General features: G+C 69.6%; 56 protein-coding genes, 1 tRNA gene and 1 pseudogene (2 of these 58 cut by a window edge). 34 read left to right on the top strand and 24 right to left on the bottom strand.

The features are described from left to right. Together SGCZBJ_RS22755 and SGCZBJ_RS22750 are read left to right on the top strand one after the other, a co-directional pair. Window positions 1–52, top strand: the 3' end of a protein-coding gene (locus SGCZBJ_RS22755) for an NAD(P)/FAD-dependent oxidoreductase (RefSeq protein ID WP_240621611.1). It extends 1,286 nt beyond the left edge of the window; 52 of the gene's 1,338 nt are visible here — the last part of the coding sequence; the start codon falls outside the window, past its left edge; it ends in the stop codon at window positions 50–52. After that, window positions 49–861, top strand: coding sequence for a DUF1365 domain-containing protein (locus SGCZBJ_RS22750; RefSeq protein ID WP_101720192.1), 813 nt, complete (start codon window positions 49–51; stop codon window positions 859–861). The genes SGCZBJ_RS22755 and SGCZBJ_RS22750 overlap by 4 nt, the downstream gene beginning before the upstream one ends. Window positions 862–904: 43 nt before the next feature. Here the strand turns inward: SGCZBJ_RS22750 and SGCZBJ_RS22745 are convergent, their stop codons facing one another. Continuing rightward, a complete protein-coding gene (locus SGCZBJ_RS22745; RefSeq protein WP_101720191.1) occupies window positions 905–4,315 on the bottom strand; it encodes a TonB-dependent receptor in 3,411 nt (1,136 codons plus the stop codon). Window positions 4,316–4,577: 262 nt separating this feature from the next. Then, a complete protein-coding gene (locus SGCZBJ_RS22740) occupies window positions 4,578–7,541 on the bottom strand; it encodes a TonB-dependent receptor (protein WP_101720190.1) in 2,964 nt (987 codons plus the stop codon). A 211-nt stretch (window positions 7,542–7,752) separates the two neighbouring features. Between SGCZBJ_RS22740 and SGCZBJ_RS22735 the strand changes: the two genes are divergently transcribed. The 4 genes from SGCZBJ_RS22735 to SGCZBJ_RS22720 all read left to right on the top strand — a co-directional run bounded on the left by SGCZBJ_RS22735 (window position 7,753) and on the right by SGCZBJ_RS22720 (window position 10,860). Continuing rightward, window positions 7,753–8,292 carry an RNA polymerase sigma factor gene (locus SGCZBJ_RS22735; protein ID WP_165799414.1) on the top strand — a complete coding sequence of 180 codons (540 nt, stop codon included), beginning with the start codon at window positions 7,753–7,755 and terminating at the stop codon, window positions 8,290–8,292. Continuing rightward, window positions 8,289–9,308, top strand: a complete 1,020-nt coding sequence (locus SGCZBJ_RS22730; protein WP_101720188.1) for a FecR family protein — start codon at window positions 8,289–8,291, stop codon at window positions 9,306–9,308. The genes SGCZBJ_RS22735 and SGCZBJ_RS22730 overlap by 4 nt, the downstream gene beginning before the upstream one ends. Window positions 9,309–9,399: 91 nt before the next feature. After that, window positions 9,400–9,960 (top strand): helix-turn-helix transcriptional regulator, encoded by a 561-nt coding sequence (locus tag SGCZBJ_RS22725; protein WP_101720187.1) that lies wholly within the window; start codon window positions 9,400–9,402, stop codon window positions 9,958–9,960. A gap of 36 nt (window positions 9,961–9,996) precedes the next feature. After that, on the top strand, window positions 9,997–10,860 hold the full coding sequence (locus SGCZBJ_RS22720) for an alpha/beta fold hydrolase (RefSeq protein WP_101720186.1): 864 nt from the start codon (window positions 9,997–9,999) through the stop codon (window positions 10,858–10,860). A 4-nt stretch (window positions 10,861–10,864) separates the two neighbouring features. Here the strand turns inward: SGCZBJ_RS22720 and SGCZBJ_RS22715 are convergent, their stop codons facing one another. The 3 genes from SGCZBJ_RS22715 to trmFO form a co-directional block, all read right to left on the bottom strand. Further along, window positions 10,865–11,272 carry a helix-turn-helix domain-containing protein gene (locus SGCZBJ_RS22715; protein WP_101720185.1) on the bottom strand — a complete coding sequence of 136 codons (408 nt, stop codon included), beginning with the start codon at window positions 11,270–11,272 and terminating at the stop codon, window positions 10,865–10,867. Window positions 11,273–11,279: 7 nt separating this feature from the next. Then, window positions 11,280–11,984 carry a hypothetical protein gene (locus SGCZBJ_RS22710; protein WP_205685459.1) on the bottom strand — a complete coding sequence of 235 codons (705 nt, stop codon included), beginning with the start codon at window positions 11,982–11,984 and terminating at the stop codon, window positions 11,280–11,282. A 113-nt stretch (window positions 11,985–12,097) separates the two neighbouring features. Continuing rightward, entirely contained in the window at window positions 12,098–13,507 is a 1,410-nt protein-coding gene (gene trmFO / locus SGCZBJ_RS22705; RefSeq protein WP_101720184.1) for a methylenetetrahydrofolate--tRNA-(uracil(54)-C(5))-methyltransferase (FADH(2)-oxidizing) TrmFO, read from the bottom strand. Window positions 13,508–13,594: 87 nt separating this feature from the next. On the opposite strand from trmFO, the gene SGCZBJ_RS22700 reads away from it, so the two are divergent. The 4 genes from SGCZBJ_RS22700 to SGCZBJ_RS22685 all read left to right on the top strand — a co-directional run bounded on the left by SGCZBJ_RS22700 (window position 13,595) and on the right by SGCZBJ_RS22685 (window position 17,290). Continuing rightward, on the top strand, window positions 13,595–14,545 hold the full coding sequence (locus SGCZBJ_RS22700; protein WP_101720183.1) for a hypothetical protein: 951 nt from the start codon (window positions 13,595–13,597) through the stop codon (window positions 14,543–14,545). 116 nt (window positions 14,546–14,661) lie between these two features. After that, window positions 14,662–15,441: a hypothetical protein gene (locus SGCZBJ_RS22695; RefSeq protein ID WP_101720182.1), complete on the top strand. Its 780-nt coding sequence runs from the start codon at window positions 14,662–14,664 to the stop codon at window positions 15,439–15,441. A gap of 2 nt (window positions 15,442–15,443) precedes the next feature. Beyond that, window positions 15,444–16,301, top strand: coding sequence for a hypothetical protein (locus SGCZBJ_RS22690; RefSeq protein WP_240621610.1), 858 nt, complete (start codon window positions 15,444–15,446; stop codon window positions 16,299–16,301). A gap of 68 nt (window positions 16,302–16,369) precedes the next feature. Continuing rightward, entirely contained in the window at window positions 16,370–17,290 is a 921-nt protein-coding gene (locus SGCZBJ_RS22685; RefSeq protein WP_133149313.1) for a hypothetical protein, read from the top strand. Between the two features lie 73 nt (window positions 17,291–17,363). Here SGCZBJ_RS22685 and uvrA read toward each other — a convergent pair whose 3' ends face one another. Beyond that, entirely contained in the window at window positions 17,364–20,273 is a 2,910-nt protein-coding gene (uvrA, locus tag SGCZBJ_RS22680) for an excinuclease ABC subunit UvrA (protein WP_101720180.1), read from the bottom strand. A gap of 309 nt (window positions 20,274–20,582) precedes the next feature. On the opposite strand from uvrA, the gene SGCZBJ_RS22675 reads away from it, so the two are divergent. The 3 genes from SGCZBJ_RS22675 to SGCZBJ_RS22665 are packed head-to-tail and all read left to right on the top strand — an operon-like array spanning window position 20,583 to window position 22,878. Continuing rightward, a complete protein-coding gene (locus SGCZBJ_RS22675; protein ID WP_101720179.1) occupies window positions 20,583–21,179 on the top strand; it encodes a hypothetical protein in 597 nt (198 codons plus the stop codon). A 48-nt stretch (window positions 21,180–21,227) separates the two neighbouring features. After that, window positions 21,228–21,344, top strand: coding sequence for a hypothetical protein (locus tag SGCZBJ_RS22670; protein ID WP_101720233.1), 117 nt, complete (start codon window positions 21,228–21,230; stop codon window positions 21,342–21,344). Further along, window positions 21,298–22,878: an ABC-F family ATP-binding cassette domain-containing protein gene (locus tag SGCZBJ_RS22665; RefSeq protein WP_101720178.1), complete on the top strand. Its 1,581-nt coding sequence runs from the start codon at window positions 21,298–21,300 to the stop codon at window positions 22,876–22,878. The genes SGCZBJ_RS22670 and SGCZBJ_RS22665 overlap by 47 nt, the downstream gene beginning before the upstream one ends. Before the next feature lie 125 nt (window positions 22,879–23,003). On the opposite strand, the gene SGCZBJ_RS22660 is transcribed toward SGCZBJ_RS22665, so the two are convergent. Further along, a complete protein-coding gene (locus SGCZBJ_RS22660) occupies window positions 23,004–23,534 on the bottom strand; it encodes a nucleoside 2-deoxyribosyltransferase domain-containing protein (protein ID WP_101720177.1) in 531 nt (176 codons plus the stop codon). A 74-nt stretch (window positions 23,535–23,608) separates the two neighbouring features. Next, window positions 23,609–23,698 (bottom strand) — tRNA-Ser (locus SGCZBJ_RS22655). A gap of 157 nt (window positions 23,699–23,855) precedes the next feature. Between SGCZBJ_RS22655 and msrA the strand changes: the two genes are divergently transcribed. Beyond that, window positions 23,856–24,506, top strand: a complete 651-nt coding sequence (gene msrA, locus SGCZBJ_RS22650) for a peptide-methionine (S)-S-oxide reductase MsrA (RefSeq protein ID WP_101720176.1) — start codon at window positions 23,856–23,858, stop codon at window positions 24,504–24,506. Further along, window positions 24,506–24,853: an MmcQ/YjbR family DNA-binding protein gene (locus tag SGCZBJ_RS22645; RefSeq protein WP_101720175.1), complete on the top strand. Its 348-nt coding sequence runs from the start codon at window positions 24,506–24,508 to the stop codon at window positions 24,851–24,853. The genes msrA and SGCZBJ_RS22645 overlap by 1 nt, the downstream gene beginning before the upstream one ends. A gap of 128 nt (window positions 24,854–24,981) precedes the next feature. Here SGCZBJ_RS22645 and SGCZBJ_RS22640 read toward each other — a convergent pair whose 3' ends face one another. The 6 genes from SGCZBJ_RS22640 to SGCZBJ_RS22615 all read right to left on the bottom strand — a co-directional run bounded on the left by SGCZBJ_RS22640 (window position 24,982) and on the right by SGCZBJ_RS22615 (window position 29,044). Beyond that, on the bottom strand, window positions 24,982–25,731 hold the full coding sequence (locus tag SGCZBJ_RS22640; protein ID WP_101720174.1) for a DUF599 domain-containing protein: 750 nt from the start codon (window positions 25,729–25,731) through the stop codon (window positions 24,982–24,984). A gap of 59 nt (window positions 25,732–25,790) precedes the next feature. After that, complete coding sequence (locus tag SGCZBJ_RS22635; protein WP_101720173.1) at window positions 25,791–27,233, bottom strand: MFS transporter; 1,443 nt, start codon at window positions 27,231–27,233, stop codon at window positions 25,791–25,793. Window positions 27,234–27,306: 73 nt separating this feature from the next. Beyond that, window positions 27,307–27,462, bottom strand: a complete 156-nt coding sequence (locus SGCZBJ_RS22630; protein WP_058347217.1) for a DUF3309 family protein — start codon at window positions 27,460–27,462, stop codon at window positions 27,307–27,309. Window positions 27,463–27,563: 101 nt separating this feature from the next. Further along, window positions 27,564–27,956 carry a DUF983 domain-containing protein gene (locus SGCZBJ_RS22625; protein ID WP_101720172.1) on the bottom strand — a complete coding sequence of 131 codons (393 nt, stop codon included), beginning with the start codon at window positions 27,954–27,956 and terminating at the stop codon, window positions 27,564–27,566. A 290-nt stretch (window positions 27,957–28,246) separates the two neighbouring features. Beyond that, on the bottom strand, window positions 28,247–28,381 hold the full coding sequence (locus SGCZBJ_RS22620) for an entericidin A/B family lipoprotein (protein ID WP_101712307.1): 135 nt from the start codon (window positions 28,379–28,381) through the stop codon (window positions 28,247–28,249). Window positions 28,382–28,474: 93 nt separating this feature from the next. Continuing rightward, window positions 28,475–29,044 carry a beta/gamma crystallin-related protein gene (locus tag SGCZBJ_RS22615; protein WP_101720171.1) on the bottom strand — a complete coding sequence of 190 codons (570 nt, stop codon included), beginning with the start codon at window positions 29,042–29,044 and terminating at the stop codon, window positions 28,475–28,477. A gap of 160 nt (window positions 29,045–29,204) precedes the next feature. On the opposite strand from SGCZBJ_RS22615, the gene SGCZBJ_RS22610 reads away from it, so the two are divergent. The 3 genes from SGCZBJ_RS22610 (at window position 29,205) to SGCZBJ_RS22600 (ending at window position 30,855) form a co-directional block, all read left to right on the top strand. Continuing rightward, the gene (locus SGCZBJ_RS22610; protein ID WP_338065471.1) at window positions 29,205–29,768 is read left to right on the top strand and encodes an Ig-like domain-containing protein; all 564 of its coding nucleotides are present in this window, start codon (window positions 29,205–29,207) and stop codon (window positions 29,766–29,768) included. Between the two features lie 84 nt (window positions 29,769–29,852). Next, window positions 29,853–30,326 carry a hypothetical protein gene (locus tag SGCZBJ_RS22605; RefSeq protein WP_101720170.1) on the top strand — a complete coding sequence of 158 codons (474 nt, stop codon included), beginning with the start codon at window positions 29,853–29,855 and terminating at the stop codon, window positions 30,324–30,326. A 148-nt stretch (window positions 30,327–30,474) separates the two neighbouring features. After that, window positions 30,475–30,855: a DUF4282 domain-containing protein gene (locus SGCZBJ_RS22600; RefSeq protein WP_101720169.1), complete on the top strand. Its 381-nt coding sequence runs from the start codon at window positions 30,475–30,477 to the stop codon at window positions 30,853–30,855. Window positions 30,856–30,970: 115 nt separating this feature from the next. Here SGCZBJ_RS22600 and SGCZBJ_RS22595 read toward each other — a convergent pair whose 3' ends face one another. The 4 genes from SGCZBJ_RS22595 to SGCZBJ_RS22580 form a co-directional block, all read right to left on the bottom strand. Beyond that, a complete protein-coding gene (locus SGCZBJ_RS22595) occupies window positions 30,971–32,026 on the bottom strand; it encodes an endo-1,4-beta-xylanase (RefSeq protein ID WP_101720168.1) in 1,056 nt (351 codons plus the stop codon). A gap of 88 nt (window positions 32,027–32,114) precedes the next feature. Then, the gene (locus SGCZBJ_RS22590) at window positions 32,115–32,534 is read right to left on the bottom strand and encodes a flagellar export protein FliJ (RefSeq protein ID WP_101720167.1); all 420 of its coding nucleotides are present in this window, start codon (window positions 32,532–32,534) and stop codon (window positions 32,115–32,117) included. Between the two features lie 39 nt (window positions 32,535–32,573). Then, window positions 32,574–33,908, bottom strand: a complete 1,335-nt coding sequence (gene fliI, locus SGCZBJ_RS22585) for a flagellar protein export ATPase FliI (RefSeq protein ID WP_101720166.1) — start codon at window positions 33,906–33,908, stop codon at window positions 32,574–32,576. Between the two features lie 59 nt (window positions 33,909–33,967). After that, window positions 33,968–34,978, bottom strand: a complete 1,011-nt coding sequence (locus tag SGCZBJ_RS22580; protein WP_205685458.1) for an alpha/beta hydrolase family protein — start codon at window positions 34,976–34,978, stop codon at window positions 33,968–33,970. Between the two features lie 116 nt (window positions 34,979–35,094). On the opposite strand from SGCZBJ_RS22580, the gene SGCZBJ_RS22575 reads away from it, so the two are divergent. From SGCZBJ_RS22575 to SGCZBJ_RS22565, 3 genes are all read left to right on the top strand, one after another. Further along, the gene (locus tag SGCZBJ_RS22575) at window positions 35,095–35,868 is read left to right on the top strand and encodes a LytTR family DNA-binding domain-containing protein (RefSeq protein WP_101720165.1); all 774 of its coding nucleotides are present in this window, start codon (window positions 35,095–35,097) and stop codon (window positions 35,866–35,868) included. A 406-nt stretch (window positions 35,869–36,274) separates the two neighbouring features. Then, window positions 36,275–36,970, top strand: coding sequence for a response regulator transcription factor CtrA (ctrA, locus tag SGCZBJ_RS22570; protein ID WP_058347205.1), 696 nt, complete (start codon window positions 36,275–36,277; stop codon window positions 36,968–36,970). Window positions 36,971–37,222: 252 nt separating this feature from the next. Beyond that, the gene (locus SGCZBJ_RS22565) at window positions 37,223–38,629 is read left to right on the top strand and encodes a M23 family metallopeptidase (protein ID WP_101720164.1); all 1,407 of its coding nucleotides are present in this window, start codon (window positions 37,223–37,225) and stop codon (window positions 38,627–38,629) included. Here the strand turns inward: SGCZBJ_RS22565 and SGCZBJ_RS22560 are convergent. After that, window positions 38,626–40,740, bottom strand: coding sequence for a phosphocholine-specific phospholipase C (locus SGCZBJ_RS22560; RefSeq protein ID WP_101720163.1), 2,115 nt, complete (start codon window positions 40,738–40,740; stop codon window positions 38,626–38,628). The genes SGCZBJ_RS22565 and SGCZBJ_RS22560 overlap by 4 nt on opposite strands. A 250-nt stretch (window positions 40,741–40,990) precedes the next feature. Here SGCZBJ_RS22560 and SGCZBJ_RS22555 point away from each other — a divergent pair, with 250 nt between their 5' ends. Beyond that, window positions 40,991–41,875, top strand: coding sequence for a DMT family transporter (locus SGCZBJ_RS22555; protein WP_240621616.1), 885 nt, complete (start codon window positions 40,991–40,993; stop codon window positions 41,873–41,875). Between the two features lie 42 nt (window positions 41,876–41,917). Here the strand turns inward: SGCZBJ_RS22555 and SGCZBJ_RS22550 are convergent, their stop codons facing one another. Both SGCZBJ_RS22550 and SGCZBJ_RS22545 read right to left on the bottom strand, forming a co-directional pair. Further along, window positions 41,918–43,021, bottom strand: coding sequence for a Zn-dependent alcohol dehydrogenase (locus SGCZBJ_RS22550; protein ID WP_101720161.1), 1,104 nt, complete (start codon window positions 43,019–43,021; stop codon window positions 41,918–41,920). A 96-nt stretch (window positions 43,022–43,117) separates the two neighbouring features. Next, the gene (locus tag SGCZBJ_RS22545; protein WP_101720160.1) at window positions 43,118–43,588 is read right to left on the bottom strand and encodes a chemotaxis protein CheW; all 471 of its coding nucleotides are present in this window, start codon (window positions 43,586–43,588) and stop codon (window positions 43,118–43,120) included. 177 nt (window positions 43,589–43,765) lie between these two features. On the opposite strand from SGCZBJ_RS22545, the gene SGCZBJ_RS22540 reads away from it, so the two are divergent. From SGCZBJ_RS22540 to SGCZBJ_RS22525, 4 genes and pseudogenes are all read left to right on the top strand, one after another. Next, complete coding sequence (locus SGCZBJ_RS22540; RefSeq protein WP_101720159.1) at window positions 43,766–44,155, top strand: hypothetical protein; 390 nt, start codon at window positions 43,766–43,768, stop codon at window positions 44,153–44,155. Window positions 44,156–44,293: 138 nt separating this feature from the next. Beyond that, window positions 44,294–44,440, top strand: a pseudogene (locus SGCZBJ_RS22535) (hypothetical protein); the annotation flags it as partial. A 218-nt stretch (window positions 44,441–44,658) separates the two neighbouring features. Continuing rightward, the gene (locus tag SGCZBJ_RS22530; protein WP_101720157.1) at window positions 44,659–45,351 is read left to right on the top strand and encodes an MgtC/SapB family protein; all 693 of its coding nucleotides are present in this window, start codon (window positions 44,659–44,661) and stop codon (window positions 45,349–45,351) included. 55 nt (window positions 45,352–45,406) lie between these two features. Then, complete coding sequence (locus SGCZBJ_RS22525) at window positions 45,407–46,339, top strand: nucleoside hydrolase (RefSeq protein WP_101720230.1); 933 nt, start codon at window positions 45,407–45,409, stop codon at window positions 46,337–46,339. Between the two features lie 112 nt (window positions 46,340–46,451). Here SGCZBJ_RS22525 and SGCZBJ_RS22520 read toward each other — a convergent pair whose 3' ends face one another. Beyond that, window positions 46,452–47,882: a M20/M25/M40 family metallo-hydrolase gene (locus SGCZBJ_RS22520; RefSeq protein WP_420808190.1), complete on the bottom strand. Its 1,431-nt coding sequence runs from the start codon at window positions 47,880–47,882 to the stop codon at window positions 46,452–46,454. Between the two features lie 147 nt (window positions 47,883–48,029). On the opposite strand from SGCZBJ_RS22520, the gene ruvC reads away from it, so the two are divergent. The 3 genes from ruvC (at window position 48,030) to ruvB (ending at window position 50,357) form a co-directional block, all read left to right on the top strand. Further along, entirely contained in the window at window positions 48,030–48,545 is a 516-nt protein-coding gene (gene ruvC, locus SGCZBJ_RS22515) for a crossover junction endodeoxyribonuclease RuvC (RefSeq protein WP_199229210.1), read from the top strand. Beyond that, window positions 48,542–49,162, top strand: a complete 621-nt coding sequence (ruvA, locus tag SGCZBJ_RS22510; RefSeq protein WP_101720156.1) for a Holliday junction branch migration protein RuvA — start codon at window positions 48,542–48,544, stop codon at window positions 49,160–49,162. Before ruvC ends, ruvA begins: the two co-directional genes overlap by 4 nt. Window positions 49,163–49,313: 151 nt before the next feature. Next, a complete protein-coding gene (ruvB, locus tag SGCZBJ_RS22500) occupies window positions 49,314–50,357 on the top strand; it encodes a Holliday junction branch migration DNA helicase RuvB (protein ID WP_101720155.1) in 1,044 nt (347 codons plus the stop codon). A gap of 3 nt (window positions 50,358–50,360) precedes the next feature. Here the strand turns inward: ruvB and SGCZBJ_RS22495 are convergent, their stop codons facing one another. Then, a complete protein-coding gene (locus SGCZBJ_RS22495; RefSeq protein ID WP_101720154.1) occupies window positions 50,361–50,633 on the bottom strand; it encodes a type II toxin-antitoxin system RelE/ParE family toxin in 273 nt (90 codons plus the stop codon). Then, on the bottom strand, window positions 50,633–50,809 hold the full coding sequence (locus SGCZBJ_RS22490; protein WP_101720153.1) for a CopG family transcriptional regulator: 177 nt from the start codon (window positions 50,807–50,809) through the stop codon (window positions 50,633–50,635). The genes SGCZBJ_RS22495 and SGCZBJ_RS22490 overlap by 1 nt, the downstream gene beginning before the upstream one ends. A 98-nt stretch (window positions 50,810–50,907) precedes the next feature. On the opposite strand from SGCZBJ_RS22490, the gene SGCZBJ_RS22485 reads away from it, so the two are divergent. The 5 genes from SGCZBJ_RS22485 to SGCZBJ_RS22465 all read left to right on the top strand — a co-directional run. Then, complete coding sequence (locus tag SGCZBJ_RS22485; protein ID WP_101720152.1) at window positions 50,908–51,429, top strand: hypothetical protein; 522 nt, start codon at window positions 50,908–50,910, stop codon at window positions 51,427–51,429. Window positions 51,430–51,478: 49 nt separating this feature from the next. Next, a complete protein-coding gene (ybgC, locus tag SGCZBJ_RS22480; RefSeq protein ID WP_101720151.1) occupies window positions 51,479–51,931 on the top strand; it encodes a tol-pal system-associated acyl-CoA thioesterase in 453 nt (150 codons plus the stop codon). Window positions 51,932–52,132: 201 nt separating this feature from the next. Further along, the gene (tolQ, locus tag SGCZBJ_RS22475) at window positions 52,133–52,831 is read left to right on the top strand and encodes a protein TolQ (protein ID WP_101720150.1); all 699 of its coding nucleotides are present in this window, start codon (window positions 52,133–52,135) and stop codon (window positions 52,829–52,831) included. A 4-nt stretch (window positions 52,832–52,835) separates the two neighbouring features. Beyond that, window positions 52,836–53,360 (top strand): ExbD/TolR family protein, encoded by a 525-nt coding sequence (locus tag SGCZBJ_RS22470; RefSeq protein ID WP_101720149.1) that lies wholly within the window; start codon window positions 52,836–52,838, stop codon window positions 53,358–53,360. Between the two features lie 16 nt (window positions 53,361–53,376). After that, window positions 53,377–53,886 carry the 5' portion of a cell envelope biogenesis protein TolA gene (locus SGCZBJ_RS22465; protein WP_101720148.1) on the top strand. It continues 357 nt past the right edge of the window, so 510 of the gene's 867 nt are visible here — the first part of the coding sequence; it begins with the start codon at window positions 53,377–53,379; its stop codon lies off the right edge, out of view.

Raw genomic sequence — 53,886 nt, 5'->3', positions numbered from 1 at the left:
CATCTTTCTCGATACGCCCGCCGAGGCGCGCCAGGCGGAGCTGGTCGCGTGAGCCTGCGCTCGGCCCTCTATTGCGGCGTGGTGGTCCACGAGCGCGCCCGGCCCCGGCGCCATCGCCTGCGCTATCGGATATTCATGCTGTTGCTCGATCTCGACGAGCTGGACGCGGCGGGTCGGGCCTTGCGCCTGTTCTCGCACAACGCCCTGAACCTGCTTAGCTATCACGACCGCGACCATGCCGGCCGCATGCCCGCCCCGGTCAAGCCGCAGGTCGAGGCGCTGCTGGCGGCGCGCGGGCTGGACGCGCCGGGCGGCCCCATCCTGGCCCTGTGCATGCCGCGCGTGCTGGGGCACGGCTTCAACCCGCTGACGGTCTATTTCTGCCATGACCGCGAGGGGCGCCTGGCCGCGGTGGTCTATGCGGTCAGCAACACCTTCGGCGAGCGCCACGACTACGTGCTGCCGGCCATGGCGCGCGACGACGGGCTGGTCGTGCAGGCCTGCGACAAGACCTTCTATGTCTCGCCGTTCCTGCCGATGGACCTGCGCTACGCCTTCCAGGTCGCGCCGCCGGGCGAGGGCGTGCGGGTGGGGATCGACGTGCACGACGACGCCGGGCGGGTGCTGTCGGCCGGCTTTTCGGGGCGGCGCGAGACCCTGAGCGACGGGGCGCTGCTGCGCGCGGCGCTGAGCCATCCATGGCAGGTCGCCGGCGTGCTGGCGGCCATCCACTGGGAGGCGGCCAAGATCTTGCTCAAGGGCTTCCGGTTCTTCGCCAACCCTCGCCTGGCCAAGGAAAAAGCGGCGCGGACAGAAGTCCGCCCCTCTGCGCTGAACAAAGAAAAAGCGGCGCGGACCTGAGTCCGCGCCGCCAGTCGTTCCGGGGAGAAAGACGCGATCGGCGTCAGTAGACGAAGCGCGCGCCCATGAAGACCGAGCGGCCGGTGGCGGCGTAGCGCGACACGACCGGATCGTCCTGGTAGGCCCAGCGCTCTTCCTTCTGGTCCGTCAGGTTCAGGGCTTCGAGCGACAGGGTGATGTTCTTGGTCAGCTTGTAGGTGGCCGAACCGTCGAGGTTGAAGGTCTTCTTGCTGCCCGCGAAGTCGTTGACCAGCGGGCTGTCGCAATAGCCCGGGTCGCAGGTGCCGGCGGCGACCGGATAGGTCTGGCTGTAGCCCTTGCGGTAGGACGACGACAGGCGGGCCGAGAACTTCTCGACTTCATAGAAGATCGTGAAGTTGAAGGCGTCAGGCGATGCGCCCGTGAACGGGGCCTTGGCGGTGATCGCCGCCGCGCCCGTGCGGGTGTTGGCCGGGGTGACGATGTACTCCAGCTCCGACTCCAGGTGAGTGGCGTTGAACTGGACGCCCAGGTTCTTGAAGTACCAGGGCAGGAAGGTCAGGTTCTGCTGGTAGTTGACCTCGATGCCGCGGATGTAGCCGCCCGGCGCGTTGTCGAACTGGCGGATGTCGAAGGTGTTGTCGGCGTCGATATAGGCCAGGGCGTTGACGTTGGTCTGGGCGGCCCGCAGGGCGGCGATGCCCGCGGCGTCCAGGATCTGGCTCAGCGGCGCGTTGTTGATCAGGGTCTGCGGGAAGTTGTTGATCTGCTTGTCGAAGACCGCGACCGACACCAAGGCGCCCGAGGTGAAGTACCACTCGAAGCTCAGGTCGTAGTTGACCGCGCGGAACGGGTCGAGCTTCGGGTTGCCGACGGTCATCGTGCCGCCGACAACGGCGCCGGCGCCGGTGGGCACGCTGATCGCCGTGACCGAGGGCGACAGATTGCCCAGCATCGGGCGGGCCATGACCTTGGCCGCGCCGAAGCGGATGTACATGTTGTCGGCCACCTCGTAGGCGGCGTTCAGCGAGGGCAGGACGTCGGTGTACTTGTTCTCGCCCGAGATCGGACGCGAGCCGTTGGTCAGGCCCGAGGACTCCAGCTCGGTGATGGCGTAGCGGGTGCCGACGTTGCCGCGCAGTTCGCGACCGAACAGCTCGGTGTTGTAGTCGAACTGGACGAAGGCGCCGGTGTCCTTCTCCTCGACCGAGTAGCGGTTGGCCGCGCTGCTCAGGTACGACAGGCGCCAGTCGCCCCACTTGTTGACGCAGTTACAGTCGAAGTCGAACAGGCTGACCATCTTCTGCAGGTCGGGCGCCAGGAAGGCGGTGGTGCCGCCGGACGGGACGTCCAGGCCGGTGCCCCAGTTGATGACCTTGCTGACCGAAGCGATGTTGGAGCCGGCTTCCTTCAGGCTGGGGTTCAGGGTCTCGCCGCTCAGGCGGCGATACTCGGCGGTGTCGAAGCCGTACTTGCGCTGGCTGACGCCGAACCGGACGGCGTAGTTGTCGTCCAGGTCGTACTTGAAGTCGAAGCGCAGGGTCTCGTAGTCGTTGTTGGTGAAGCGCTGGAAGTGGCGAAGGGCCGAATAGCCCTTCACGAAGTCCCAGGCCGAGGCCTGGGTCGCGTCGAAGCCCAGGTTCAGCAGCGGCATGTCGCCGCCGCCGCGCGCGTCGTAGACGAGGTAGTCGTCGCCGGCCACGCCCTGGCCCGAGTCCAGGCGGATGAAGTCGGCCAGCAGGCCCTGAGTTTTGTTCTTCGACGACGACTTGCCCCAGACGGCGCTCATCGTGAAGTTGTCGCTGAACTCGTGGTCCAGCTTCAGCGACGACTGACGGAAGTAGGTCGTGAAGAACGCCGCGTCGGCCGCCGAGCGCAGGTCGACATTGCCCAGCTTCAGATAGTCGGCGTTGGCGCCGGTCGGCGACAGCGCCGCATCGATCAGGCGCACGCTGGGACGGCCGATGAACCTGTCGACCATCGCAGTGCCGTTCGCGCTGGGCACGTAACCCACCGACGAGACGGAGTTGTAGTAGTCGTACGGATCGAGGTTGAACGGGTTGTAGCTGTTGGTCGTGCCGGCGACCAGGCCGCCGCCGTTCAGCTGCTGGCCGCAGTCGATGGCGTCGCGGACTTCATTGGCGGCCTGCGCGGTGCACGACGCGTAGAACGCCCGCTTCTGGGCGGCCGTGGTGGCCGGGTTCAGCGTGTAGAACGGGTTGCCGGTGCTGTTGTTGGTGTTGTTGCGGTTCAGGCCGACGGTCTGGACCTGGTAGTTGATCGACGACTGCTGCAGCTCCGAATAGACCCAGTCATACGAAATGGTCGTGCGGCTGGTCGGGCGCCATTGCAGGGCGCCGGTCAGGCCCAGGCGTTCCTGCTCCAGGTCCTGCTGGTTCAGCGTGGCCAGGGCGGGAATGCGGGTCAGCGGGCCGGGCGCGGTGATGGTGCCGGTGCCGGTCAGGCTGGTGGCGTTGGTCGTCGCGCTCGAGGGACTGTTGATCAGGTTGTAGGCGGCCGCGTTCGAGCCGACCAGCATCGAGCAGATCGCCGTGTTGGTGATGTTGATGCCCGGGATCACGCCGCCGTTGCACGAGGTGCCGATCGGGGTCGCGAAGCCCTGCCGGCGCGGCGAGGTGGCGGTCGAGTTCGTCGCCAGGAAAGTCGACTGGCGATAGGTGTAGTCCGACTGGCCGGCCTGGCGCTGGTAGCTGTCGATGATCTGGTTGCGCTTGTTGTAGGCGACCGAGAACAGCGCGCCGAAGTCGCCCCAGTTGGTTTCCCAGCGATCGGAGACGAGGCCGGCGAAGCGCGGCGAGTGGGTGCCGCCGTTCTTGTAGTAGGCGTCCTGCACCGACAGGGCCAGGCGACGATCCTTGAAGTTCAGAGGCTTGCCGGTCTCCAGGTCGACCGTGGCGCCCAGCGAGCCTTCGTCGGTCTCGGCCGAAGCGGTCTTCTGGACCTTCAGGGCGCTGAACAGTTCCGAGGCGAAGGTGTTGAAGTCGAAGCCGCGCGAGCGGTTGGCGGCGTCGCCGGCGATCGACGGGCCGGCCGTCGACAGGGCTTCCAGGCCGTTCAGGCGAACGCGGGTGAAGTCGCTGCCCAGGCCGCGGACGGTGATGGTGCGGCCTTCGCCGTTCTCGCGGTCGACCGACACGCCCGGCAGGCGCTGCAGCGACTCGGCGAGGTTGGCGTCGGGGAAGTCGGCGATGTCCTCGGCGTTGATGGCGTCGACCATCACGTTCGAGCTGCGCTTGAGGCTGAGGGCGCTCTGCAGGGCGGCGCGGTAGCCAGTGACGACCACTTCCTCGACCGCGGTTTCCTCGGTCTGGCCCGAAGCCTGGGCGGCGGGGGCGGCGTCTTGGGCGAAGGCGGTTCCGGCGAGCAGCAGGCTGCCGGCGACGGTCAGGGCGCCGAGCGATGCACGATCGCACAGCACGCGGGCGCGGCTCCGCCGCGAAGTGACTTGCAACATATTCCCTCCCAGTTCTTCCCGACGGGCAGGCTCTTGAGTGGCCGACCCGTGATCTCTGTTCTTGTTGGTAGCGGTATCCGCCACCGGTGTCATTAAAATAGCTACCGGTGTCATTAAGCCGAAATGGCCGCTCGGGATCAAACCGAAAAATGGCCGCTCGGTGGCGCGGACGGCAAATATGCGGCGGGGCGTAGCGTCCGGGCAACAAAACGCCGGTTTGCGAACCTGGGGCGAAACGCCGCAGAGGGGCCTTTTCGCGCTCTCAGAAGCGGCGGGAGAGCGCCAGCTCGAACCGCCGACGGCGCGGGTCGGCATAGGTGTTGTAGTCGCCGATGCTGGTCTCGAAGATGCTGGGGCTTTTGTCGAACAGGTTGCGCACGCCCAGGCGGATCTCGCTGTCGCCGGTCCGCCAGCCCCCGGCGAGGTCGAAATAGACCTGGGCCGGCACGGTGCGGACCTCGCCATAGCCCGTCGGGGTGCGGAAGGCGCCGTCGAACTGGGCGCTGGCCGCCAGGGTCCAGGTCCCGCGCCGCCAGGTCGCGCCGCCGTAGCCTCGCCATTCCAGCGGCGCCTGGTAGTCGCCTGTCAGCGCTGTCCAGGCCTCGCCCGGCAGGAGCTTGCGGCGGAAGCTGGGCTGCCAGACCACCGAGCCGCACAGGTCGAGCCGGCCCCCGGCCGTGGCGAAGCCATGGCGCAGCTCGCCGCTGACCAGCTGGGTCTCGAGCTTGGCGCTGTTCATGGCCCGGCCGTCGATTTCCAGCACCCGCCCGACCGTATAGCCGCGGGCGATGTCGGCGGCGGTCAGCGGCGCGCGCGACACCCGGCCCAGCTGCGGGTTGGCCAGCAGGTAGCCCATCGAGAGCTCGCCGGTCAGGCCATAGAAGCCGTCGCGCTTGAGCACGCGGGTATAGTCGAGCGAGGCCCGCAGGTTCGAGCCAGGCGGCTGGATCACCATGCCCACCGAGGCGCTTTCGGCCCGCTCGGGCTTCAGGGCTGGCGAGCTGCCGAACATGTAGATGAACGGCCGGCCGCTGCCGACCGTGTCGCCCGGTCGTCCGGGGTCGGTGTAGAAAATGCCCGGAAGGGTCAGGCGCGAGGTGATCAGCTCGCTGGCCGTGGGCGCCAGGGCTCCGGTGGCGGCGCTGAGGCGCAGCATGACGGCCTTGGCCGGGAACACCCGCGCGCCGGCGGTCCAGGTCCAGACCTCGTGGCGCGAACGGACCAGCGGCGGATCACTGGTCATGGCCAGGGCCGGCGCCCAGGCCTTGCTGTCGTCCAGCCTTACCGAGGCTTGCAGCTCAAGGCCCGCAAGGCCCGGAGGCGCGTGCTCCCGGCGAAAGATCGGCGCGTTGGCCTCGGCGTACAGCGAGGCGACCTTCTGGCGGGCCCCGACCAGGGTATGGGTCGAGCTGGTCTGGTCGCCCTGGGTCGTGGTCTCGACCACGTCGCCGATACGCTCGTCGCGCAGGTCGGCCGCGATCGTCAGGTTGGCCGGGCCCGCCGGCAGCTGGATTGCCGGGCCGGCCGCGCGGACGGCGAGGTTCGAGAAGCGGTTGGATTGCCGGGTGCGCTTGAGCGAGGCGCTGCGATAGAGCTCCAGCACGGATTGCAGCGCGTCGTAGTCGCCGAACGGATCGATCACCGGCCGGTTCAGGCCCTCCTCGCCCCACACGAAGCTGTAGTTCAGGTCCGGCTCGGGCTGGTGTCGATGCTGCTTCAGCCGGATCCGGCCGACGCCGGTCGAGGCGTCGAGGTTCACCCGCCAGCCGAGCGGCGCCTCGATGATCGCCCCGGCGGTAAGCCTCTGGGCGAGGGTGCGCTCCTGGTTCTTCTGGTCGTAGGAGGCGAACGGCACCGAGACCAGGATGTCCTGCTGGAACGGATTGGTCGGCGCCGAAGCGCTGACGAAATAGGCGCGGGAGTTGGGGCTGGTCAGGCCCTCGCCCTCGTTCTCCAGGTGCAGGACGTCGAGATAGGTCTCCACGCCGAACAGCGCGCGGCGGACGCTGGCGGTGATCGCCGTCGAGTGCGCGCCGTTCAGCAGGCTGGCGTCGCCGCTACTGGCGTCGGGGCCAAGGCCGCGCGACAGGGCGCCGGCCCCTTGCAGCGCCAGGCGCTGGAAGTCGCCGGCCGCATAGCGCAGAGGCAGGGTGGTGACGTTCGAGCCGAGGCTTACGCCGGCGTCGGTGACCAGCGGCTGGCCGGTGTAGCTCATGATGTTACGGCCGTCGGCGGCGGCCGCCAGCACCTCGCTTGGCGTGCGGCCGTCCGACTTGGCGCGGTAGCGGGTGGTGAAGTCGCGCTGGATCACCCGCAGCGGCTCGCGCGTCGAGGTCGAGAAGCCGGCCGAGACCTGGGTGCGGCCGCCGTCGGGCGAGAAGCCCAGGCGCGCCTCCAAGCGGCCCTGGCTGGCGTCGCCGCGCGAGGACAGGCCGCCGATCGCGGTGACCTCGCCGCCGTCCTGGTCGCGCCGCAGCACGATGTTGACCACCCCGCCCAGCGCGCCCAGGCCATAGATGCCGCCGGCCGAGGCGGGGATGGTCTCGATGCGCTCGATGGCGCCCAGGGGCAGGGCGTTGATGTCGGGCTGCCGGAAGAACGAGCCGTCCAGTCCCGGCAGGCGGGGCAGCCGGCGGCCGTCGACCAGCACCAGGGTCTGGCTGGGGCCAAGGCCCAGCAGGTCGAGTTCGGAGCGGGCCGCGCCCGGCCGGGCCTGGGCGGGCGAGACGGCGGCGGCGTCGGCCAGCACGCGGTCGCGCAGGAAGCTCCCGGCCTCGTCGGCCTGGGACAGGGCGATTTCGTCTGCGGTGTGCACGACATAGGGCTGGACGCCGTTTTCCAGCCGCCGCAGGTCGCCGTTGAGAGCCCGCCGGCCCAGCACCAGGATCTCGGGGACGGTGGTCACCGCGTCTGAGCCCTGCGGCGCCGTCGCCGACGGGGCGGGGGCCAGGACGTAGACGCCGTCGGCGGTGCGACGCGCCACAAGGTCCGTTCCTTCCAGCAGCCGGTCGAGCGCGGCCTCCACCGACATGCGGCCGCGCGCCTGACCCGAACGCTTGCCGGCGGTCAGGCTGGAGGCGAACAGCAGCTCGGCGCCCGACTGCCGGGCCAGTTGGCGCAGGGCCGACGACAGGTCCTGGCGGTCGACGTCGATCGCGGGCGCGGCGACGGCGGGCCCGGCGATCGCCGCGGCCAGCATGCCCGCCAGTCCCAGCCGTCCCCGCATTCGCCTCCCGCCTCTCTTAAGGTCTCCAGATCGACACGACCCGTATTGCGACGCTAGGTAACGTTGTTATTCGAGCGCGCAAGCCGAGATCGGGGTCTCGGTGAAAATTCGAAGGAAGCGATGAGGATTTCGCCTTCGGCTACGTATTCTAGGAAAGACCCGCTGCTCGGCCGTCCAGCCGAGGCGCGGCGTGGGGTGCGTGGAGCGTAAGGTGGCGGCTGTCCATCCTCAGTCGGCGGACGGTTCGAAGGCGGCGCAGGCCGATCCTGCGCGCGCGCTCGCCTTGCAGGCCGACGTGACCGCCTTCTTCCGCCGCCGCCTGGGCGCCGACGCCGAGGTCGAGGATCTGGTCCAGGAGGTGTTCGTGCGCGCCGCCGACCAGGTGGGGCTCGCCGACGAGGAGTACGCGCGAGCCTATGTCTTCCGCACCGCCGCCAGCGTCTGGGCCGATCGGCACCGGCGGCGGCTGGCGCGGCGGGCCGACCAGCACGTGCCCTTCGATCCCGAGCGCCATGGCGAGACCGACGACGATCCGGCCGGACGCCTGGACGCCCGCGAGACCCTGCGCGCGGCGACCGCCGTGCTGCTGACCCTGCCCGAGCGGACGCGGACGATTTTCGTGCTGCGGCGGATCGAGGGAATGACCGTACGCGAGATCGCCAGCCGCCTGGGCATTTCCGGCAGTGCGGTCGAGAAACACGTGGCCAAGGCGTTGGAGCGCCTTCTGGCCCAGACGGGGGACCTGCGATGAGCGCCTATCCCCTCGCGTTCGACGAGATGGCGCAGCTGCCGCGCGACGAGGCGGCGGCGCTGCTCTGGCTGAACATCGACGAGTCCGATCCGGCCCAGGCCGCCGTGCTCGACGCCTGGCTGGACCGGGATCCGGACAACCGCGCGGCCTGGCTGCGGGCCCAGGAGATCTGGAGCGGTTTCGACGAGGCCGGCGACGAGGCGACGCTGCGGGTGTTGCGACGCCGGGCGGCGAAGACCTCGCGCCCGTTGTCGTCGCGCTGGATGGCGGCGGCTGCCGTGTTCGTCGTCGCCATCGGCCTTGGCCTGTGGCTGGCCGAGCGGCCGGTCCCGGCCCTGCCGCCGCCGGTCGTCGAGGCCTCGGCGGTGTTCGGCGAGCCAGACCTGGTCACGCGCGCCGAGACGAAGACCTTCGACCTGCCGGACGGCAGCAAGGCCAGCCTCGCGCCTGGCAGCGCCCTGGACCTGGCCTATGACCACGGCGGACGCGCCATGCGGCTGGTCAGGGGGCGGGCGTTCTTCGACGTGGTTCCCGACCGGGCGCGGCCGTTCACGGTCGAGGCCGGCGGCCGGCGGATCACGGCCCTGGGCACGCGCTTCGACGTGCGCCTCGACGACGGCCAGCTGCGGGTGACGCTGGTCGAGGGCCAGGTCTCGGTCGCCCGCACGATCGACGCGACCGACGGCCCGGGCCGACCGGTGGTGCTGGCGGCGGGCGAGCAACTGACCGCCGCCCCGGGCCGCGACGTCGTCGCGCCGGCGGAGACGGGCGCCTCGGCCTGGCGCGAGACCTCGATCACCTTCGAGGACAAGCCGCTGTCGGAGGTCGTGGCCGAGCTGAACCGCCACAGCGCCACCAAGCTGGTGGTCGACGACCCGAAGGTGGCGGCGTTGCGCGTGACGGGCCGGTTCCGCACCGGTGACTCGCAACGCTTCCTGCGCACCCTGGCCCAGGTGCTGCCGGTGCGCGGCGAGGCGGCGGGGCCGGGCCGCTATCGCATCGTCCGCGCCGACTGAGCGGATTCGAATAACGCCGGTGTGGGTTTTGCCCGGCGCTGCGTGTTCTCCCCCGGGGAGCCGGTCGTGCTTCCGCCCAGGGGACGAGGCGATGGAACAGCAGATCTGTAGCGAGCGGGCGTCGGCCAGGGTCGGCGCCCTGCTGGAAGAGATCCAGCAGCGACTGTTCGACGACGTCGAGGGCGCGCGACGGCTGATCGACCAGGCGATCCAGGTGCTGCAGGCGCCGTCCGCGGCCAGTCCGACGCGGACCGGCGGCCTGGCACCCTGGCAGGCCCGGCGGGTGGCGCGCTACATCGACGAGAACCTCGAACGGGCCCTGACCGTGGCCGAGCTGGCGGCGGTGGGCGGCGTGCGCCCCGGCTATTTCGGCAAGGCCTTCAAGAGCAGCTTCGGCGTCAGCCCCCACGCCATGGTCCTGCAGCGGCGCGTGGCGCGGGCCAAGATCCTGATCGCCCAGGGCGAGGACCCGCTGAAGGACATCGCCCTGGCCTGCGGCTTCTCCGACCAGTCGCACCTGACCAACCGCTTCCATCGTCTGGCGGGCATGACGCCCGCGGCCTGGCGGCGGCTGCATGCGGCGCCGGTGTTTCATGCGCCGGGCGACGATCGCGGCGGCTGCGTCCAACTCGAGCGGCGCGCCCAGGCCTAGGCTTCCGACCCGTTCCCCCTGCCTTCGAGGTCATCCATGAACGCCGTCGCTTCCATCCATTCCGCCGTCTCGGCCCCCAACCAGTTCGTCGAGGTCGGCGGCCGCACTCTGGCCTACCGCTCGATCGGCGAGGGCCGGCCGCTCGTGCTGTGCACCCGCTTCCGGGGCAATATGGACGTCTGGGATCCCGCCTTCCTCGACGGCCTGGCCGACGAGGGCTTCCGGGTCATCACCTTCGACTATTCGGGCCTTGGCCTGTCGACCGGCGAGGCCACCTACAATCCCGCCGAGATGGCCCGCGACCCGATCGACCTGATGGCGGCCCTCGACCTCAGCGACGTCGTGCTCGGCGGCTGGTCGCTGGGCGGCATGGCGGTCCAGGTGGCCTTCGCCGTGGCCGGCGCGCGGATCAGCCACCTGCTGCTGATCGGCACCACCCCGCCCGGGCCGCTGGTCAAGCCGGCCGAGCAGTTGTTCTTCGACACGGCGGTGATCGAGGACTACGCGCTGAAGGAAGAGGAGATCCTGTTCTTCGAGCCGAAGTCGCAGGCCAGCCGCAAGGCCGCCGCCGAGTCCTCGGCCCGGATCGCCGAACGTACCGAGGGGCGTTCGCCGGTAGTGCCGATCGCCTTCGCCCGCGCCAATATAGGGGACGGGCCCAAGAACCCGATCTTCCCTGCCGACGCGGTGCTGGAGGTGCTGAAGACGACGACCAAGCCGATCCTGCACCTGGGCGGCGACCACGACATCATCTTCCCGGTCGAGAACTGGTACGCCTTGAACCAGGTGCTGCCGACGCTGCACCTGATCACCTACCCTTCGGCCGGGCACGGGCCCCAGCACCAGTATCCGCGCGCCTCGGCCGAGCACATCGCCAGCTTCGTGCGCTCGACCAGCTAAAGGTTCAGAGGGACGCCTGGCGCCGTTCGCGACGCCAGGCGCTGGGCGGCGCGCCTTCCCGCCGCCGGAACAGGCGCGACAGGTGGGCCTGGTCGCTGAAGCCGCAGGCGACGGCGATCCCGCACAACGGCTCGTCGGTGGTCAGCATGATCCGCTTGGCCAGGGTCAGGCGCTGCTCGACCACGTACTTCTGCGGCGACAGGCCGAAGGTCGTCTTGAAGGCGCGCGAGAAATAGGACGGGCTGAGCCGTGCGGCGCGGGCCAGGTCTATGACGCGGATCGTCGTCTCCAGCCGGCGCTCGACATAGGCGGCCGCGCGGCTGGCCTGCCACGGCGCCAGGCCCGCCGGCTTCGCGCCCACGAAGGCGCCGGGCGGCGCGGGGCCGCCCGGTTCGGGATCGTAGAAGCACATCCGCCGCTCAGCGGGTGATCTTGCCGGGCAGGCTGAGGTCGCCCGAGGCCACGTCGAAGATGTCGGAGATGCACAGCAAGGGTGCGTGCAGGTTGGCGTTGACCTTCAGCGCCGAGGTGACGCCGTCGAACTTCACCCCCTCGACCGCGCCGATCACGCCGGCCGGCACGCTGACCTCGACGGTGTCGGTCGCCAGGGTGGTGGGATAGGTCGGGCTGTCGATCAGCAGCGGCACGCCGGGCCAGGTGGCCGGCACCTTGGGCTTGGTCCCCTCGGGGATGTCGCGGACCTTCAGCGCGCCCTTGCCGCAGGCGTCGTCGGGAACCAGCACCACCCAGTGCGGATGCCAGACGTGGCGATTGACCCCGCCATAGGCCGCGTCGTCGAAGTCGGGGTGGAAGGTCACCGCCAGGGCCAATATGCCCTGGGCGCCCTCGAAGCCGACGCTGCTGCTGTCCAGCGAGGTGGGCCACACATAGCTCCACACTGCGCTGCCGGCGAACTGGCCCGTGGCTTTGGGCTTCATCTCGCCGGCCTTGCCGCGCACCTGCACGCGGAAGACGACGTCCGGTCCGACGCTCTTGACCTCCGTGAGGACGATGTCGAAGGACGCCATGATCGCGTCCTTGGTCGGCGAGACCACGTCCTGGGCGAAGGCGGGGGCGGCGAGGAGGGCCGTCGTGGCGACGGCGAGGCTAAGCGTGCGGAGCATGGGCGATCTCGATCGAGACGCCGCGACGAGGGCGCGGCCGGGAACGCCAGGGTTCCACGGCCGCGCTTTTCCGCCTTGGATCGGGCGGAGGCCTATTTCTTCAAATCAGACGGTCAGTTCGCCAGCCAGGCGTCCAGGTCCTTCAGGGCCCGGATGCTCATCAGCCGCTTCTTGGCGCGGCCGCGTTCCTTCAGCGGGATTTTCTTGCCGTCCTCGTCGACCTTGGGAGTGTCGAGCGGCGGCAGCAGGCCGTAGTTGATGTTCATCGGCTGGAACGAGCCGCTCCGGGCGCCTTCCTGCGCGCCTTCCAGGTGGCCGCCGGTGATGTGCTCCACGAGGGCGCCCAGGGCGGTGGTCGGAGGCGGGGCTTCAAGCGAGCCGCCCTTGCGCTCGGCGGCGGCGAAGCGGCCGGCCAGGAGGCCGATGGCGGCGCTTTCCACATAGCCCTCGACGCCGGTCACCTGACCGGCGAAGCGCATGCGCGGCGAGGCCTTCAGGCGCAGGCCCTTGTCCAGCAGCTTGGGCGAGTTGATGAAGGTGTTGCGGTGCAGGCCGCCCAGGCGCGCGAACTGGGCGTTCTCCAGGCCCGGGATCATGCGGAAGGTCTCGGCCTGGACGCCGTGCTTCAGCTTGGTCTGGAAGCCGACCATGTTCCACAGCGTGCCGAGCGCGTTGTCCTGGCGCAGCTGGACGATGGCGTAGGACTTCACGGTCGGGTCGCGCGGGTTGGTCAGGCCGACGGGCTTCATCGGACCGTGGCGCAGGGTCTCGCGGCCGCGCTCGGCCATCACCTCGATCGGCAGGCAGCCGTCGAAATAGGGGACGTTCTCCCACTCCTTGAACTCGGCCTTGGGGCCTTCGAGCAGGGCGTCGATGAAGGCCTCGTACTGCTCCTTGTTCATGGGGCAGTTGATGTAGGCGGCCGCGTCGCCGCCGGGGCCTTCCTTGTCGTAGCGCGACTGGCGCCAGGCCTTGTCCATGTCGATGGACTCGAGGTGGATGATCGGCGCGATGGCGTCGAAGAACGACAGCTGGCCTTCGCCCGACAGGTCGAGCACCGCCTGGGCCAGGGCCGGCGAGGTCAGCGGGCCGGTGGCGACGATGACGTTGTCCCAGTCCTCGGGCGGCAGGCCGGCGATCTCCTCGCGGACGATGGTCACCAGCGGGTGGGCTTCCAGGCGGCGGGTGACTTCTTCCGAAAAGCCGTCGCGGTCGACCGCCAGGGCGCCGCCGGCCGGCACCTGGTGCTGGTCGGCCGCCGACATGATGATCGAGTCGCAGCGGCGCATCTCGGCGTGCAGCAGGCCGACGGCGTTGAACTGCCAGTCGTCCGAGCGGAACGAGTTGGAGCACACCATCTCGGCCAGGCCGTCGGTCTGGTGAGCGTCGGTGGTGACTTTGCCGCTGGAGTCATCCTTGCGCATCTCGTGCAGGATGACGGGAACGCCGGCCTGGGCGATCTGCCAGGCGGCCTCGGAACCGGCGAGGCCGCCGCCGATCACATGAATGGGGGAGGTGGTCATGGCGTCCTCATACCTCCGCCCTCGCCAAGACGGAACCGCCGTGTAAGCTCGTCTTGGGCGAGTTATAGGGTTCTGGGGGTCTTCAGGGTGGGGAAGAAGTTTTCGGCGGCGTCGGCCGCCGTGTCGGGCTGGGCGCTGATCGGCCGGCGGCCGCTGTCGGTCGCGGCGTGGAGCGCGGTGATCCTGCTGGGCCTGTTCCTGCCGGCGCTGCTGCTCTTCCTGCCGGTCATCGATCCGTTCGTCGAGATGATCCGGGCCATGCCGCAGACGCCCGACGCGCAGGATCCGGAGATGACCGCGCGGATCATGGCGATGCAGGGCCAGCTCAGCCTGATGAACATCGGCATGATGGCCGTGCAGGTCGTGGCCCCGACCATCGTCATGGCCGCGGCCTTCCGCGCCGTGCTGCGCCCGGAGGAGGGCCGGAAATTTTTCCTGCGCGTCGGCGCGGCCGAGGGCTGGATGATGCTGGTCAGCCTGGTCCTCACCTTCGGCGGCAACATCGCCATCTTCGCGGCCATGATCCCGGGCGTGCTGCTGGGGCTGATCGGTTTCGTGGTCATGGCGATCGGCGGCGACACCGAGGCCGGCGCCGTCGTCGGGGTGGTGGTCGGCCTGATCGGCGTGATCGTCGGCGAGATTGCTCTGCTGTGGGCCTTCCTGCGGTTGTCGATGGCCCTGCCGATGACCTTCGCCGAGCGGCGCTTCATGCTCTTCGAATCCTGGGCCCTGACCAAGGGCCAGAGCCTGCGCCTCGTGGGCATGCTGCTGCTGGTCGGGCTGACGCTGCTGGTCGTGCAGATCGTCTTGGGCGTGGTCGCTGTCGTCGCCATGGCGCTGGTCGCCCCGGGCCTGGCCAAGACCCTGCCGGCGGCGCGCTCGGTGGCGGAGGTGCTGCGCCTGATCTGGCCGATCCTGGCCGTGGCGCTGCCCCTGGCGGCGATCGTCCAGACGGTGGTCCTGACGGTGTGCGTGACGCCGCTGGCCAGCGTCTACCGGTCGCTGAAGCCCGCCGACGAGGCGGAAGCGGCCGCCTGACAGCGGCCTTCCCGCCACGGCCGGGCAAAATCCGAGCGAACCGGCCGGCGACTCGTCGTTTCATGACGCCGCGCGCGCTAGGGTGGCGTCGGCTGTTCTGAAGGACCTGGAACCACATGGGCGAGGCATCGATCGCGATCGGCGCGACGGCGCGAGCCGGCATCGCCGGCGTGACCCACCTTGCGCCGCGCACCTGGGCGGCGCTGGCCGTCGCGTGCCTCGTGGGCCTGTTCGGCCGCTACCTGGGAGGGGCCTTCGTCCTGTTGGCCGATTTCGCCGCCGCCGCCCTGGCCTATGGCGCGCTCTATCGCGCCGCCTTCGATGGCCCCGCGGGCCTGGCCGGCCTGCGCTGCGGCCGCGAGGAGGCGCTGATCGCCGCCGTCCAGCTGCTGCTGGGCGTGGTGTTCCTGGTGGTCATCGCCGTGCTGCTGGTCGTGGTCGGGGCCGTGGCCCTGGGCGTCGCCCGCGCCGCGGCGCCCGGTTTCGACGCCACCTCGTCGGAGGCCTGGCGGGCGGCGCTGTCGGGGCCGCTGGCCGCCTTCGCCGCCAGCCTCGCGCCGCTGGCCAGCCTGGCGGTCCTGGCCTGGCTGGCCGCGCGCCTGGCCCTGGCGCCGGCCGCCTCGATCGCCGCCGGCCGCCTGCGGGTGCTCAGCGCCTTCGACCTGACCAAGGGCCGGGCCGGGCTGCTGGTGGTCCTGGGCCTCGTCTTCTACCTGCCCAGCGTGCTGATCGCCGCCAGCGGCAAGGCGGCCTTCGACGGCGTCGGCGCGTTCCTGGTGCAGGCGGCCGCGGTCGGCCTCTATTATTTCTGTGTCGCTCCTGCCTGGACGGCGGCCTGCGTCCACGTCTACAGACACGCTCCGAGCTTGGCCGTCGCCGAGCCGTCAGAAGCCTGATCATGATCGTCTTGTCGCCCGTCGCCGCCGCCCTCGAAGGGCCGCGCACCATGCGCCGCCACCCCGTCTCCCTGCTGATCTGGGGCGGGCTGTACCTTGGCTCGCTGATCCTGCTGTCGGTGCTGCTGGTCGCCGTGTTCGGCGACGAGGTGCGGCGCGACCTGGCCCAGACCCGGTTCACGGCCGACCCGCGCGAGGTGTTGCAGCTGATCTCGCACCTGGGCGGGGCGATGGCGCTGATCATCCTGCTGGCCGCCGCCATGAGCGCGGTGCTGGCCGGCGCGATCCTGCGCTCGGTCATGCATCCCGAGCAGAACCAGGGCGCCTATCTGCGCCTGGGCGCCGACGAGGTCCGGCTGTTCGTGGTGGCCCTGATCGCCTGGGCCACGGCGCTGTTCGTCACCGCCATCCCCAGCGGCGCCCTGACCCTGCTGACCGCCACGGTCGCCGGCGCCGGCGCGCGCGGCCTTTCGGCCTGGATCGCCTTCCTTGGCGGCCTGGCGGTGATCGGCCTGTCGATGTGGGTGGGCGTGCGCCTGTCGCTGCTGTCGCCCCAGACCTTCGCCGAGGGCCGCATCAACGTCCGCGAGTCGTGGGTGCTGACCCATGGCCACTTCTGGGGCCTGCTGGGCATGTTCGTGCTGAACCTGCTGATGGCGCTGGGCGCGACCATGGCGATGTCGCTGGTCGGCGGCCTGCTGACCGGCGTGATCGCCCTGATCGGCGGCGGGACCAAGCTGTTCGTGATCCTGGGCCTGCTGGTCAACCTGCTGATCGCGCCGCTGATCGTCACCGTCCAGACGGTGATCCTGACGGCCGGCCCGGCCCGCGCCTATCGGCAGCTGCATCCCGATATTTGAACCCGGGTCTGTCGTTCCGCCCCGAAGCTTGTTACCCCTGGCGTCACTAGGGTTTGCAAGGGGCTATGATGAAGACCTTCTCGGCGACGGACGCGGCCATTTCCGGCTTCGGCATCGTGCGCGAGCATCCCAAGGCCGTGGGGGCCTGGGTGCTGATCTCGACCATCGTTTCGGCCGTGGTGGCGGTGATCACCGTGGGCCTGTTCGGCCCGCAGCTGGAAGCCTTCGCCAATCTCAGCCAGACCAACGCCCAGCCTGACCCGGCCGAGACCCTGCGGATGATGGGCGGGCTTGTCCCGGCCATGGCGTGCTCGATGGTCTACAGCATCGTCTTCTACTCGGTGCTGATGGCGGCCATCTATCGCGCGACGCTGCGCCCGGCCGACAACGACAAGGCCTATCTGCGCTTCGGCGCCGACGAGCTGCGCCAGGCCGGCGTGTCCATCCTGATGGTCCTGCTGTTCTTCGCCGGCTACATCGGCATCGTCCTGGGCGTGGCGGTGGTCATCGGCATCCTGGCGGCGGTGTCCAAGCCCGTCGGCGGCCTGGCGGCCATCGTGCTGGTGCCGGCCGGCCTGGGCGCGCTGATCTATTTCGCCGTCCGCCTGTCGCTGGCCAACGTGCTGACCTTCGCCAAGGGGAAGATCGACATCTTCGGCTCCATGGCCCTGACCAAGGGTCGCTTCTGGCCGATGTTCGGCGCCTATGTCGTGGCGACCATCCTGGCCGTCGTCGTCTATCTGCTGCTGTTCCTGATCGTGACCCTGCTGGGCGGCGCCCTGAGCGGCTTCAACATGGAGACCCTGGGCACGCTGATGCAGTCGCAGACCACCTCGCTGGAAAGCCTGATGACGCCCACGGGCATCCTCAGCCTGGCGGTCGGCGGCCTGATCGCGGTGCTGACCAGCGTGACGATCTACACGCCCTCGGCCTTCATCTATCGCCAGATCGCCGTCGACGTGGAAAGCGCCAGCGACACCTTCGCCTGAGCCTTGCCGGGCAGCACAATGAAAAAGGCCGGCGGAGCGATCCGCCGGCCTTTCCTGTTTCCAGGTCCGTGCGTCAGGCGCGCTTGGACGTCTTGAGATCGGCCACGCGGGCCAGGCGGCGCTCCTCGTGCTTGGCCAGCAGTTCCTTGAGGTACTTGCCGGTCCAGCTGGCCTCGACCTTGGCCACGTCCTGGGGCGAGCCCACGGCGACGATCTGGCCGCCGCCGTCGCCGCCCTCGGGGCCGAAGTCCAGCAGCCAGTCGGCGGTCTTGATGACGTCGAGATTGTGCTCGATGACCACCACCGTGTTGCCCTGGTCGGCCAGCTCGTGCAGCACCTCGAGCAGCTTCTTGGTGTCCTCGAAGTGCAGGCCCGTCGTGGGCTCGTCGAGGATGTAGAGCGTGCGGCCCGTGGCCCGGCGCGACAGTTCCTTGGACAGCTTAACCCGCTGGGCCTCGCCGCCCGACAGCGTCGTCGCCTGCTGGCCCACCTTGATGTAGCTGAGGCCCACGCGCTTGAGGGTCTCCATCTTGTCGCGGATCGGCGGCACGGCCTTGAAGAAGTCGGCGGCCTCCTCGACCGTCATGTCCAGCACGTCGGCGATGGTCTTGCCCTTGAACAGCACGTCCAGGGTCTCGCGGTTGTAGCGCTTGCCCTTGCAGATGTCGCAGGTGACGTAGACGTCGGGCAGGAAGTGCATCTCGATCTTGATGACGCCGTCGCCCTGGCAGGCCTCGCAGCGGCCGCCCTTGACGTTGAACGAGAACCGCCCCGGGCCGTAGCCGCGCGCCTTGCTCTCCGGCAGCTGGGCGAACCAGTCGCGGATCGGGCCGAAGGCGCCGGTATAGGTCGCCGGGTTCGAGCGCGGGGTGCGGCCGATCGGGCTCTGGTCGATGTCGATGACCTTGTCGAAGTTCTCCAGGCCCTCAATCCGCTCGTGCGCGGCCGGGGCGTCGCTGGCGTTGTTCAGGCGGCGCGCGGCGGCCTTGTAGAGGGTCTCGATCGTGAAGGTCGACTTGCCGCCGCCCGAGACGCCGGTGATGCAGGTGAAGGTGCCGACGGGGATCTCGCCGGTGACGTCCTTCAGGTTGTTGCCCTTGGCGCCGATGACCTTGAGCGTCTTCTTCTTGTTGATCGGACGGCGCTCTTCGGGAACGGCGATCTCGCGCTCGCCGGTCAGGTACTGGCCGGTGACGCTGGCCGGGTTGGCCATGATCTGGTCGGGCGTGCCCTGGGCGACGATCTCGCCGCCATGGACGCCGGCGGCCGGGCCCATGTCGATCACGTAATCGGCGGTGAGGATCGCCTCCTCGTCGTGCTCGACGACCAGCACCGAATTGCCCAGGTCGCGCAGGCCCTGCAGCGATTGCAGCAGGCGGGTGTTGTCGCGCTGGTGCAGGCCGATCGACGGCTCGTCGAGCACGTAGAGCACGCCCGTCAGGCCGCTGCCGATCTGGCTGGCCAGGCGGATGCGCTGGCTCTCGCCGCCCGACAGGGTGCCCGAGCCGCGCGACAGGTTGAGGTAGTCGAGGCCCACGTCGACCAGGAACCGCAGGCGGTCGTTGATCTCCTTGAGGATCCGGCGGGCGATCTCCAACTGCTTGTCGGAGAGGTGGCCTTCCAGGGCGCTGAACCAGTCGCGGGCCGGGCGGATGGCCAGGTTCGAGACGGCGGCGATGTCGAGGCCGTGGACCTTCACGGCCAGGGCCTCGGGCTTCAGGCGCTTGCCGCCGCAGGCCTCGCAGGGGGTGTCGGACTGGTAACGGCCCAACTCTTCACGGACCCACGAAGAGTCCGTCTCGCGCCAGCGACGCTCCAGGTTCGGCAGCACGCCCTCGAAGGGCTTGTCGACCTCGTACTTGCGGGCGTTGTCGTCGTAGGTGAACTTGATCTTCTCGCCCTTGGAGCCGTTCAGCACCACGGTCCGGGCCTTTTCCGGCAGCTTGTACCAGGGCTCGTCCATCGAGAAGCCGTAGTGGCGCGCCAGGGCCTGCAGGGTCTGGGTATAGAGCGGCGAGGGACCCTTGGCCCAGGGGGCGACGGCGCCCTTGTGCAGGCTCTTGTCCTTGTCCGGGATGATCAGGTCGGCGTCGAAGGCCAGCTTCGCGCCCAGGCCGTCGCAGGTGGGGCAGGCGCCCGCCGGGTTGTTGAATGAAAACAGGCGCGGCTCGATCTCGGCGATGGTGAAGCCGCTGACCGGGCAGGCGAAGCGTTCGGAGAAGAGGAGGCGCTTGGGCTCCTTCTCGCCTTCCTCGATCGTCGCCCATTCGGCCACTGCCAGGCCGTCGGCCAGGCGCAGGGCCTGTTCGAGGGAGTCGGCCAGGCGCTGTTCCATGCCGGCCTTGGTCACCACGCGGTCCACGACCACGTCGATGTCGTGCTTGAACTTCTTGTCGAGGGCCGGGGCGTCCTCGATCGGATAGTATTCGCCGTCGATCTTCAGCCGCTGGAAGCCGGCCTTCTGCCACTCGGCGATCTCCTTGCGGTACTCGCCCTTGCGGTCGCGAACGACGGGGGCCAGCAGGTAGAGGCGCGTGCCTTCGGGCAGGACGGTGATCTTGTCGACCATCTGGCTGATGGTCTGGCTCTCGATCGGCAGGCCGGTGGCCGGCGAGTAGGGGACCCCGACCCGCGCCCACAGCAGGCGCATGTAGTCGTGGATCTCGGTCACCGTGCCGACGGTCGAGCGCGGGTTGCGCGACGTGGTCTTCTGCTCGATCGAGATGGCTGGCGACAGGCCTTCGATCAGGTCCACGTCCGGCTTGCTCATCAGCTCCAAGAACTGGCGGGCATAGGCCGACAGGCTCTCGACGTAGCGGCGCTGGCCCTCGGCGTAGATGGTGTCGAAGGCCAGCGAGCTCTTGCCCGAGCCCGACAGGCCGGTCAGCACGACCAGTTCGCCGCGGGGGATGTCGACGCTGACGTCCTTGAGATTGTGCTCGCGGGCGCCGCGGACGCGGATGAAGTTCAGTTGCTCGGCCATGGTGTCCGGAACGCTCGAAGGTCGGATTGGGAGCCGCGTGGGGAGCGGCGCAGCGGCTATATGTAGGGTTCTGGCGCGGCATTAACACAAGAACAAGATGCGAACAAATGCCGCAGCCATCCTGCTGCCAATCCTGCTGACACCAGATGTCAGCAGATGGGGCCGCGAAGGGCGCAAAGCGGGCGCCGCGCGGTCGAATTTCGGACGCCATCGAAGCGTGAGCACTCGCCGTCGGGCAATCTTCGGTGGCGGGCGATGGGGCGGGTGCGGACAGGCGCTGGACGATGGGCGATCGCGGTCCCCGCGGGCGTGGCGGCGAACCTGCTGCTGATCGGCCTGCTGATGCTGGCCGAGCGCGGGACGCCGCCTTCGGAGATCCCGCCCATGCTGTTCGAGATCGACAGGCTGGAGGACGAGCCGCCTCCCGCCGAGAAGCGCGCGCCGGCCAAGGCGTCGTCTTCCGCCCGGTCGCGCGAGGCGTCTTCACAGCGCCAGTCCGCGGCCGGCGCGGTTGGCGGGTCCGGCGAAGGAGAGGCCGCTCCGGCCGCCGGACCCGCTGCGCCGGCGATCGACCCGGCGTGGAAGCTCGACCCCAGGGACGTCGACCGCTGGAAGCTGATCGAGGGCAACCCGAACTTCCGCTGGGGCCGCTATCACCGTGCGTGCAAGGGCCTCTCCAGCGAGCACCTGACCGACGAGGAGAAGGACAAGTGCTGGGGCGGCTTCGCCGACAGGATCCCGAAGGAGAACGCCGATGCCGGCCCTCGCAAGCCGCCGAAGTTCGTGCCGCGGGGCGCGCCCCCGCCGCCCCCTCCCTATGCCGAGGAGGCCCGCAAGCAGTCGCGCTGCCGGGCCTATCGCGACGGCCGGGCCAGCCAGCCGCGGCTGCGCGACGGCCTGTGCTGACGCTTGCCCAGCGACCTCGCAGCCTCTACATCCGCCGTTCTACCCATGATGGAGGCCGCCATGATCAGCCAGACGGAAGACCGCTTCGTCCTTCCCGTTTCCCTGTTCGTGGTTTCCCATGCCTGCCTTCATCACTCTGGAATCCGTTTCCGCTGCCGCGCCTGACGGCCGCGTCCTCTTCGAAAACCTGAACCTGTCGGTCGGCGCCGAGCGCGTCGGCCTTGTCGGTCGCAACGGCGCGGGCAAGTCGACCCTGCTGGCGCTGATCGCGGGGCTGCGTGCGCCCCTGGCCGGCGCCGTCGCGCGCACGGGGACGATCGGCGTGCTCGACCAGACGCCCGACCTGCCGGAGGACGCGATCCTGGCCGACCGCCTGGGCGTGGGTGAAGCCTGGCGGCGGCTGTCGCGCATCGAGGCGGGGCAGGGCGACGACGTCGACTTCGCCGAGGCCGACTGGACCCTGCCGTCGCGGTTGGACGAGGCGCTGGCGGAGGTCGGCCTTCAGGGCCTGGATCCGGATCGTCCGGCCACGGCGCTCAGCGGCGGTCAGCAGACCCGCGCCGGCCTGGCGGCGTTGCTGCTGGCCGCGCCAGACCTGATCCTGCTGGACGAGCCGACCAATCACCTGGACGCCCAGGCCCGCGATCTGGTGGGGCAGGTGCTGGCCCGCTGGAAGGGCGGGGCGATCGTCGCCAGCCACGACCGGTCCCTGCTGCGCGGCATGGACCGCATCGTCGAGATCACCAGCCTGGGCGCGGCCAGCTATGGCGGCGGCTACGACCTCTATGCCGAGCGCAAGGCGGCTGAGGTCGAGGCGGCCGGGCGCGCGCTAGAGAGCGCCGAGCGCGACGAGCGCCGCGCCGCCCGCGAGGCCCAGGCCGCGCTAGAGCGCAAGGTCCGCCGCGACGCCGCCGGCAAGCGCTTCGCCGCCAAGGGATCGGAGCCCAAGATCCTGCTCGGGGCCCGGGCCGAGCGGGCCGAGAACACCGGCGGCAAGGAGCGCCGGCTGGCCGAACGCCTGCAGACCAGCGCCCGCGAGGCGGTGGAGACGGCGCAGGCCCGCGTCGAGCGCGCCCGGACCCTGGGCTTTGATTTGCCGCCGACCGGCCTGCCGGCGGGGCGGCTGGTGCTGGCCATGGAGGATGTCGCCTTCGCCTGGCCCGGCCGCCCAGCGGTGCTTTCGGGTGAGAGCCTGCGCATCGCCGGCCCCGAGCGGGTGGCCGTGCGCGGCCCCAACGGCGCGGGCAAGTCCACGCTGCTGAACCTCGCTGCCGGGGTGCTGGCGCCGACGGCGGGCACGGTGACGCGCGGCGTCCCGGCGGTGATGCTCGACCAGCAGCTGGCGATCCTGCGCGACGGCGAGACGCTGTTGCAGGCCTTCCTGCGCCTGCACCCCAGCGCCGATCGCAACCTGGCCCAGGCCGCCCTGGCCCGCTTCCTGTTCCGCAACAGCGCCGCCGACCGGCTGGCCGGCGCCCTGAGCGGCGGCGAGCGCCTGCGCGCGGCCCTGGCCTGCGTGCTGGCCGGCCCGACCCCGCCGCAGCTGCTGATCCTGGACGAGCCGACCAACCACCTGGACCTCGACTCGGTGGCGGCCGTGGAAGCGGCGCTGTCCGGCTACGACGGCGCGCTGCTGGTCGTCAGCCACGACGAGGATTTCCTGGAGGGGATCGGCGTGGAGCGGGCGGTGGGGCTTTAGCCGCCTGGCGGCGGCCCCCTCCGGCCCTCTGGGCAACCTCCCCCAGAGGGGAGGATCTGGAGCGCCGAGATGCTCCCCCTCTGGGGGAGCTGTCGCGGAGCGACTGAGGGGGAGCGCCGCAGGCGTTACCGCTTCACCCGCGCCTTCACCTCGGCGATCAGGGCGTCCAGCGTCTCCACCTGCTTGACCCCATACTTCTGCGCGGTGATGTCGACATTGCCCTTGCGCCAGAAGCCGTCGGGGCAAAGCACGACCAGCTTACCGGTCCGCGCGTGGAGGCCCATCTCCAGCAGGCTGATCGGCGCCTGCGAGCCCGGCGTCAGGTAGAGCACGATGACGTCGGCGGTTTCGAGCGCGGCCAGTTCCCATTCCACCTGGCGGCGGAACTCGGGCTCGTCGGCGACCGGCTTCCAGGCCGGGTTCCAGTCCGGACGGCGCGGGTTGAGGATCACCAGGTCCTGGTCGGCCAGGGCGGCGATCATCTGGGCCTGCCAGTCGACGGCCTTGCCCATGTCGATGCTGCCGCCCAGGAACACGCGCGGCTTGTCGTGCGCGACGGGCAGCGGCTCGGGCGAGGTCACGACGGTCGGGGCGGCCAGGGCGGCGGTCGTCATGGAGAGGCTCAGGGCGGCGATGAGAGCGGCGGCGCGGATCATGCCGTGGTTCTACGCCGGACGCACGCGGGCGGCCACGAAACTCGACGGAACAACGATTTCGAAGAGGAAAGTGGTGGCGGTGAGAGAGGGATTCGAACCCTCGATAGAGTTTCCCCTATACACGCGTTCCAGGCGTGCGCCTTCAACCACTCGGCCACCTCACCAGCGCACTCGGGTCGGGGGGGGTTGAGACCCCCGGCGCGGGAAGGGGCGCAATATACTCAGGCAGCGACTCGTAGCAAGCGCCGTTACGGGGTGAAAACGACGCTGCGACGACTTATATCGGCGGGCAAGGAACTCCCGCCTCCGAAAGGCCCCGCCATGCTGTTCAAGAAAAGCCTCGAGATGCCCACCGTCGACACCGCCCTGCCGGGGCGCGAGGCGGCGATCCCCACTGCGCAGACCCACTTCGTCAACGGCGCCCAGCTGAAGGGCCCCTATGCCGACGGCCTGGAGACGGCCGTGTTCGCCATGGGCTGCTTCTGGGGCGTCGAGCGCGTGTTCTGGAAGGTTCCGGGCGTGCTGGTCACCGCCGCCGGCTACGCCGCGGGCGTCACGCCGAACCCGACCTATGAAGAAGTCTGCTCGGGCCGTACCGGCCACACCGAAGTGGTGCTTGTGGTGTTCGATCCCAAGGTCGTCACCTACGAGGCCCTGCTGAAGGTGTTCTGGGAAAACCACGACCCGACCCAGGGCATGCGCCAGGGCAACGACATCGGCACCCAGTACCGCTCGGGCATCTATGCGACCAACGACGCCCAGGCCGCCGCCGCCGTGGCCAGCAAGGAAGCCTACCAGGTCGCCCTGTCGGCCCAGGGCCTGGGCGACATCACCACCGAGATCGCCGCCGCCGGCCCGTTCTACTTCGCCGAGGACTATCACCAGCAGTACCTGGCCAAGAACCCGGGCGGCTACTGCGGCATCGGCGGCACCGGCGTGACCTGCCCGATCGGCGTAGGCGTCGAGGCCTGATGAGCCCCGAGGCCTTTCACGCCGCCGCCATGGCGCTGCCGGCGGCGACCGTGACCGTCCAGTGGGGCGACGACCAGGTCTACAAGGTCGGCGACAAGATGTTCGCCGTCATGGGGCCGGGCGCGGCCCAGGGCGGGGTGTCGTTCAAGGTCTCGGACGTCGCCTTCGAGGTGCTGACGCAGACGCGGCGGGCGATCCCGGCGCCGTATCTCGCCCGCGCCAAGTGGGTGAAGCTCGACGACCTGGCCTCGTTCGACGACGCCGAGGTCGCCGACTGGCTGAAGACGGCGCATGCGCTGGTCGCGGCCAAGCTGACGAAGAAGGTGCGGGTGCAACTGGGGCTGTAAGAGAAATCCTCCCCCGCTGGGGGAGGTGGCCGGAGGGGGGGACGTTTTCAGCTTTCGAGGCGTTTGAAAGTCTTCCCCCCACCGATCGCTGCGCGATCGCCTCCCCCACAGGGGGAGGTTCCTTTCGACTAGATCCGATCCTCCGGCGGCTCCTGCGCACCGTTCCGCATGTGCGGGCCGTGCACCACCGGCTGGCGCTCGAGGATCTGCCTGACCTTGCGGACGGCCACCGAGGCGCGGCTGCGGCGCTGGCGCCAGACCAGCAGGACCAGCGCCCCGACGCTGGCGGTCAGGAAGGCGATGGGGCCCAGCAGCCAGGCGGCCGCCGCCAGGGCGAAGTAGTAGCCGCGCACCCCAGCGTTGAAGGCCGACAGGGCCGGGTTGAGGATGCCGCCGGCGGCCTCGGCATATTCGGCCAGTACGGCGGGCGGGGCCCACATCGGCGTCGCGCCGATGGCGGCCAGGCAATAGTTCATCTGGCGCAGCGCCCAGATGAAGTCGAGCAGTCCCCGGGCCAGCGTCAGCAGCACGAGGCCCAGCTTGATCTGGAACATCACCGGCGTGGTCTCGGCCAGCACCTTGAGGCCCTCGACGCTCTTGAGCGCCGCGTCGCCGCCGAACAGCACGCCGGCCGCCGCGGCGATCAGGATCAGGTTTGACGAGGCGAAGAAGCTGGCCGAGTTGATGGCGTGGCCCAGGAGCTGGCCGTCCAGCAGGGCGACCTCGCGCACCGCCATCTCGGTCATCCACCGGCGACGGATCACCGTCATGTCGGTGTTGATCAGGTTCTTGCCCTGGCCCAGGCGCCGCAGCAGCGGCTCGTAGAACAGCCAGGCGAAGACGAAGAGGCTGATGGCCAGGATGTCGAGAATCGGCATGAAGGGCGCTGCGCAGGAACAAGAGTCGACGACAGGGGATATCCGGCGGGGCGCGCGGGTCAATCCTCGGCGATCAGGCTGTGTCTTGCGGTGTCACGCAACAGGACCGAGACGACCAGGCCCACCGTCATGATCGCGGCGACATAGAGGTAGAAGCCGCTCTCGATCCCGCCGTGCTTGAAGGCCAGGCCGACCATCTCGGCGGTGCCGCCGAACAGCACGTTGGCGACCGCGTAGGGGAGGGCCACGCCCAGGGCGCGCACGTGGGCCGGGAACAGCTCGGCCTTCACCACGGCGCTGATCGAGGTGTAGCCCGACTGGAAGGTCATGCCGACGATGATCAGGGCCAAAGCGACGCCGATGGAGTCGGTGGCGGCGATGCCGCTCATGATCGGCCAGATGGTCAGGGCCCCGCCGGCATAGGCGGCGATCAGCAGCGGCTTGCGGCCCACCTTGTCCGACAGCCAGCCGGCGAGCGGCTGCATCAGCATGAATACGATCATGCTGATCGCGCTGATCTCGGAGGCGGCGGCCTTGTCGAACCCGGCCGTGTTGACCAGGAACTTCTGCATGTAGGTGGTGTAGACGTAGAAGGTCAGCGAGCCGCCGGCGGTTAGGCCCAGGATCATCAGGGTCTCGCGCGGGTGACGGCGCAGCAGCGGCGCGATCAGGGTGGCGAAGAAGGCCACCAGGAAGGCGCCGGCCAGCACCTGGGGCAGGAGGCCCGGCCGCGCCAGCACCCACCCGCCGGCCGCCAGGGTCAGCACGAAGAACAGGCTGGCGAGGTTGCGCTGGGCCTTGCCGATGCCCTCGGCCGGCTTGTCGGCGGCCTTGAACGAGGCGCTTTCGTCCAGCCCCCGGCGGATCCAGAACACCACTACGGCCAGTAGCGCCCCGATCACGAACGGGATGCGCCAGCCCCACGCGGCCAGGTCGTCCTTGTGCAGCAGGCGTTGCAGGATGATCAGCACGGCCAGCGCGATCAGCTGGCCGGCGATCAGGGTCACGTAGTGGAAGCTGGACCAGAAGCCGCGGCGGCTCTTGCCGGCCATCTCGCTCATATAGGTGGCGCTGGCGCCGTATTCGCCGCCCACCGACAGGCCTTGCAGCACGCGGGCGATCAGCAGCACGGCCGGGGCGAAAAGGCCGATGGTCTTGTAGTCGGGGGTGAGGGCGATAATCAGCGCCCCGGCGCACATCAGCGACACCGAGACGGACAGGGCCGCGCGGCGTCCCGAGCGGTCGGCGTAGTGCCCCATCAACCAGGCTCCGACGGGGCGGGCCACGAACCCCAGGAAGAACACCGCCGCCGCCTGAAGCAGCTGCACGGTCTGGTCGCCCTTGGGGAAGAAGTGCGGGGCGAAATAAAGGGTGAAGGCGGCGTAGGCGAACCAGTCGTACCATTCGACCAGGTTGCCGGCCGAGCCGCCGAGTATGGCCCGGGCCCGCTGCGCCGAGGTCAGGGTCACGGCGGCGGGCTGCGGCGCGGCGGCGTCGGTCATGCGGGCTCCCTGGTCGGCGCGAGGCCGTTGGAGGAACCTTATGCGCGTTCGCCGCCGCGCTCCAAGAGGGGCGTCAGATCCTGCCGATGAGCACCAGGATGATGATGATCACCAGAACCAGGCCAAGACCGCCGCTGGGGAAGTAGCCCCACGAGCGGCTGTGGCCCCAGGTGGGCAGGGCGCCGATCAGCGCCAGGATCAGGATGATGATGAGGATCGTGCCGAGCATTCGGGTCTCCCATGTGTGCCGGCGAACCGCGTTCGGCGCGCCTGGACTTCGGGGAGGGAATGCGGCCTGTGCGGCGACGGTTCCGCCGCCGCCTGTTCGGGTCAGCCGCTGGGGGCGTCCTCGGCCTTGCGCAGGCCGTTGGCCCACAGGGCGCCGATCACCGCGCCCTTGACCCGGGGCAGCAGCATCAGGGTCAGGGCCGCCAGCGGCAGGATGGTCAGCGGCGCGACCAGCCACGGCGAGGCCTGCCAGATGAACGGGAACAGCAGCAGCGGGGCTACGAACAGGTGGCCGACGATCAGGATCGTGAAGTAGGCGGGACCGTCGTCGGCGGGGTAGGCGGCCAGGTGGTGTCCGCAGGCCTCGCAGTCGAACTCGACCTTCAGGTAGCGCGAATACAGCTTGCCCTCGCCGCAGTTGGGGCAGCGATGGCGGACGCCTCTCTTCATGCCGGTAAGGACGCTGGGTACGGGTCGGTCGGTCATGGCGTCCATATGGCTCCGGCGACGCTCGGCGCAAATGGCGCTTTCGGTCGCATGTGCGCTTTGGAAGCGGATATTCAGCCTGCAAATAGGCGATGGCTGAAAGAATTCATCCTCCGCGAGCGTCGCGCGCGAATGAATTTGCCGGCAAGGTTAATGGCGGGCGGCTTCCGGTTAAGCTTTTGATACAGAACGTCGTCATGTGACTTTACTTGCCATGACGAAGGCAAGTCTGGCGCAGCATTGCGGCCAAGGTGGGGCGGCGCGTCAGCCTCGCGGCGAGACGCGCCGTCGCCAGCGTCCTACTTGGCGTCGCGCGCAGTGTCGGCGACCGCGCGGCCGGCGGCCGAGACGTCGCGGCCCACGCCTTCGATGGTGTTGCAGGCCGAGACCAGCAGGGCGGCCGCGGCGGCGGCGAGGACGATGATCTTGCGCATGGGCGTTTCCCAAATGAAAAGGCGCGCGGAGCTTAGCCGCCCCGCGCGCCGCTTCAAGGTCGAGTTCTCGACCAAATTAGGGCGGGAGCCGGATCAGCGGATCCGACGGATCGAGCTGACGCGGTCGTTCATGTCGCGCGGGAAAAGGCCCATGTCGGCCGACACCCGCCAGCAGCGGCCGCGGAAGTAGATGTCGTCGCACAGCTCCCACTCGCCGCGACGGATCTGGATCGACGAGGCCTTGTCGTTGAAGCCGATCTGCGTGAAGTCGGGCATGTCGCCGCGCACCTCGTAGGCGCGGCCGCCGTAGCCGGCGTGCTCGAAGATCACCGCGTCCGCGCCGCGACCGCCGCCCCAGCCGGAGCCGGGACCGCCCGGACCGCCGGGACGACCGCCGCCACGGACGCACACGAGGCGACCGTCCTGGTTCTCCATCTCGCGGCAGTCGGCGCTGGCGGTCGACCACTGCCAGCGGCCGCGACGGTCGCGGCACTCGGCGGTGATCTCGCCGCGGCGGACGTTGATGTTGCGGCAGCTCTGTTCGTAGGAGCCGCGGGGGCGTTCCTCATAGCGGTCGCCGCGGCCGGGGCCTTGGGCGAGGGCAGGGGCCGCCGTGGCGGCGAGGGCGCTCGTCGCGGCGATCAGGGCGATGACGGTGCGCATGGCGAAGGTCTCCCGAAGGGCCGGCGTCGAGGCCGGTTGATGCAGCCAAGCTAGTATCGCGACGCGTGAACGTGACCTGAATGAAAACCTTGTAACAAAAGGGGCCTCGGCGGCGGGAGCGGGCCTGGCTTCGTCGAACGGCGCCTTGAGAAGGCCGCGCTTGATCGCCATTCTCCTGGCCATGCGCACCGCCGTCCTCGCCCTTCCTGTCCTGGCCATGCTCGCCGTCGCCGGCGGCGCTGTCGCCCAGCAGTCCCGGCCCGAGCCCACTCCCGTCTCGCCTGTGACGGTGATGCCGCCGACCCTGCCGCCGAAGGTGACCGCCACCTGGCCCGCGGCCGGCCAGGCCGTGGCCCCGGGGATCCTGGTTCTGAAGGTCAGCTTCGACCAGAAGATGCTGCCCGGCGCCTGGAACTACGCGGCGGTCGCCGGCGGCGAAAAGCCCGAATGCGTCCGCGCGCCGCGCCTGCTGAACGACGGCCGGACCTTCGTCCTGCTGTGCAGCACCAAGCCGGGCAAGAGCTATGCGGTCACGTTCAACGGCGTGCGCGAGGGCGGCTTCGCCAACGAGGCCGAGAACCCCGCCCTGACCGCCGAGCTGGCCTTCTCGACCAGCAAGGATCCGTCGATCTACACGCTGAAGTCCGCCATGAAGGCCGCCAGCCTGAAGGACGACGAGGCCCCGATCCAGGAAGCGCCCAAGCTTGTCGCCACGACGCCGTGAGCCGACGATCACGCGTTGTTTCGGAACCGTTACAAACCGGGCTGCGTTGGATGATCGGGCAGGGGCCCTCCGACGGAGCGCATTATGAAGACCAAGTTTGCTTACCTCGCCGCCGCCGCGACCCTTTCGATGGCTGGCGCCGCTTACGCTCAAGACGCTGCTCAGCCGCCGGCCGATCCGGTCGCCGCGCAACCGCCGGCCGCCAGCACGCAGGCGCCGGAATCGACCACCAGCAGCACCACGACCACCACCACCACGACCCCGGCTGACAGCAGCGCCGCGGCCGCCAGTTCGGCCGGCACGCCGTCGTCCGCCAACGTCTCGGCCGACGTCGCCGTCGGCGCCGAGATCAAGGACCCGGCCGGCGCCGTGGTCGGCACCGTCAGCGGCACCTCGACCGGCGCCGATGGCTCGGCCAACGTCGTTGTCAGCAGCGGCGACAAGAAGTTCGCCCTGCCCAAGGCCAGCCTGAGCGCCGGCGCCGATGGCAGCATCAGCACCACGGCCACCAAGGCCCAGATCGACGCCGCCCTGGCCGGCGCCGCCGCTCCCAAGTAACGGGGGCGAAGGCAGGGGCGAAATAACACCGTCCCTTCTTCCGAACACGCACGAGGCCCGCCCGGCATTGCCGAGCGGGCCTCACGCTGCTAGCGATGCAGCGTAACTTCGGCGGTCTCCGCCAGTCCGCTGACATGAGGTGTGTCGGATGGCTCCGGCCAGGAAATCCAAGGCGCGTGGTTCTGGCGCGTTGTTCTGGGATCTGTTGACCTTCGACCGACTGGTGACCGGGCCGGTCATCCACCTGATCTACTGGGCGGGCCTGGGCGTCGTGGCCCTGTTCGCCTTTTCCGTCGTCGGCGCGGCCGTGGGCCTGGCGCTGAAGGAGCGCGGGGTCGCCTCGCTGCTGCTGGCCTTCCCGGTGCTGATCGCCGGCCTGCTGGTCGCCGCCGGCATGGTGCTGCTGTGGCGCGCCTTCTGCGAGTTCTATGTCGCCGTCTTCCGCATCAGCGAAGACCTGCGCGCCCTGCGCCAGGCCAACGACGCCGACCACGCCGTGGCCTCCAGCGTCCGCGGTCCGGGCGGCTAAGGCTGCAAAACTCGTCCTTCGACAAGCTCGGGATGAGGTTTTCTACAGCCAGGCCCGCACTATGGTCCTCAGCCTGAGCCTGTCGAAGGGCGAGGACCACGCACGGCGTTGACCACTAGCGCCTGAACGCCTCCACCAGCGCCGCCGCGGCCGCCTTGGGCCGGCCCGCATCGTCGAACGGCGCGGGAGCGTCCGACGCGTTCTCCTTCTTCAGCCACGAATCCTTGTCGCGCAGGCCCCACAGGGTGAAGGCGAAGCGCTGGCGCTGCGGCAGGGCCATGAACGCCTCGGCCGCCTCGCCGTAGGTGCGGGCCTGGCGGCGCTCCAGCTCGGCGCGGCCCAGGAGCTTGTTGTCCGAGCGCACCAGCGACACGTCGAGCTCCGAAAGGTGGATAGGCAGGCCAAGGCTGGCCAGGTCCTTCATCATCGTGGTGATCTCGCCGGGGCGGATGTCGGCGGCGACGTGCATCTGCGTGCCGATGCCGGTCAGGGGCGCGCCCGAGGCCAGCAGGCGCTCGGCCAGCTTCAGGAAGGTGGCCCGCTTCCGGGGCATGTATTCGAGATTGTAGTCGTTGAGCAGCAGCGTCGCGCCCGGATCGGCCTCTCGCGCCGTGCGGAAGGCCAGGGCGATGTGCTCGAAGTCGCCAAGGCGCTTGGACCACAGGCTGGTGCGCCAGCCGTCGCCGTCTTCGGCCACGGCCTCGTTGACCACGTCCCAGCCGACCACCTTGCCGCGATAGCGGCCGGCCACGGCCAGGATGTAGTTGCGATAGGCCTGCTCGAAGCTGACCCGGTTCTCGTCCAGCCGCTCGAAGGCTTCCGGCGCCTGGGCGTACCAGACCAGCACGTGGCCCAGCAGGGCCATGCCGTTGGCCTGGGCGAAGGCGGCGATCCTGTCGGGCGCGTCGAAGCGGAACGAGCCGTCCGGCTGGACGATGTATTCCATCTTCATCTGCCATTCGGGCGTCAGCTGGCTGACCTGCCGGCGCAGCAGGGCGGCGAGCGCTGGGTCGTCCAGGTGCAGGGCCTGGACCGAGGATCCGATCCGGAACGGCGCGATCGTCTTCAGCGGGGCCAGATTGGCCGGGACCGGCTGGCTTTGCGCCTTCTGGCCGCAGGCGGCCAGCGCCAGGCTGGAGCCGAGCACGGCGCGGCGTGAGACGTCGGACATGGAACCCTCGCGGCGATCTGTCGCAAGGAAAGCACGGGGAGGTTGGGGAAGGGTGAAGGGAAACTCCCCCACAGGGGGAGGTTCGTTGCTAGCGCCCGCCCATCGCCGCGCGGCGCAGGCCCAGTTCGTCGAGGGCGGCCATTTCCAGCTTGCCGACCTTCTTGGCCAGGGCCGCCTTGGCGGTCTCGGCGACGTGCTCGTATTTCTTGAGGTTCTCGAAGGCCATCGATAGGGCGTCGCGGGCGCCGATTTCCTCGATGCTGATCTGGTCGATCTCGAGCAGGGTCTCGGTGCGCCGCACCTCCAGGCCCTTGCGGTAGCCGACCATGTACCAGCCGGCCGCGGCGTCGCCCTCGGCGTTGCGCATCTCGATCTCGGCTTCGGCGTCCATCGTGGCCAGCTTCATCTGCGCGGCCTCGCGGCGGTCGACCACCTCGGCCAGGCGCTTCTGCAGCGTCTCGACCTCGTGGTTCGAGAGGCGGATCAGGGAGGCGGCCCACTTGGTCATGCTGGCTTACTCGGTACGGAAAGCGCGCTCTGAGCGGATTCAGGCGGCGCTTTGGAGAATCTGGCCGAGGAAGTTGAACGAATCGTCAAGACTCGTGGCTTCGTCGGGGTTCTGGCTGAGGAAGGCCTCGACAGCCGGATTGAGCTGGATGGCCCGGTCGACGGTGGGATCCGCGCCGGCGCGATAGGCGCCGATGCGGATCAGCTCTTCCATGTTGGAATAGGCCGACAGCACCTGGCGGGCGGATTTGACGATGTCGCGCTCGTGCGGCAGCTGGCAGCCCGGCATGGTCCGGCTGATCGACTTCAGCACGTTGATGGCCGGGAAGCGGCCGCGCTCGGCGATCGAACGCTCCATGACGATGTGGCCGTCGAGGATACCGCGCGCGGCGTCGGCGATCGGCTCGTTGTGGTCGTCGCCGTCCACCAGCACGGTGAAGAGCGCGGTGATCGGCGCGGCCGTGGTGCCGTCGGCGCGGATGGGGCCAGGTCCAGCCCGCTCAAGGAGTTTGGGCAGCTCGGTGAAGACGGTGGGCGTATAGCCCTTGGTGGTCGGCGGCTCGCCGGCGGCCAGGCCGATCTCGCGCTGGGCCATGGCGAAGCGGGTCACCGAGTCCATCAGGCAAAGGACCTCTTGATCCTGGTCGCGCAGGAACTCGGCGACGGCCAGGGTCATGTAGGCGGCCTGGCGGCGGGTCAGGGCCGGCTCGTCCGAGGTGGCGACCACGACGATGGCGCGGCGCAGGCCTTCCTCGCCAAGGGTCTCCTCGATGAACTCGCGCACCTCGCGGCCGCGTTCGCCGATCAGGCCGACGACGACGGCGTCGCAGGTGGCTTCCTTGGCCAGCATCGACAGCAGCACCGACTTGCCGACGCCCGAGCCGGCGAAGATGCCCAGGCGCTGGCCGCGGCAGGTGGTGGTGAAGACGTTCATCGACCGCACGCCCAGGTCCAGGCGCTCGCCCACCCGGCCGCGGGCGTGGGCGGGCGGCGGCGGGGTCTTCAGCGGATAGGGAACCTCGCCTTGCGGCAGCGGGCCAAGACCGTCGATCGGCTCGCCGAAGGCGTTGATGATGCGGCCCAGCCACGCCTTGGTCGGACGCACGGTGGCGCCTTCGGGCATGATGCGGATCTCGGCGCCGGGGGCCACGCCCTCGACCGGGCCGAACGGCATGAGCAGGGCGCGGGTCTCGCGGAAGCCGACGACCTCGGCCGGCAGCACCGGGGCGCCGATGCGCTCGATCTCGACCCGGGCGCCGACCGCCAGGCGCGTCAGACCGCCGCGAGCCTCGATCAGGAGGCCGTTGACGGCCGCCACGCGTCCGAAGACGGTCAGCGGGTCAAGACGTTCGACGGCGGCGATGAGACTGCGCAAGACGGCTCCTGGAAGCGACCCGCGCAGACTCGGTCATCATGGTTAATCGGGCATGAAATTCAGCGTTCGCCGACGCCCAGATGGGTGGCGAAGAATGTCGCAACCCGGGCGTTGAAATCAGCGTGGAAAGCAGCCCTGTCGAAGCCCGGAGCGCCTGCGCACAAAGGGGTTGGCAGTTGCTTGGCCGCCTGCGGGCCGCACGGGACCAGGAAGTCGAAATGTCGCGCCCCCGGCACGACGCGATAGTCGTGGGCGCGGGGCAGCGCGCGGTGCACGGCCTCGGCGTAGTCGGGATCCGGCAGGATCTCGTCGTCGGCCGCCTTCCACAGTTGCAGCGGCTGGGTGACGCCCTCCAGGCCCTTCTTGCCGAAAGTGAAGCCGAGCGCGGGCGCGGCCGAGACCACGGCCTTGATCCGCGTGTCGTGGGTCCAGGTCGTGGTCAGCGCGCTTGCCGGCAGCGGCTTGCCGGCGCTGAGGCGGCAATCGTAGTTGGCTGGGTGCTTCAGACAGTGTTCCGGGAAGGTCGCCGCCAGGTTCGGCTGGCCGCCGGCCGCCGCCAGCACCGTGAAGCCGCCCGACGAGAAGCCGAAGGCGCCGACCTTGGCCGGATCGATCCGCGCGTGCATCGGCGAGGCGTCCAGCATGTAGCCGATCAGCACGGAAAGCTGGCGGGGGCGGTCGGCCATGTCCAGCGCCCGGCTCTGGTCGCGGTAGTTGTCGCCGGTGTGGGTCAGGGCGGCGACGACGAAGCCCCTCCTCACCAGGGCGGCGGCGGTGTCGTAGTGGCCGCCGAACCAGCCGCCGTTGCCGTGCGACATGACCACCAGCGGCAGATGCTCGCCGGCGACCGGCGCGCCGGCGGCGACGGGCAGGTTCTCCATGCCGCCGGCCGGGGCGGTCTCGGCCGTGTCGGTGGGGTACCAGACCCCGACCTCGATCGGCGCGCCGCCAGGATCGGGCGCGGACAGGCGCATGAAGCCGACATGCGGCTCGGAGGCCCAAGCGGTGGTGGAGACGGCGCCGGCGAAGGCGAGGGTGGCGAACAGGGCGAGAAGGCGAGGGGAACGCATGGAGGGCTCCGGTTGGCGATGTCCCCTCGATGCGGCCCTAGCCCTTGCGTCGCCACGCCTCATGCGTGAATGGGCGAATGGGTTCGCCAAGCGGCGAACGGCGCTATAGATCGGCCATGACCGCCAGAACGCCCGTCCTGGGAACCGCCCGCGAATGGGCGATCGACCTTTCCGTCGCCACGGCGGTGGGGGTGTTCCTGGGCGTGGTCGGGCCGTTCGGCAGCTACTTCAACGGCTCCGTCCTCGTGCGCGCGTTCTATTGGACGGGCTGCTTCTGGGCCGGGATCGTGATCTTCGGCCTTTCGATCCGCCTGGCGATCGCCGGGGCCGAGCGGCTGAAGGTTCCCGCCTGGGTGATGGTCGGCGGGGCGATCCTGGTCGGCTGTGGTTTGCAGACCGCGGTCGTGGCGCCGCTGGCCACCAGCCTGTGGCCGTTTCTCAAGCGCCTGTCGCCGCTGGATTGGTACGGCCAGTGCCTGGCGATCTCGGCGCCGATCGCGGCGGGTTTCACCTGGCTGCGCGCCCGGCTGCAGGCGGCGCGGGTGGTCCCGGTCATCCCCGGGGCGCCGGCCGAGCCGTCCGTGTCGCCCTCCCGCGTCCTCTATCTAAAGATGGAGGATCATTACGTCCGGGTTCGCACCGAAACCGGCTCGCGGCTGGAGGCCGGACCGCTGTCGCGGGTGCTGGCGGGGCTGTCGGGCCTGGACGGATTGCAGGTCCACCGCTCGTGGTGGGTGGCGCGGCGGGCGGTGGTCGGGGTCGAGCGCGACGGCCGAAACCTGCGGCTGCGGCTGGTCGACGGCGAGGCCGCGCCCATCGCGCGGGCCTCGGTGGCCCGCCTGCGGGCGGCCGGCTGGCTGACCGACGGGGAATCGGCCGCGACCGGGTGACGCGGGAAAGCGCCTGTCCAGCTTTCGACCGCACGCGGCCCGCACGCGGAGGGCGAAAAAATGGGTGGGAAATTCTCGCGACAGAACGCCGCAATCTCGCCCTAAAGACGAACGGAGCCTTGAGGCTTCTTAACGCGGTAACGGCGTCCGATCCCCTGTTAACCCTTGGTTTTGCTGGCTTTTCACCATGCCAAGGCAGAGCTTGAAAACCGCCTGCGGCCAATGTGCGCAACGGTTTTCTGGGCGCTTGCACCCGATTCGCAAATCATATTAACCATTTCGCCAGACGACGCGTTCACCATTAACCAGTCTTAAATTAACTGTCCGCCAGACTGGTGGACGGGTTTCACCGGCGGTTGTCCGCCTAGCTGTCGAATAAGCGCCGCCTCAGGGCGGGGAGGGTTTCATGCGGGTACTGTTGATCGAGGATGACAGCGCCACCGCGCAGACGATCGAGCTGATGCTGAAGTCGGAGGGCTTCAACGTCTACACGACCGACCTGGGCGAAGAAGGCGTCGACCTGGGCAAGATCTATGACTACGACCTGATCCTGCTCGACCTGAACCTTCCCGACATGAGCGGCATCGACGTGCTGCGCACCCTGCGCGTGGCCAAGGTCAACACGCCGATCATGATCCTGTCGGGCACGGCCGAAATCGACACGAAGGTTAAGACCTTCGCCGGCGGCGCCGACGACTACATGACCAAGCCCTTCCACAAGGACGAGATGATCGCCCGCATCCACGCGGTGGTCCGTCGTTCGAAGGGTCACGCCCAGTCGGTCATCAAGACCGGCGACATCATCGTCAATCTGGACGCCAAGACGGTGGAAGTGAACGGCAACCGCGTTCACCTGACCGGCAAGGAATACCAGATGCTGGAGCTGCTCTCCCTGCGCAAGGGCACGACCCTGACCAAGGAGATGTTCCTCAACCACCTGTACGGCGGCATGGACGAGCCGGAACTGAAGATCATCGACGTCTTCATCTGCAAGCTGCGCAAGAAGCTGGCGGCCTCGGCCCAGGGCAAGCACCACATCGAAACCGTCTGGGGCCGCGGCTACGTGCTGCGCGACCCGAACGAACAGGTCAGCGCCGCCTGATTTTTCGCCAGCGCGAAACCCGAAATTCGACAGAAGACGCCCGCTGCTCGCAGCGGGCGTTTTTCTTTGTCCGCTCGCGTTTTCCGAGCCAGGACAATGGGTTAACCATATCCGTGACAAAACGTCCAAAGCACCGGATAGTCCTTGATCGGCGGCCCCTGCGCCGTCATGTTCCGGCCCGACGATTGCTGGGGGGCTTCCCGGCCGTGCTGTTTCTGTACGAAAACGGCATCGCTACCGAACGGGGGACCGATGCAGGAATTTGATCCGCGACGCCCGACGTGGCGTCTCGCGCCGCGGCTCTTTACCGCCGTCGCCGGCTTGGCCGCCCTGGCCCTGGGCTGGAAGCTGACGGCGGGCGACGCCCCGTCGACCGTCGTGGCCGCCCACGCGCCGCTGGACGCGGCCGCCATGGTGGCCCTGCAACACGTCGCCTTCGCCCAGGCCGAGGCCCAGCCCGGCTTCGACCGTCCTGAAACCGTTTCCGTCAAGGTTCGCCCCGGCGAGACCCTGCAAGGCGCCGTGCAGCGCTCGGGCGTCGGCGCCGACGAGGCCAGCCAGGTGGTCAGCACGCTGCAGAGCGCCATGGACACGGTCAACATCAAGGCCGGCATGGCCTTTGAGGCCGCCATCGCCCGCCGCCGCGACAACGACCGCGGCCCGGCCCGGCTGGTCGGCCTGTCGATGCGCACCAGCCCGTCATCGACCGTCACCGTGTCGCGCACCTTCGACGGCGCGCTGAAGCTGCGCGAGATCGAGGAACAGGTCCGCGACGAGACCAAGGTCTCGTGCGGGGCCATGAACGGGTCGTTCTACGAGAGCGTGGCGGCCGTCGGCGGCAGCCCGGCCGTGATCAGCCAGGCGGCCAAGCTGTTCTCGCACAAGATCGACTTCTCGCGCGACATCAAGGACGGCGACCAGTTCTGCCTGGTGTTCGACCGCAAGGTCACCGAGAGCGGCCGCACCATCGAGGCCGGCGACCTGGAGTACGCCGAGGTCAAGGGCCAGCGCTTCTACGCCTTCGAGCGCGACGGCAAGACCCAGTTCTTCGACGAGAGCGGCAAGAACATCAAAGGCTTCCTGCTGCGCACCCCGGTCGACGGGGCCCGCATCACCTCGACCTTCGGCATGCGCCGCCACCCGATCCTGGGCTATGCTCGCGGCCACAAGGGCGTCGACTTCGGCGCCGGCACCGGCACCCCGATCCTCGCCGCCGGCGACGGCGTGGTGCTGGAGGCCAAGCGCTGGGCCGGCTACGGCAACTGGCTGCGGATCCGCCACGCCGGCAACTGGGACACCGGCTACGCCCACATCTCGCGCTACGGCAAGGGCGTCCGCCCGGGCATGCGCGTCTCGCAGGGCCAGGTCGTGGCCTATGTCGGCTCGACCGGCATGTCGACCGGCCCGCACCTGCACTACGAGGTCTGGCTGAACGGCCAGCGCGTCAACCCGATCGGCGCCAAGGTGCCGCAGGGCACGGTGCTGTCGGGGGGCGAGCTAGCGGCCTTCAAGGCCAAGAAGGCCCGCGTCGACACCCTGCTGGCCCAGGCCGGCCGGGAAGACAGCAACTACGCCCAGGCCTCCAACGAGACCAGCAAGGACACCCCGCGCCTGGCCCTGGCCGAGCTGAAGTCGCCCAACACCAGCCGGCTGCGCTAGCGCGACAGCGCGGCCAGCCCGCCCATCAGCGGATCGCTGTGCGAGTGTCGTCCTGACTCCGCGCGTCCAGCGGCGCGGCGGCGCCAGGACGGGCGCTCTTCGCAGCGGGCCGACAGGTCGTACCAGTCGACGCCCGCCTGCCATTCGCGACCCCGCGTCTCCCCCGCCGCCAGCGTCACCGTCCAGGGCTTGGACTTCAGGAAGCCGACCGACTCGACGGTCACCGTGCGCGCCTCCGAACTGGTGTTGTAGAGGGTCATCCCCACCGTCTTCCCGCTGGGGTTGGGGACGATCAGCCATTCCAGCCCGTCGGACGGCTCGCCCGCATAGTGCCGGTGGAAGCTGTTGGGACCCAGCAGCCAGAGGTCGTAGGCGCCGGCCGGCCAGGCGTCCTCGAGCCGTCCGCCCGCGCCCAGGGTGTAGCGGCGCGGCGCCTGGTCCAGGCGCAGGCGGTCATAGACGTGCAGCACGGCCCCGGCGGCGCCGGGATTGTTCAGGACCAGGCTCGCCGCGCCGTCGCCGATCCCGGCGTTGACCTCCAGTCGGTAGGGCAGCGCGCGCGAGTTGCGCATGCCGCTTTCCTGATAGGGCGCCCGGACCGCGGTCGGCGTCGGCGGGGTCGTCGTGTTCTTCTTGCGGGCGGCGAACCGCGCCGCCCTGGCCAGGGTCTGCATGTCCTGCATCGCGGCGGGAGGGTCGGCGTTCGGCGTCGCGAAGTTGAAGCACGAGGTCAGGTCGCCGCACACCGACCGCCGCCACGGCGAGATGTTGGGCTCGGCCACGCCGAAGCGGGCCTCCAGGAAGCGGATCACCGAGGTGTGGTCGAAGACCTCGCTGTTGACCCAGCCGCCGCGGCTCCAAGGCGAGATCACGTACATCGGCACCCGCGGTCCCAGGCCGTAGGGGCGGCCCATTAGGTCGTCACGCTCGGCCTTGGCCTCGGTCGGATTGCGCACGAGGTGATACTCGCCGGCCGTATCCACGGTCGAGCCGCCCAGGTCCTTGCCGGCGGCGTCGCGCGAGGGCGGGGCGGGCGGTGGAACGTGGTCGAAGAAGCCGTCGTTCTCGTCGAACATCACCAGCAGCGCCGTTTTCGCCCAGACCTTGCTGTTCAAGGTCAGGGCGTCGAGCACCCGGGCCAGATAGAAGGCGCCCTGGGCGGGGCTGGATGGCCCCGGATGCTCGGAGTCGGCGGCCGGGGCGATGATCCACGAGACCTGGGGCAGGCGCCCGGACAGCACGTCCTGGCGCAGCCCGTCGAGGTGCCAGGTCGACAGGGCCAGGTCCTTGAGCCGCTGATCCGAGCCGGGGGCGCCGGCATGGGCGGCGCGATAGGCCGCGAACCCCGCCAGGGGGTTGTCGGTGAAGTTGTCGGCCATGTCCTGGTAGATGCGCCAGCTGACGCCGGCCTCCAGCAGCCGTTCGGGATAGGTGGTCCAGCGGTAGGACTCGGCCGCGCCGCCCTTGTCCGGAAAATCGTCGTGCGAGTTCGAGATCGACGGCCCGCCGGCCTGGCCCGCGCCGTCGTTGGTTCCGCTCCACAGGAACAGGCGGTTGGTGTTGGTGCCGGTCTGGGTCGAGCAGTGATAGGCGTCGCACAGGGTGAATTCGTGGGCCAGGGCGTACTGGAAGGGGATTTCGGCCTTGGTGTAGTAGCCCATGGAGTGGGGCCGCTTGGCGACCGGCCAGCGGTCCATGCGTCCTTCGTCCCAGGCGTCCTGGGCGTCGGCCCAGCCATGCGGCGTGCCCTCGACGCGGATCAGGTCGCCCAGCGGGCCGCTGTTCAGCGCGAAGGGCGCGATCACGTCCGGGCCGCCTTGCTGGCCATAGGCCTGGAGGAACGCCGTGCCGTCCTTGCGGCCGGCTGCGTCGCGCACCGGGACGGGGAAGCGGTCGCCAAAGCCGCGCACCCCGGCCATGGCCCCGAAATAGTGGTCGAAGCTGCGGTTCTCCTGCATCAGGATCACCACGTGCTCCACGTCCTGGATCGTACCCGTGCGGTCGTCGGCGTCGATCGCGGCGGCGCGGGCCAGGGTCGAGGCGAGGAAGGTCGGCAGGGCGCCGGCGGCGGCTCCGCCCAGCAGCAGGCCGCGGCGATCGATGTCGGACAAGGCGAATCTCCCCCTCTGGAGCACTGCCGGTAGCATGTCGCGCCTGGCGATCTCGTGACAGCGCGCACAAGGGCGGCCCCGTGGTTGAAGCCCCGCGGCGAGGAGCCTAGAAGCTGGGCGCAGACATGATCGCCGCCCCGCTTGCCGTGGGGCGGCGATGCTTTTTCCGACAAGGCCCGCCCCCGTGACCTCGCCTAGCGTGACCTCCCCCCGCGCCGACCTCTACCGTGATCGCCGTTTCGTCATCGGCATGGCGGTGCTGTGCTGCCTGCTGTGGGGCAGCGCCTTTCCGGCGGTGAAGGCCGGCTATGCGATGCTGCACGTGGCCAAGGCCGACACGGCCGCCCAGATGCTGTTCGCCGGCTGGCGGTTCCTGGCGGCCGGCGCGATCCTGCTGGTGCTGGCGGGGCTGACCGGCAAGCCGCTGGTCCCGCCGCGCGACCAGGCGCCCAAGGTGCTGGCCCTGGGGATCGTCCAGACCACGGTGCAGTACGTCTTCTTCTATATCGGCCTGGCCCACGCCACCGGCGTGAAGTCGTCGATCATGAACTCGACCGGCGCCTTCTTCGGCGTGATCCTGGCCCACTTCCTCTACGCCAACGACCGCCTGACCCCGCGCAAGGCGCTGGGCTGCCTGCTCGGCTTCCTGGGCGTGCTGGCGGTGAACCTGGGCGGAAAGGGGCTGGATTTCGAGTTCAGCCTGCTAGGCGAGGGCTTCGTGGTCATCGCCGCCTTCGTGCTGGCCGCCGCCGGCATCTGGGGCAAGACCATCTCGCAGAAGATGGACGCCATGGTCATGACCGGCTGGCAGCTGGCCATCGGCGGCGCGGCCCTGCTGGGGATCGGGTTCGCGTTCGGCGGCCGCCTGGAAGGCTTCGACATCCGCTCGCTGGCCCTGCTGGCCTACATGGCCGGCCTGTCGGCGGCCGCCTTCGCCCTCTGGAGCCTGCTCCTGAAGCACAACCCGGTGGGCATGCTGGCGGTGTTCAACTTCCTGATCCCGGTGTTCGGGGTGCTGCTGTCGGCGCTGTTCCTGCACGAGCCGGTGCTGGCCTGGAAGAACGCCGCCGCCCTGGCCCTGGTCTGCGGCGGCATCTTCCTGGTGACGCGCAAGGGGCGGCGGAAGGCGGCCTAGGGTCTCCCTCTCGCTCTGGGAGAGGGTCAAGGAAGTAGCGTTCTAGTCGAACACGATCACCGAGCGGGCCAGTTCGCCACGTTTGAGCTCCTCGAAGGCGTCGTTGACGTCTTCCAGCTTGATCCGGCGCGAGATCAGTTCGTCGAGCTTGAGCCTGCCGCTCATGTAGAAGTCGACAAAGCGCGGCATGTCGACCGGGAAGCGGTTGGAGCCCATGTAGCTGCCCTGGATCTTCTTCTCGCCGAGGAAGTCGGGACCATGCAGCTCGATCATGGTGCCGACCGGGATCATGCCGATGATGTTGGCCGTGCCGCCCCGGCGCAGCATCTTGAAGGCCTGCTCGGCGGTGACCTTCAGCCCGATGGCTTCGAAGCTGTGGTGCACGCCGCCGCCGGTCAGTTCCTGCACCTGCTTGACCACGTCGCCGTCATTGGCGTCGATCACGTCCGTGGCGCCGAACGTCCTGGCCAGGGCCAGTTTCGAGGGCTGGCGGTCGATGGCGATGATGCGGCCGGCGCCGGCGATGGCCGCGCCGTTGATGGTGGCCAGGCCCACGCCGCCGCAGCCGATGACGGCCACCGTCTCGCCCGGCTGGACCTTGGACGTATGGATCACCGCGCCGATGCCGGTGGTCACCGAGCAGCCGATCAGGGCGGCGCGGTCGAACGGCATGTCCTTGCGGATGGCCACGCAGGCGTGCTCGTGCACCAGCATCATCTCGGCGAAGGACGACAGGTTCAGGAACTGGGCCATCGGGCCGCGCCCGCCGGCGGCGTTCAGGTCTTCCTTGAAGAGGCGCGGCTCCGAACCCTTCGGTCGCTTGGTCTCAGAGCTGGTGCACAGGCTCATGTGGCCGGTGAGGCAGACCTCGCAGTGGCCGCAATAGACCGACAGGCAGGTGATGACGTGGTCGCCGACCTTGACGGTGCGCACCTCGTCGCCGACCGCCTCGACGATCCCGGCGCTCTCGTGGCCCAGCACGGCGGGCAGGGGGTGGGGGTAGGAGCCTTCGACGAAGTGCAGGTCGGAGTGGCAGACGCCGGCGGCCTTGGTGCGGATCAGCACCTCGCGCGGGCCCGGCTTGCCGATGGCCACGTTCTCGATGACGAGGGGCTTGCCCACCTCGCGCAGCACCGCCGCCTTCATCCGCTCGTCTCCCGCTTTATGGTTGTGCGGCAGACCCTAGCCCCGGCGGAGGGGCGAGCGGAAGAGGCTATCAAAACATTTGTTTGAAGCTGGGGGCTACGCCGCCAGGTCGATGGGGCGCTCGGGCAGGATGGCGTCGACGGTCAGCAGCACCACCATGGCGGTTTCGGTGGTGATCACGGCCGAGACCAGGGCCGAGGCCTCCTCGCCGACCGACGGCGGCGGGCTGATCTGGCCGGCTTCGACGATGAAGCTGTCGCACACCGCGTCGACCAGCAGGCCGGCGACGTCGCGACCGTTCTCGACCACGATGATCACCTGGCGCGGGCCGTCCTGGGCCGGACCCTTGCCGAGGCGGGCCGACAGGTCGATGACCGGCATCACTTGGCCGCGCAGGTTGATGACGCCGCGCACGTGCGGCGGGGCGTCGGGCAGCGGGGTGGGGGGCGTGACGCCGCGGATCTCGCGCACCGTGCCGACCGGCACGCAGTAGGTCTGGGCGCCGACCTCGAACGACAGCACCTGCAGGGCTTCGCCGGGGGTATAGGCCGTGTTGTTGCTCGACATCGCTTTCGTCCGCCTTCGTCGCGTCGATGGCCTTCTGGCCACGTTCGAAGAAAAGCATCGCCCAGAAAGGTGAACAAAAAAGGCGCCTTGGCGCAGCCTTCCACCTGACAGGGCCGTTCACACGGGGTTCAGGCGGGGGCGCGCAGGCTTGGGACAAGCTTTTCCAGGGAGGCCGCCATGGCTTTCAAACCGCTCAAGACCTTCGGGGGCGTCGCCGCCGGCCTCGCCGCCCTGACCATGATCGCCGCCAGCACCCAGGCCTCGGCCGACGACTGGCGCCGCCACCGCCACCGTGACCGCGGCAACGACGCCGCGGCCGCCGCCATCGTCGGCGGCATCGTGGGCCTGGCCATCGGCTCGTCGCTGAACAACGACCGCCGTGACCGCTACTACGACCGCGGCTATTATGGCCGCCCGGCCTATGGCTACGACTATGGCTACCGCGCTCCGCCGCCGCGCTACTACGGCTACGACTACGGCCCGCGCCGTCACCGCAGCGACTGCTGGACCACGCGCGACTACGACCGCTACAGCGGCTCGGTCTACGAACGCACCGTCTGCCGCTAAGACCACTCAACCCCGACGCCGATCCGCGGCGTCGGGGCTTGTCATTGAGAACAAAAAATGAACATTGTGGCGCCTCCGGTTCTTGAAGAGGCCAGTTCCATGTCCGCCGCCGCCATCGTTCCCGACCGCCAGGAAGTAGCCCTGGCCGCGCTGCTGGGCGCCTGGCGCACCCTGCGCGCCGCCGGCCTGGAGGAGGCCGAGGTCCAGGCCCTGTTCCTCCAGATCGCCGATCGCCCCGAGGACGTCGCCCGCCGCCTGCGCAAGATGGTCAACGGCTTCAGCTGAATTTTTGGGGCGCGCGCATCCGTCCGTCGACGGCCGCCGTAGCTGCGATCATGGAGGCGTCGTTCACGCAAGGCGACGCCCTGCGGCGCGCCCGCCGACCCCCGTCCCCCACCCTGGAGGCGGGCGAGCCGGGGTTCCTTCCGCCTCTTCCCCCGTTGGAGGCGGAAGGGCCTTGGGCGAGCCGGCGAACCTCCCGCTGGCTTGGCCGTTTCACCGTCATGGACGGCGTCTCGCTGCAATATGTGCTGCCCGTGCTGGGCGCCCTGATGGCCGGGGCGGTGGTCGGGTTCGAGCGCGAGTACCGCTCGCGGCCGGCGGGCCTGCGCACCCACATGCTGGTGTCGCTGGCCTCGGCCCTGCTGATGCTGGCGGCCGTGCACCAGCTGAAATGGATGGGCGACACGCCGCTGGAGACGGTGCGCATCGACCCCGTCCGCATGGCCCACGGCGTGCTGACCGGCGTCGGCTTCCTGTGCGGCGGCGTCATCTTCCAGCAGGGCGTGTCGGTGCACGGCCTGACGACGGCGGCATCGCTGTGGATCACCTCGGCGCTGGGCATGCTGTTCGGCATGGCGCTGTACGACCTGGCGATCGCCGGCGCCGTGCTCAGCGTCGTGGTGCTCAGCGCCGCCCGCTGGCTGGACCGCCACATGCCGCAGAAGAACTATGCCGACATCGCCGTGCGCTTCCGGCGCGAGGCCCTGGTCGACGAAGCCCAGCTGCGCGGCCTGCTGGCGACCTTCGAACTGGAGGGCGGTCGCATCAACCAGCGCCTGATCGGCGGCGGGGCGCTGTTCGAGCTGGCCGGCTCGTTCTCGGGCAAGGGGACGCTGCGGCTGGGCGAACTGGCCCGGCGCCTGGAGGAAGACCAGCGGGTGGTCGAGTTCGACATCCTGCCCAGAAAGGACTGAACGGCGGTCGCCGACGGCTTCCGGGCGCGCACGCGGATCGGCTATGATCGCGGCCATGGCGCTTCGTCTGCACATCGACACCGACTGCGGCGTGGACGACGCTCTCGCCCTGGCCCTGCTGGCGCGGGCTCGCGAGGCCGTCGAGGTGGGCTCGGTCTCGGCCGTCTTCGGAAACACCTATGTCGACCAGGCCGCCGCCAACGCCCGGGGCGTGCTGCGCCTCGCCGGCTGCGCGGCCGAGGTCTATATCGGCGCCGGGGCGGGCCTGGCCCGCCGCCGGGTCGAGCGGATGCGGCCGGCCCACGGCCCCGACGGCCTGAACGGCGCGGGCTTTTCCCAGCGCTGGAAGCTGCCGGAACTGGATCGCGGCCACGGCGTCAGCCTGCTGGCCTTTCTGGCGCGGCGGCGGGTGAAGGGCCTGTTCCTGGGGCCGCTGACCAACCTGGCGCTGGGCCTGCTGGACGACCCGGCCGCCTTCCGCGGCTGGTCGCCGACGATCATGGCCGGCGCCTTCGCGGTGCAGGGCAAGGCCGCCGGCGGGGCCGACTTCAACAGCTGGAGCGATCCCGAGGCCCTGGCCCGGATCCTCGAGGCGGGGGTCAAGCCGCGCCTGGTGCCGTTGGACGTCACCAGCCAGGTGACGATCACCGCCGCCGACCTCGACAGCGGCGCGCGCTGCTGCGGCAGCCCCCTGTCGGCGCGGCTGAGCCGCGCGGCGGCGCCCTACATCAGCTTCCACCAGAAGGCCTGGGGCGCCGAGGGCTGCCATCCGCACGACGCCGTCGCCGCGGCCAGCCTGGTGGCCCCCGAGGCCTTCGTCTTCGAGCCGGCGCGCCTGCGCGTGGTGCTGGACGGCGAGCGCCAGGGCCGCATCGAGCGCGTCGAGGGCGAGCCTAACGCCGAGGTCTGCGTCGGCGTCGACGCTCCGGCGGTGCGCGCCCTGATCCTCAAGGCCCTGTTCGGCTGGGTGGAGATGGCGGGGGTGTAAGGGGGGCGGAAACCTCGTCCTTCGACAAGCTCAGGATGAGGTTTCACTGCTGCCTCGGCCTCAAGAGTGGTCCTCACCCTGAGCCAGTCGAAGGGCGAGGACCACGCACTGCTTACTTCCCGCCCGCGTAGTCCTTCACCAGGGCGTAGAGGAAATCGCGCCCGTCATAGAGCGATTTGACGCGCATGCGCTCGTTGAGGCCGTGCACGCCGTCGCCGTCCGCATTGCCGAACAGGCCGCTGACGCCATAGGTCGGGATGCCGGCGGCGTTGGTGTGCACGCCGTCGGTGGCGCCGGTCAGCAGGATCGGCACGATCGGCACGCCGGGCCATTGCTTGGCGGCGTTCTTCTGGATCGGGCCCATGATCGCCGGCGTCAGGGCCGGGGGCGGCGAGACCGGCTTGGCCTCGTGGGCCAGGGTGACGGTGACGGCCGGGTCGGCCACCAGCTCGGTCAGCTTGGCCTTCACCTCGTCGACGGGCGTGCCGGGCAGGATGCGGCAGTTGATGTTGGCGCTGGCGCGCTGGGGCAGGGCGTTGGGCGCGTGGCCGGCGTTGACCATGGTGGCCACGCAGGTGGTGCGCAGGATCGAGTTCCAGCCGGCGTCCCTGGTCAGCACCTTCAGCGCTTCGGGATCCTCGACATTGGCGACCAGGGCCTTCATGGCGGCGGCCTGTTCGGCCGGCACCCGGGCCTGCATCTGGGTGAAGTAGCCGCGCGTGGCGTCGATGAAGCGGGTCGGGAACTGATAGGCGCCGATGCGGCCGACGGCGGCCGTCAGGTGGTAGATGGCGTTGTCGGCCACGGGGCGGCTGGAGTGGCCGCCGGGGTTCGTCGTCGTCAGGGTGAAGTCCTGATAGACCTTTTCGCCGGCCTGGACCTCGAGCACGATCTCCTTGCCGGTCTCGTCCAGCAAACCGTCGGCGCCCTCGTTCAGGGCGAACTCGGCGTCGACCAGCGGACGGTGGTTCTTCACCAGATCCTCGATGCCGTTGTAGCCCTCGCTCTCCTCGCCGCAGGTCAGCGCCATCTTGATGTCGCGCTTGGGCTTGAAGCCGCTCTGCTTGAGACGGACCAGGGTGTCGGCCCAGATGGCGGCCTGCGCCTTGTCGTCCGACGTGCCGCGTCCGTAGAAGTAGCCGTTCTCCTCGACCAGCTTGAACGGGTCGCGCGTCCAGTCCTCGCGCTTGGCCTCGACCACGTCGATGTGGGCCAGGAGCAGCATGGGCTTGGACTTGGCGTCGCTTCCGCGCAGCACGGCCACCAGGCTGCCCTCGCGCGGATACTTCGGATCGACCACGACCTTGACGTCGCCTTCCGGATAGCCGGCCGCCTTCAGGCGCGCGCCCATCGCCTCGGCGGCGGCGGTGCAGCTGCCCTTCGACAGGGTGGTGTCGATCTCGACCAGCTCCTTGTAGAGCGCGCGGAAGGCCGTCTGGTCGGCGCGCGGCGTGACCTGCGGGCCGGGCGTCGGCTGGGCGTTGGCGAGAACCGGCAGGGCGGCGAGGGCCGCGGTGGTGGCGAAAAGGGCCTTCAGGCGCATGGTCCGACCTTCAAGTGTCGCAAAACGTGGCCGGAACAGGAGCGGGCTTCGCCTCGCTGCGCAAGCCACATGCTTGAAAACCGGAGGCTCGCGTTAACCCGTGCTTAAGCATGACGCGGCTTTTCCTGGCGACAGGAACCGGCGACACTGCGAGAACACATGATGAACGCGAATCGCCCCTTGCGCATCCTCGGCCTCGATCCGGGCCTCCGCCGCACCGGCTGGGGCGTGATCGGCGTGGCCGGCTCGCGCATCACCCACATCGCCCATGGCGTCATCGCGCCGGACGAGAAGGCCGCCTTCTCCGACCGCCTGCTGACCCTGTTCGAGGGCGTCTGCGCGGTGATCGAACAGCACGCCCCCGACGAGGCGGCGGTGGAAGAGACCTTCGTCAACACCAACGCCCAGTCGACGCTGAAGCTGGGCCACGCCCGCGCCGCCTCGATGATCGCCCCGGCCCGCGCCGGCCTGATCGTCGCCGAATATTCCGCGCCCGTGGTCAAGAAGGCGGTGGTGGGCACCGGCGCGGCCGACAAGGCCCAGGTCGCCTTCATGATCGCTCGCCTGCTGCCGACCGCCGGCTCGCCCACGGCCGACGCCGCCGACGCGCTTGCGGTGGCGATCGCCCACGCCCACGCCCGCACGGCGAGGAGAGTCGCATGATCGGGCGCCTGAGAGGGGCCGTCGCCGAGGTCGGCGAGGAAGAGGCCCTGATCGACGTCATGGGCGTCGGCTACATCGTCCGTTGCGGCCAGCGCACCCTCCAGCGCCTGCCGCCCCTGGGCGAGGAGACGCTGGTCCACGTCGAGAGCCAGTGGAGCGAGAACCAGGGCCTGCGACTCTACGGTTTCTCCACCCGCGACGACCGCCGCGCCTTCGTGCTGCTGCAGGCGATCCAGGGCGTGGGCCCCAAGGCCGCCATGGCCGTGCTCGACGTGCTCTCGCCGGCCGAACTGGCCAGCGCGGTGGCGCGCGAGGACAAGGCCGCGGTCGGCCGGGCCAACGGGGTGGGTCCCAAGCTCGCCCTGCGCATCGTCACCGAGCTGAAGGGCAAGCCGATCACCGACGGACCGGTGATGACAGCCGCGCCCTCGACAAGCGCAGCCCCGTCGGCCCCCGCCAAGCCCGCCGCCACCGGCGACGCCGTCGCCGCCCTGATGGGCCTGGGCGTGGCCGAGGTGAACGCCCGCCGCGTGGTCGAGGCCGCCGCCGCGAAGCTGGGGGATGAGGCCAGCGTGCAGGCGCTGATCAAGGCGGGCCTGCAGGAGCTGGGCCGATGATGGCGCTTAAACGCCCTTCCCCCTTGATGGGGGAAGGGTTGGGATGGGGGTGGTTCGGCGTTGGCCGTCTTCGTCATCGCCAGCCGAACCGCCCTAGTCACCCCCATCCCCGGCCCTTCCCCCATCAAGGGGGAAGGGAGAGGTTGCCGTCATGACCCGCATCATCTCCGGCGAAGCCCAGATGGGCGACCAGGTTCCGTCCACCGACCGCGCCCTGCGGCCCCAGACCCTGGCCGAGTTCGTCGGCCAGGAGCAGGCCAAGGCCAACCTGCGGATCTTCATCGAGGCGGCCAAGGGGCGGGGCGAGTCGCTCGACCACGTGCTGCTGTTTGGTCCTCCCGGCCTGGGCAAGACCACCCTGGCCCAGATCGTCGCCCGCGAGCTGGGCGTGAATTTCCGCGCCACCTCGGGCCCGGTGCTGAACAAGCCCGGCGACCTGGCGGCGATCCTGACCAATCTCGAGCCGAACGACGTCCTGTTCATCGACGAGATCCACCGGCTGTCGTCGAACGTCGAGGAGATCCTCTATCCGGCGATGGAGGACCACGTGCTCGACCTGGTGATCGGGGAGGGGCCCTCGGCGCGTTCGATCCGCATCGACCTGGCCCCCTTCACCCTGGTCGCGGCCACGACGCGGGCGGGCATGCTGGCGACGCCGCTGCGCGACCGTTTCGGCATTCCGGTGCGGCTGGAGTTCTACACGCCGCGCGAGCTGCGCCACGTGCTGCTGCACGGCGCGCGCAAGATGGGCGCGCCGCTTTCGGACGACGGCGCCGACGAGATCGCCAAGCGGGCCCGCGGCACGCCGCGCGTCGCCGGCCGCCTGCTGCGCCGGGTGCGCGACTTCGCCACCGCCGATGGCGCAGAGGTCATCGACCGCGAGGCTGCAGCCATGGCCCTGGCCCGCCTCGAGGTCGACGAAAGCGGCCTCGACAGCCTCGACCGTCGCTACCTGCGAGCCATGATCGAGCACTACGGCGGCGGACCGGTGGGCGTGGAGACCATCGCCTACGCCATCGCCGAGGCCCGCGACGCAGTGGAGGACGTGATCGAGCCCTACCTGATGCAGCAGGGCTTCATCCAGCGCACGCCGCGCGGCCGCATGGCCTGCGGCAAGGCCTACCTCCACCTTGGCCTGACCCCGCCCGCCGCCCCGCCTTCGGCGGCGCAGGGCGGGCTATTCGGGGATGAGTAGGGCCTAGTCGGGCTGGCGCATTCCATGTCGGATGCGCAGGATGATCACGGCGTCCTCGGTGATCCGATAGCGGATCAGGTAGGGCGCAATCACCGCCAGTTCCCGCAACCCCTTTGGGATAGGTCGACCGCGTTCGGGATTGGCGTCGAGACTGTTCGCAGCCGCGTGGAGCCGCTGGGCGAGCCGCGCCGCCGCCGAGGCGTTGAAGGACGCCACATAGGTGAAGATGCTGTCGAGGTTGTCGACGGCTTCAGCCGTCCAGACGACACGCGACATCAGTCGCCGGGCTTGGGTTTGGGCGTCGGCGCGCCCTCGGCCCACGACGTCAGCCAGCGGCTGACGGCCTCGTGGCTTATCAACCGACCGGCGGCGACGTCGGCCTCTGCCCGCGCATCGGCGGCGGCCTCGACCTCGTCGTCGATCTCATCGAACAGGGACGGCTCGATTTTCATTTCGCCAGCCTATCACTACAACGACCATTGGCCCAACGGCTTGGGACACGCCGCGATCAGGGGCCGCGCGATGGGCAGCAGTATGGTGATGTTCGGGGATGAGTAGCACTGGGGGCGAGGTCGCCTGGCGTTTCCGCGCGCCGTTTCCACCGGACGCCCTGCGTGAGCGTCTGGCCGCCAGTGTCGGCAGTCGGGACGAGACCCGGATCGGGACGGTCCTCGGCCAGGTCGGCCTGGACTGGGCCAGGATCTATCGTTGTCCGCGCCAGGGACACGCGCCGCTGCCGCTGCGCATCGACTGGGTCGTCGACGGCGACGGGGCCGAGGTGACTTGCAGGATGCGGTCGCCCAACAAGGGCGTCATGCGCGGCGCGAATATCGGTCTGGCGCTGCTGTTCGCCGCATCCGCCTACTTCATGCTGTGCCCCATCGCGACGGAAGCCGGCGGCCTGACCGTGGCTCATGTGATCGTGTTCGTGCTGTGTAGCCTGTTCCTTGGGTGGATGGGCTTCTTCCACCAGGTCGCGGTCCGCTCGACCTATCGCGACGACCGCGTGCTCCTGGTCGCCCACGCCCAGCAGGCGCTGAGGGGCGGGGCGGTGGAGGAGATCCGGGTATGATGCGAAACCAGCCTCGCTCCCGACGACGAAGCGGTTAAAAGAGTCCTTGATGAGCCAGGAACCGATCCCCACCGCCGGCGTCTTCGTCGGGACCGAGCACCAGCTGCCGGTGCGCATCTATTACGAGGACACCGACTTCTCGGGGATCGTCTATCACGCCAACTACCTGCGCTATTTCGAGCGCGGACGCAGCGACTTCTTCCGGATGATCGGGGTGTCGCACACCGAGCTGGCGGCGATCGACACGGCCTTCGCCATCACCCGCATGGAGATCGACTTCAAGCGCGCGGCAAGGGTCGACGACGCCCTGGTGGTGCACACCGTGTGGAACCGGATCAAGGGCGTGCGGCTTCTGGCCAGGCAGTGGATCACGCGCGGCGAGGAGCTGGTCTGCGCGGCCAATGTCGAGGCGGTCTGCATCAGCCTGGACGGTCGCCCGCGCAAGCCGTCGGCCGAGATGACCGCCAAGGTCACGCCCTGGCTCGCCCCCCAAGAGAGCTGACGGCGCCTGCATGACAATGAAGATCGCGGGTCGGTGAAAAATGGGCCGCCTGCAACCAATGTCATAGTTTCAACATTGCGCCGCTTCATGCAGTAAGGCGCAGACCAATCACCTTAGTGCCTGGAGCGCATTCGGGCGGGCAAACGCACACACTTCGCCCGAAGCGCTCTAGATTGACGCCCGAACGGAACAGGACCCCGCATGGACGCCGCCGCCAGCCCCGAAAGCTTTTCCTTCATCACGCTGTTCCTGAACGCCGACTGGGTGGTCAAGCTGGTGATGATCGGCCTGATCCTCGCCTCGCTGGGCTCCTGGGCGGTCATTCTCGACAAGCTGTTCCGCTTCTCGGCGCTGAACCGCGCCGCCGACCGCTTCGAGGAGCAGGTCGGTTCGGGCCGTTCGCTCGAGGACGTCGCCGGCGAGGCCGGCTCGAACCCGCGCCACGCCCTGCCGCGCATGTTGCAGGCCGCCCTGAAGGAATGGCGCGAAGCCAAGACCAAGGGCGTGCAGAGCGAGGGCCAGGTGGCTCTGCTGTCCCAGCGCATCGACCGCGTGCTCGACACCCAGATCGCCCGCGAGAGCGCCAAGGCCGAAGAGGGCCTGGGCAGCCTGGCGATCGTCGCCACCGCCTCGCCGTTCATCGGCCTGTTCGGCACGGTCTGGGGCATCATGCACGCCTTCCAGAGCATCGCCGCGGCCAAGAACACCTCGCTGACCGTGGTCGCCCCGGCCATCGCCGAGGCCCTGTTCGCCACCGCCGTCGGCCTGATCGCGGCCATCCCGGCCTACATCGCCTACAACAAGTTCTCGACCGACGCCTCGAAGTACGCCGGCCGCCTGGAGAACTTCGCCGACGACCTGTCGACCGCCATCCAGCGTCGCCTGAGCGAGCGGGTCTGACCCCATGGCGATGTCCGCAAACGACGCCTTCGCCACCTCGGGCGGCGGTCGCGGCCGCCGTCGCCGCCGGCGCGGCAAGGGGGCCCTGTCCGAGATCAACGTCACCCCGCTGGTCGACGTCATGCTGGTGCTGCTGATCATCTTCATGATCAGCGCCCCGCTGCTGACCTCGGGCGTGGAGCTGGAACTGCCCAAGACCGAGGCCGGCGCGCTGAAGAACGAGCAGGAGCCGATCACCGTGTCGGTCCGCCACGACGGCGCGGTGTTCATCGGCGAGGACCAGGCGCCGTTCACCGAGTTCGCCTCGATCGTCTCGGCCAAGGCCGGCGACGCCAACGACAAGCCGATCTACGTGCGCGCCGACGGCAAGGCCCCCTACGAGGTGGTCGCCCAGGTCATGGCCGCCCTGTCCAAGGCCGGCTTCACCAAGATCAACCTGCTGACCGACACCGGCGGCCCGTCGTCGGGCGCCGCGCCGCAGGACGCCCAGCCGGTCGGCGGCGGCGGCGACCTGCGCCCGGCCCAGTAGGGAATAGCCAAGCCTGATGCGGGAAGAACGCAACAAGCTGTCTCCGGCCCTGCTGGGCTCGGTCGCGCTCCACGCCGCGGTGGTGGCGGCGGTGATGATCGGCTGGCCGTGGAAGACGTCCAAGAAGATCGTCATCGGCGAAAGCGTGCCGGTGACCATCGTCACCGAGGGGCCGACCAACGTGCGTCCGGCCATCGAGGACCCGGTCGAGCAGCCGGCCGAGACCATCGATCCGGTTCCCGAGGCCACGCCCGAGCCGCCGGCCGCGACGCCCGCGCCGCAACCCCAGCCGGCGCCGCCCAAGCCGCAGCCCGCGCCGACGCCGAAGCCTCAACCGACGCCGCCGCCCAAGCCGGCGCCGACCCCGACGCCCAAGCCGCAACAGCCGCAGCCCAAGCCGACCCCGAAGCCGACCCCGGCCAAGCCCGAGCCCGACTTCTTCTCGTCGCTGGAAAAGACGCTGTCGAAGACCGCCAAGCCGGCCGGCAAGCCCGCCTCGTCCGCCCCCAAGGGCCAGACGAACCGC

It is taken from the genome of Caulobacter zeae (assembly GCF_002858925.1).
Lineage (GTDB): Bacteria > Pseudomonadota > Alphaproteobacteria > Caulobacterales > Caulobacteraceae > Caulobacter > Caulobacter zeae.
Note: the sequence above shows the minus strand (reverse complement) of the source record. Positions and strands in the feature narration are given on the sequence as shown.

Coding starts and splice junctions, on each gene's coding strand:
- SGCZBJ_RS22545 (WP_101720160.1), bottom strand. CDS start 43,588: ATGTCGAGCAACAACACGGCCTATACCCCCGGCGAAGCCCTGCAGGTG.
- SGCZBJ_RS22555 (WP_240621616.1), top strand. CDS start 40,991: ATGGCGGTGCTGTGCTGCCTGCTGTGGGGCAGCGCCTTTCCGGCGGTG.
- SGCZBJ_RS22615 (WP_101720171.1), bottom strand. CDS start 29,044: ATGCGCACCGTCATCGCCCTGATCGCCGCGACGAGCGCCCTCGCCGCC.
- SGCZBJ_RS22565 (WP_101720164.1), top strand. CDS start 37,223: ATGCAGGAATTTGATCCGCGACGCCCGACGTGGCGTCTCGCGCCGCGG.
- SGCZBJ_RS22640 (WP_101720174.1), bottom strand. CDS start 25,731: ATGCCGATTCTCGACATCCTGGCCATCAGCCTCTTCGTCTTCGCCTGG.
- SGCZBJ_RS22495 (WP_101720154.1), bottom strand. CDS start 50,633: ATGTCGCGTGTCGTCTGGACGGCTGAAGCCGTCGACAACCTCGACAGC.
- SGCZBJ_RS22590 (WP_101720167.1), bottom strand. CDS start 32,534: ATGACCAAGTGGGCCGCCTCCCTGATCCGCCTCTCGAACCACGAGGTC.
- SGCZBJ_RS22520 (WP_420808190.1), bottom strand. CDS start 47,882: ATGCGCCTGAAGGCCCTTTTCGCCACCACCGCGGCCCTCGCCGCCCTG.
- SGCZBJ_RS22665 (WP_101720178.1), top strand. CDS start 21,298: ATGCCTGCCTTCATCACTCTGGAATCCGTTTCCGCTGCCGCGCCTGAC.
- SGCZBJ_RS22710 (WP_205685459.1), bottom strand. CDS start 11,984: ATGCTCCGCACGCTTAGCCTCGCCGTCGCCACGACGGCCCTCCTCGCC.
- SGCZBJ_RS22530 (WP_101720157.1), top strand. CDS start 44,659: ATGGACGGCGTCTCGCTGCAATATGTGCTGCCCGTGCTGGGCGCCCTG.
- SGCZBJ_RS22660 (WP_101720177.1), bottom strand. CDS start 23,534: ATGATCCGCGCCGCCGCTCTCATCGCCGCCCTGAGCCTCTCCATGACG.
- SGCZBJ_RS22540 (WP_101720159.1), top strand. CDS start 43,766: ATGGCTTTCAAACCGCTCAAGACCTTCGGGGGCGTCGCCGCCGGCCTC.
- SGCZBJ_RS22685 (WP_133149313.1), top strand. CDS start 16,370: ATGAAGACCTTCTCGGCGACGGACGCGGCCATTTCCGGCTTCGGCATC.
- SGCZBJ_RS22720 (WP_101720186.1), top strand. CDS start 9,997: ATGAACGCCGTCGCTTCCATCCATTCCGCCGTCTCGGCCCCCAACCAG.
- SGCZBJ_RS22630 (WP_058347217.1), bottom strand. CDS start 27,462: ATGCTCGGCACGATCCTCATCATCATCCTGATCCTGGCGCTGATCGGC.
- SGCZBJ_RS22595 (WP_101720168.1), bottom strand. CDS start 32,026: ATGTCCGACGTCTCACGCCGCGCCGTGCTCGGCTCCAGCCTGGCGCTG.
- SGCZBJ_RS22485 (WP_101720152.1), top strand. CDS start 50,908: ATGAGTAGCACTGGGGGCGAGGTCGCCTGGCGTTTCCGCGCGCCGTTT.
- SGCZBJ_RS22740 (WP_101720190.1), bottom strand. CDS start 7,541: ATGCGGGGACGGCTGGGACTGGCGGGCATGCTGGCCGCGGCGATCGCC.
- ruvB (WP_101720155.1), top strand. CDS start 49,314: ATGACCCGCATCATCTCCGGCGAAGCCCAGATGGGCGACCAGGTTCCG.
- SGCZBJ_RS22600 (WP_101720169.1), top strand. CDS start 30,475: ATGGCTCCGGCCAGGAAATCCAAGGCGCGTGGTTCTGGCGCGTTGTTC.
- SGCZBJ_RS22575 (WP_101720165.1), top strand. CDS start 35,095: ATGACCGCCAGAACGCCCGTCCTGGGAACCGCCCGCGAATGGGCGATC.
- SGCZBJ_RS22605 (WP_101720170.1), top strand. CDS start 29,853: ATGAAGACCAAGTTTGCTTACCTCGCCGCCGCCGCGACCCTTTCGATG.
- SGCZBJ_RS22670 (WP_101720233.1), top strand. CDS start 21,228: ATGGAGGCCGCCATGATCAGCCAGACGGAAGACCGCTTCGTCCTTCCC.
- SGCZBJ_RS22695 (WP_101720182.1), top strand. CDS start 14,662: ATGGGCGAGGCATCGATCGCGATCGGCGCGACGGCGCGAGCCGGCATC.
- ctrA (WP_058347205.1), top strand. CDS start 36,275: ATGCGGGTACTGTTGATCGAGGATGACAGCGCCACCGCGCAGACGATC.
- SGCZBJ_RS22730 (WP_101720188.1), top strand. CDS start 8,289: ATGAGCGCCTATCCCCTCGCGTTCGACGAGATGGCGCAGCTGCCGCGC.
- ruvA (WP_101720156.1), top strand. CDS start 48,542: ATGATCGGGCGCCTGAGAGGGGCCGTCGCCGAGGTCGGCGAGGAAGAG.
- SGCZBJ_RS22690 (WP_240621610.1), top strand. CDS start 15,444: ATGATCGTCTTGTCGCCCGTCGCCGCCGCCCTCGAAGGGCCGCGCACC.
- SGCZBJ_RS22580 (WP_205685458.1), bottom strand. CDS start 34,978: ATGCGTTCCCCTCGCCTTCTCGCCCTGTTCGCCACCCTCGCCTTCGCC.
- SGCZBJ_RS22525 (WP_101720230.1), top strand. CDS start 45,407: ATGGCGCTTCGTCTGCACATCGACACCGACTGCGGCGTGGACGACGCT.
- SGCZBJ_RS22715 (WP_101720185.1), bottom strand. CDS start 11,272: ATGTGCTTCTACGATCCCGAACCGGGCGGCCCCGCGCCGCCCGGCGCC.
- uvrA (WP_101720180.1), bottom strand. CDS start 20,273: ATGGCCGAGCAACTGAACTTCATCCGCGTCCGCGGCGCCCGCGAGCAC.
- SGCZBJ_RS22490 (WP_101720153.1), bottom strand. CDS start 50,809: ATGAAAATCGAGCCGTCCCTGTTCGATGAGATCGACGACGAGGTCGAG.
- msrA (WP_101720176.1), top strand. CDS start 23,856: ATGCTGTTCAAGAAAAGCCTCGAGATGCCCACCGTCGACACCGCCCTG.
- tolQ (WP_101720150.1), top strand. CDS start 52,133: ATGGACGCCGCCGCCAGCCCCGAAAGCTTTTCCTTCATCACGCTGTTC.
- SGCZBJ_RS22725 (WP_101720187.1), top strand. CDS start 9,400: ATGGAACAGCAGATCTGTAGCGAGCGGGCGTCGGCCAGGGTCGGCGCC.
- SGCZBJ_RS22745 (WP_101720191.1), bottom strand. CDS start 4,315: ATGTTGCAAGTCACTTCGCGGCGGAGCCGCGCCCGCGTGCTGTGCGAT.
- SGCZBJ_RS22625 (WP_101720172.1), bottom strand. CDS start 27,956: ATGGACGCCATGACCGACCGACCCGTACCCAGCGTCCTTACCGGCATG.
- SGCZBJ_RS22645 (WP_101720175.1), top strand. CDS start 24,506: ATGAGCCCCGAGGCCTTTCACGCCGCCGCCATGGCGCTGCCGGCGGCG.
- ybgC (WP_101720151.1), top strand. CDS start 51,479: ATGAGCCAGGAACCGATCCCCACCGCCGGCGTCTTCGTCGGGACCGAG.
- SGCZBJ_RS22550 (WP_101720161.1), bottom strand. CDS start 43,021: ATGAAGGCGGCGGTGCTGCGCGAGGTGGGCAAGCCCCTCGTCATCGAG.
- trmFO (WP_101720184.1), bottom strand. CDS start 13,507: ATGACCACCTCCCCCATTCATGTGATCGGCGGCGGCCTCGCCGGTTCC.
- SGCZBJ_RS22470 (WP_101720149.1), top strand. CDS start 52,836: ATGGCGATGTCCGCAAACGACGCCTTCGCCACCTCGGGCGGCGGTCGC.
- SGCZBJ_RS22635 (WP_101720173.1), bottom strand. CDS start 27,233: ATGACCGACGCCGCCGCGCCGCAGCCCGCCGCCGTGACCCTGACCTCG.
- SGCZBJ_RS22620 (WP_101712307.1), bottom strand. CDS start 28,381: ATGCGCAAGATCATCGTCCTCGCCGCCGCCGCGGCCGCCCTGCTGGTC.